The 54822-nt window shown below is 67.4% G+C and carries 59 protein-coding genes; 23 read left to right on the top strand and 36 right to left on the bottom strand.

Annotated elements, in window-relative coordinates:
- Positions 1-125: 125 nt before the first annotated feature.
- The 3 genes from LRA89_RS19225 to LRA89_RS19215 all read right to left on the bottom strand — a co-directional run bounded on the left by LRA89_RS19225 (position 126) and on the right by LRA89_RS19215 (position 4604).
- Entirely contained in the window at positions 126-830 is a 705-nt protein-coding gene (locus LRA89_RS19225; protein WP_230772595.1) for an SDR family NAD(P)-dependent oxidoreductase, read from the bottom strand.
- Between the two features lie 54 nt (positions 831-884).
- Positions 885-3140, bottom strand: coding sequence for an NADP-dependent malic enzyme (locus LRA89_RS19220; protein WP_055759578.1), 2256 nt, complete (start codon positions 3138-3140; stop codon positions 885-887).
- A 162-nt stretch (positions 3141-3302) separates the two neighbouring features.
- The gene (locus LRA89_RS19215; protein ID WP_230772594.1) at positions 3303-4604 is read right to left on the bottom strand and encodes a hypothetical protein; all 1302 of its coding nucleotides are present in this window, start codon (positions 4602-4604) and stop codon (positions 3303-3305) included.
- A gap of 189 nt (positions 4605-4793) precedes the next feature.
- Between LRA89_RS19215 and LRA89_RS19210 the strand changes: the two genes are divergently transcribed.
- Positions 4794-5546 (top strand): YaaA family protein, encoded by a 753-nt coding sequence (locus LRA89_RS19210; RefSeq protein ID WP_230772592.1) that lies wholly within the window; start codon positions 4794-4796, stop codon positions 5544-5546.
- Positions 5547-5885: 339 nt separating this feature from the next.
- On the opposite strand, the gene LRA89_RS19205 is transcribed toward LRA89_RS19210, so the two are convergent.
- The gene (locus tag LRA89_RS19205; protein WP_230772590.1) at positions 5886-6116 is read right to left on the bottom strand and encodes a hypothetical protein; all 231 of its coding nucleotides are present in this window, start codon (positions 6114-6116) and stop codon (positions 5886-5888) included.
- A gap of 296 nt (positions 6117-6412) precedes the next feature.
- Positions 6413-8020, bottom strand: a complete 1608-nt coding sequence (locus tag LRA89_RS19200) for a phosphoenolpyruvate carboxykinase (RefSeq protein ID WP_230772596.1) — start codon at positions 8018-8020, stop codon at positions 6413-6415.
- Positions 8021-8296: 276 nt separating this feature from the next.
- Here LRA89_RS19200 and LRA89_RS19195 point away from each other — a divergent pair, with 276 nt between their 5' ends.
- The 7 genes from LRA89_RS19195 to LRA89_RS19165 all read left to right on the top strand — a co-directional run bounded on the left by LRA89_RS19195 (position 8297) and on the right by LRA89_RS19165 (position 13536).
- A complete protein-coding gene (locus LRA89_RS19195) occupies positions 8297-9004 on the top strand; it encodes a response regulator transcription factor (RefSeq protein WP_056497881.1) in 708 nt (235 codons plus the stop codon).
- A gap of 125 nt (positions 9005-9129) precedes the next feature.
- Positions 9130-10695, top strand: a complete 1566-nt coding sequence (locus LRA89_RS19190; protein ID WP_230772589.1) for a sensor histidine kinase — start codon at positions 9130-9132, stop codon at positions 10693-10695.
- Positions 10692-11111 (top strand): HPr kinase/phosphorylase, encoded by a 420-nt coding sequence (locus LRA89_RS19185; protein WP_055759558.1) that lies wholly within the window; start codon positions 10692-10694, stop codon positions 11109-11111. The genes LRA89_RS19190 and LRA89_RS19185 overlap by 4 nt, the downstream gene beginning before the upstream one ends.
- Positions 11108-11998 (top strand): RNase adapter RapZ, encoded by an 891-nt coding sequence (gene rapZ, locus LRA89_RS19180; RefSeq protein ID WP_055759554.1) that lies wholly within the window; start codon positions 11108-11110, stop codon positions 11996-11998. The genes LRA89_RS19185 and rapZ overlap by 4 nt, the downstream gene beginning before the upstream one ends.
- Positions 11999-12021: 23 nt before the next feature.
- On the top strand, positions 12022-12429 hold the full coding sequence (locus LRA89_RS19175) for a PTS sugar transporter subunit IIA (RefSeq protein WP_055759551.1): 408 nt from the start codon (positions 12022-12024) through the stop codon (positions 12427-12429).
- Positions 12426-12695 carry an HPr family phosphocarrier protein gene (locus tag LRA89_RS19170; protein WP_055759548.1) on the top strand — a complete coding sequence of 90 codons (270 nt, stop codon included), beginning with the start codon at positions 12426-12428 and terminating at the stop codon, positions 12693-12695. Before LRA89_RS19175 ends, LRA89_RS19170 begins: the two co-directional genes overlap by 4 nt.
- Before the next feature lie 70 nt (positions 12696-12765).
- A complete protein-coding gene (locus tag LRA89_RS19165) occupies positions 12766-13536 on the top strand; it encodes a helix-turn-helix domain-containing protein (RefSeq protein WP_055759546.1) in 771 nt (256 codons plus the stop codon).
- Here LRA89_RS19165 and LRA89_RS19160 read toward each other — a convergent pair.
- Positions 13523-13918 carry a hypothetical protein gene (locus LRA89_RS19160; protein ID WP_055759544.1) on the bottom strand — a complete coding sequence of 132 codons (396 nt, stop codon included), beginning with the start codon at positions 13916-13918 and terminating at the stop codon, positions 13523-13525. The genes LRA89_RS19165 and LRA89_RS19160 overlap by 14 nt on opposite strands.
- Before the next feature lie 37 nt (positions 13919-13955).
- Positions 13956-15182, bottom strand: coding sequence for an SAM-dependent methyltransferase (locus LRA89_RS19155; RefSeq protein WP_230772588.1), 1227 nt, complete (start codon positions 15180-15182; stop codon positions 13956-13958).
- 95 nt (positions 15183-15277) lie between these two features.
- Here LRA89_RS19155 and LRA89_RS19150 point away from each other — a divergent pair, with 95 nt between their 5' ends.
- Positions 15278-16510, top strand: a complete 1233-nt coding sequence (locus LRA89_RS19150) for a phospholipid carrier-dependent glycosyltransferase (protein WP_230772587.1) — start codon at positions 15278-15280, stop codon at positions 16508-16510.
- Positions 16511-16706: 196 nt separating this feature from the next.
- On the opposite strand, the gene LRA89_RS19145 is transcribed toward LRA89_RS19150, so the two are convergent.
- From LRA89_RS19145 to LRA89_RS19110, 8 genes are all read right to left on the bottom strand, one after another.
- Complete coding sequence (locus tag LRA89_RS19145) at positions 16707-17816, bottom strand: glycosyltransferase (RefSeq protein WP_230772586.1); 1110 nt, start codon at positions 17814-17816, stop codon at positions 16707-16709.
- Positions 17813-18859 (bottom strand): 3-isopropylmalate dehydrogenase, encoded by a 1047-nt coding sequence (gene leuB, locus LRA89_RS19140; RefSeq protein WP_230772585.1) that lies wholly within the window; start codon positions 18857-18859, stop codon positions 17813-17815. Before leuB ends, LRA89_RS19145 begins: the two co-directional genes overlap by 4 nt.
- Before the next feature lie 62 nt (positions 18860-18921).
- Positions 18922-19653, bottom strand: a complete 732-nt coding sequence (gene recO, locus LRA89_RS19135) for a DNA repair protein RecO (RefSeq protein ID WP_230772584.1) — start codon at positions 19651-19653, stop codon at positions 18922-18924.
- Between the two features lie 114 nt (positions 19654-19767).
- Positions 19768-20052 carry a CsbD family protein gene (locus LRA89_RS19130; RefSeq protein ID WP_055759526.1) on the bottom strand — a complete coding sequence of 95 codons (285 nt, stop codon included), beginning with the start codon at positions 20050-20052 and terminating at the stop codon, positions 19768-19770.
- Entirely contained in the window at positions 20049-21383 is a 1335-nt protein-coding gene (locus tag LRA89_RS19125; protein ID WP_230772583.1) for a mechanosensitive ion channel, read from the bottom strand. Before LRA89_RS19125 ends, LRA89_RS19130 begins: the two co-directional genes overlap by 4 nt.
- A gap of 185 nt (positions 21384-21568) precedes the next feature.
- Entirely contained in the window at positions 21569-21925 is a 357-nt protein-coding gene (locus LRA89_RS19120) for a hypothetical protein (RefSeq protein WP_230772581.1), read from the bottom strand.
- Positions 21926-22115: 190 nt separating this feature from the next.
- Positions 22116-23027: a GNAT family N-acetyltransferase gene (locus LRA89_RS19115; RefSeq protein WP_230772579.1), complete on the bottom strand. Its 912-nt coding sequence runs from the start codon at positions 23025-23027 to the stop codon at positions 22116-22118.
- The gene (locus LRA89_RS19110; protein WP_230772577.1) at positions 23024-23980 is read right to left on the bottom strand and encodes a polysaccharide deacetylase; all 957 of its coding nucleotides are present in this window, start codon (positions 23978-23980) and stop codon (positions 23024-23026) included. Before LRA89_RS19110 ends, LRA89_RS19115 begins: the two co-directional genes overlap by 4 nt.
- 238 nt (positions 23981-24218) lie before the next feature.
- Between LRA89_RS19110 and LRA89_RS19105 the strand changes: the two genes are divergently transcribed.
- Positions 24219-24419: a hypothetical protein gene (locus LRA89_RS19105; RefSeq protein WP_230772575.1), complete on the top strand. Its 201-nt coding sequence runs from the start codon at positions 24219-24221 to the stop codon at positions 24417-24419.
- On the opposite strand, the gene LRA89_RS19100 is transcribed toward LRA89_RS19105, so the two are convergent.
- The 15 genes from LRA89_RS19100 to purB all read right to left on the bottom strand — a co-directional run bounded on the left by LRA89_RS19100 (position 24406) and on the right by purB (position 37296).
- The gene (locus LRA89_RS19100) at positions 24406-24705 is read right to left on the bottom strand and encodes a CcdB family protein (protein WP_230772574.1); all 300 of its coding nucleotides are present in this window, start codon (positions 24703-24705) and stop codon (positions 24406-24408) included. The genes LRA89_RS19105 and LRA89_RS19100 overlap by 14 nt on opposite strands.
- Positions 24705-24917 carry a type II toxin-antitoxin system CcdA family antitoxin gene (locus LRA89_RS19095; protein WP_230772573.1) on the bottom strand — a complete coding sequence of 71 codons (213 nt, stop codon included), beginning with the start codon at positions 24915-24917 and terminating at the stop codon, positions 24705-24707. Before LRA89_RS19095 ends, LRA89_RS19100 begins: the two co-directional genes overlap by 1 nt.
- 29 nt (positions 24918-24946) lie before the next feature.
- Positions 24947-26878, bottom strand: coding sequence for an excinuclease ABC subunit UvrC (gene uvrC, locus LRA89_RS19090; RefSeq protein ID WP_230772572.1), 1932 nt, complete (start codon positions 26876-26878; stop codon positions 24947-24949).
- 331 nt (positions 26879-27209) lie between these two features.
- Entirely contained in the window at positions 27210-28304 is a 1095-nt protein-coding gene (locus LRA89_RS19085; RefSeq protein ID WP_230772571.1) for a GGDEF domain-containing protein, read from the bottom strand.
- 151 nt (positions 28305-28455) lie between these two features.
- A complete protein-coding gene (locus LRA89_RS19080; protein ID WP_230772569.1) occupies positions 28456-29445 on the bottom strand; it encodes an oxidoreductase in 990 nt (329 codons plus the stop codon).
- 1 nt (position 29446) lies between these two features.
- Positions 29447-29752: a hypothetical protein gene (locus LRA89_RS19075; RefSeq protein WP_230772568.1), complete on the bottom strand. Its 306-nt coding sequence runs from the start codon at positions 29750-29752 to the stop codon at positions 29447-29449.
- Between the two features lie 169 nt (positions 29753-29921).
- The gene (locus LRA89_RS19070; RefSeq protein ID WP_268934951.1) at positions 29922-31304 is read right to left on the bottom strand and encodes a nitrilase-related carbon-nitrogen hydrolase; all 1383 of its coding nucleotides are present in this window, start codon (positions 31302-31304) and stop codon (positions 29922-29924) included.
- A 254-nt stretch (positions 31305-31558) separates the two neighbouring features.
- Entirely contained in the window at positions 31559-32443 is an 885-nt protein-coding gene (locus tag LRA89_RS19065; protein ID WP_230772566.1) for a DUF4349 domain-containing protein, read from the bottom strand.
- A 275-nt stretch (positions 32444-32718) separates the two neighbouring features.
- Positions 32719-33039, bottom strand: coding sequence for a DMT family transporter (locus LRA89_RS19060; protein WP_230772565.1), 321 nt, complete (start codon positions 33037-33039; stop codon positions 32719-32721).
- Positions 33040-33169: 130 nt separating this feature from the next.
- On the bottom strand, positions 33170-33805 hold the full coding sequence (locus LRA89_RS19055; RefSeq protein WP_230772564.1) for a F0F1 ATP synthase subunit B family protein: 636 nt from the start codon (positions 33803-33805) through the stop codon (positions 33170-33172).
- Positions 33798-34289, bottom strand: a complete 492-nt coding sequence (locus LRA89_RS19050; RefSeq protein WP_055759487.1) for a F0F1 ATP synthase subunit B family protein — start codon at positions 34287-34289, stop codon at positions 33798-33800. The genes LRA89_RS19055 and LRA89_RS19050 overlap by 8 nt, the downstream gene beginning before the upstream one ends.
- 115 nt (positions 34290-34404) lie before the next feature.
- Positions 34405-34632, bottom strand: a complete 228-nt coding sequence (locus LRA89_RS19045) for a F0F1 ATP synthase subunit C (RefSeq protein ID WP_055759484.1) — start codon at positions 34630-34632, stop codon at positions 34405-34407.
- A gap of 40 nt (positions 34633-34672) precedes the next feature.
- Positions 34673-35458, bottom strand: a complete 786-nt coding sequence (locus tag LRA89_RS19040) for a F0F1 ATP synthase subunit A (RefSeq protein WP_055759482.1) — start codon at positions 35456-35458, stop codon at positions 34673-34675.
- Between the two features lie 37 nt (positions 35459-35495).
- The gene (locus LRA89_RS19035; RefSeq protein WP_056497965.1) at positions 35496-35816 is read right to left on the bottom strand and encodes an AtpZ/AtpI family protein; all 321 of its coding nucleotides are present in this window, start codon (positions 35814-35816) and stop codon (positions 35496-35498) included.
- 169 nt (positions 35817-35985) lie between these two features.
- The gene (gene purB / locus LRA89_RS19030) at positions 35986-37296 is read right to left on the bottom strand and encodes an adenylosuccinate lyase (RefSeq protein ID WP_230772562.1); all 1311 of its coding nucleotides are present in this window, start codon (positions 37294-37296) and stop codon (positions 35986-35988) included.
- Between the two features lie 209 nt (positions 37297-37505).
- On the opposite strand from purB, the gene LRA89_RS19025 reads away from it, so the two are divergent.
- Positions 37506-37973, top strand: a complete 468-nt coding sequence (locus LRA89_RS19025; RefSeq protein WP_056497903.1) for a hypothetical protein — start codon at positions 37506-37508, stop codon at positions 37971-37973.
- A gap of 59 nt (positions 37974-38032) precedes the next feature.
- Here the strand turns inward: LRA89_RS19025 and LRA89_RS19020 are convergent, their stop codons facing one another.
- Both LRA89_RS19020 and radC read right to left on the bottom strand, forming a co-directional pair.
- Complete coding sequence (locus LRA89_RS19020; RefSeq protein WP_230772561.1) at positions 38033-38578, bottom strand: sugar O-acetyltransferase; 546 nt, start codon at positions 38576-38578, stop codon at positions 38033-38035.
- Positions 38575-39258 (bottom strand): RadC family protein, encoded by a 684-nt coding sequence (radC, locus tag LRA89_RS19015; protein WP_230772560.1) that lies wholly within the window; start codon positions 39256-39258, stop codon positions 38575-38577. Before radC ends, LRA89_RS19020 begins: the two co-directional genes overlap by 4 nt.
- A gap of 32 nt (positions 39259-39290) precedes the next feature.
- On the opposite strand from radC, the gene LRA89_RS19010 reads away from it, so the two are divergent.
- Genes LRA89_RS19010 through LRA89_RS19000 form a run of 3 tightly spaced genes read left to right on the top strand, consistent with a single transcriptional unit; the run spans position 39291 to position 43143 of the window.
- Positions 39291-42566 carry a YdbH domain-containing protein gene (locus tag LRA89_RS19010; RefSeq protein ID WP_230772559.1) on the top strand — a complete coding sequence of 1092 codons (3276 nt, stop codon included), beginning with the start codon at positions 39291-39293 and terminating at the stop codon, positions 42564-42566.
- The gene (locus LRA89_RS19005) at positions 42563-42757 is read left to right on the top strand and encodes a YnbE family lipoprotein (protein WP_055759467.1); all 195 of its coding nucleotides are present in this window, start codon (positions 42563-42565) and stop codon (positions 42755-42757) included. Before LRA89_RS19010 ends, LRA89_RS19005 begins: the two co-directional genes overlap by 4 nt.
- A 2-nt stretch (positions 42758-42759) precedes the next feature.
- A complete protein-coding gene (locus tag LRA89_RS19000; protein ID WP_055759464.1) occupies positions 42760-43143 on the top strand; it encodes a YdbL family protein in 384 nt (127 codons plus the stop codon).
- A gap of 182 nt (positions 43144-43325) precedes the next feature.
- Here LRA89_RS19000 and LRA89_RS18995 read toward each other — a convergent pair whose 3' ends face one another.
- The 3 genes from LRA89_RS18995 to dnaK all read right to left on the bottom strand — a co-directional run bounded on the left by LRA89_RS18995 (position 43326) and on the right by dnaK (position 46939).
- A complete protein-coding gene (locus LRA89_RS18995) occupies positions 43326-43802 on the bottom strand; it encodes a GNAT family N-acetyltransferase (protein WP_230772558.1) in 477 nt (158 codons plus the stop codon).
- Complete coding sequence (gene dnaJ, locus LRA89_RS18990) at positions 43795-44919, bottom strand: molecular chaperone DnaJ (RefSeq protein WP_230772557.1); 1125 nt, start codon at positions 44917-44919, stop codon at positions 43795-43797. The genes LRA89_RS18995 and dnaJ overlap by 8 nt, the downstream gene beginning before the upstream one ends.
- Before the next feature lie 115 nt (positions 44920-45034).
- Entirely contained in the window at positions 45035-46939 is a 1905-nt protein-coding gene (gene dnaK / locus LRA89_RS18985) for a molecular chaperone DnaK (RefSeq protein WP_230772555.1), read from the bottom strand.
- A 153-nt stretch (positions 46940-47092) separates the two neighbouring features.
- On the opposite strand from dnaK, the gene LRA89_RS18980 reads away from it, so the two are divergent.
- Both LRA89_RS18980 and LRA89_RS18975 read left to right on the top strand, forming a co-directional pair.
- Positions 47093-47527, top strand: a complete 435-nt coding sequence (locus LRA89_RS18980; RefSeq protein WP_230772553.1) for a copper chaperone PCu(A)C — start codon at positions 47093-47095, stop codon at positions 47525-47527.
- Positions 47524-47982, top strand: a complete 459-nt coding sequence (locus LRA89_RS18975) for a vgr related protein (RefSeq protein ID WP_230772552.1) — start codon at positions 47524-47526, stop codon at positions 47980-47982. The genes LRA89_RS18980 and LRA89_RS18975 overlap by 4 nt, the downstream gene beginning before the upstream one ends.
- Before the next feature lie 9 nt (positions 47983-47991).
- Here the strand turns inward: LRA89_RS18975 and LRA89_RS18970 are convergent, their stop codons facing one another.
- Positions 47992-48810, bottom strand: coding sequence for an energy transducer TonB (locus LRA89_RS18970; protein WP_230772551.1), 819 nt, complete (start codon positions 48808-48810; stop codon positions 47992-47994).
- Positions 48811-48979: 169 nt separating this feature from the next.
- Between LRA89_RS18970 and LRA89_RS18965 the strand changes: the two genes are divergently transcribed.
- From LRA89_RS18965 to LRA89_RS18935, 7 genes are all read left to right on the top strand, one after another.
- Complete coding sequence (locus tag LRA89_RS18965; protein ID WP_230772550.1) at positions 48980-49786, top strand: DUF1206 domain-containing protein; 807 nt, start codon at positions 48980-48982, stop codon at positions 49784-49786.
- Positions 49783-50157 carry a GCN5-related N-acetyltransferase gene (locus LRA89_RS18960; protein WP_230772549.1) on the top strand — a complete coding sequence of 125 codons (375 nt, stop codon included), beginning with the start codon at positions 49783-49785 and terminating at the stop codon, positions 50155-50157. The genes LRA89_RS18965 and LRA89_RS18960 overlap by 4 nt, the downstream gene beginning before the upstream one ends.
- Positions 50154-53117, top strand: a complete 2964-nt coding sequence (gene uvrA / locus LRA89_RS18955) for an excinuclease ABC subunit UvrA (RefSeq protein ID WP_230772548.1) — start codon at positions 50154-50156, stop codon at positions 53115-53117. Before LRA89_RS18960 ends, uvrA begins: the two co-directional genes overlap by 4 nt.
- A gap of 80 nt (positions 53118-53197) precedes the next feature.
- On the top strand, positions 53198-53611 hold the full coding sequence (locus LRA89_RS18950; RefSeq protein ID WP_056497910.1) for a hypothetical protein: 414 nt from the start codon (positions 53198-53200) through the stop codon (positions 53609-53611).
- 203 nt (positions 53612-53814) lie between these two features.
- A complete protein-coding gene (locus tag LRA89_RS18945; protein ID WP_055759437.1) occupies positions 53815-54027 on the top strand; it encodes a cold-shock protein in 213 nt (70 codons plus the stop codon).
- A 56-nt stretch (positions 54028-54083) separates the two neighbouring features.
- Positions 54084-54293, top strand: coding sequence for a hypothetical protein (locus LRA89_RS18940; protein WP_055759434.1), 210 nt, complete (start codon positions 54084-54086; stop codon positions 54291-54293).
- 49 nt (positions 54294-54342) lie between these two features.
- Positions 54343-54672, top strand: coding sequence for a hypothetical protein (locus LRA89_RS18935; protein ID WP_230772546.1), 330 nt, complete (start codon positions 54343-54345; stop codon positions 54670-54672).
- Positions 54673-54822 lie beyond the last annotated feature (150 nt).

Below are 54822 nucleotides of genomic sequence, written 5' to 3'. Positions count from 1 at the left end.
TTTTGCAAGCTCAAGGAGTTCAAACGCATCGCCATGCGTGCCTGCAAAACAGATCGCAGCTTCGAGGCCATGATCTACCTCGTCGCAGCCGTCATCAACTCACGTTGAATCCCCACAGGCCCTAGTCAGGGGGCCACTTCGCTGCCGTCCCACGCAAACACCCGGCCGCTCTGCGCTGGGGTCAGCGCGTCGAGCACCGCCAGCAGCCGCTGCGCGCTGTACGCCGGGGTGAACAGTTTTTCCGCCGGCACCCCTTTCTGGAACGGGCGGCTCAGACCAGTGTCGACGGTGCCGGGGTGGAGCGCGACGCAGACCGCTTGGGGCCGGCTGCGCGCCAGTTCGATCGCGGCGGTGCGCACGATCTGGTTGAGCGCCGCCTTCGACGCGCGATAGCCGTACCAGCCGCCCAGCCGGTTGTCGGAGATGCTGCCGACCCGCGCCGACAGGCAGGCGATGATCGCCGGTCCCTGCTTCGCCAGCAGCGGCACGAAGGCTTTCAGCGCCAGCGCCGGGCCGATGGTGTTGATCGCGAAATAGTCGGCGAGCAGCGTTGGATCGAGGTCGCGCAGCGCGCGTTCGGGGCCGCCATGGGGCGTTTGCAGCGTACCGGTGGCGACGATGACGCGGGTGAGTGGGGCGTCGATCGTGGTGGCGGCGGCTTCGATCGATGCGGGATCGGCGATGTCGAGCACGACATGATCCAAGCCGTCGGGCAGCCCGTCCGGCCGCGTCCGCGATGCGGCGATCACCGCATCCCCGAATGCGGCGAGGGCGGCGACCAGCGCACCGCCGATGCCGCCCCCTGCCCCGATCACCAGCGTGCGTGCCATGAACCCTCCGTTGTCAGGGGATCAAACGCGGACACGCATCGCTGGTTGCGGTTCTCACCCCACCATGCCGCCCGCCGCGAGGACGGCGAGCGTCACCAGTTCGTTGGCGGTCGAGGTCATCGGCGCGATCTGCACCGGCTTTTCCATGCCGATCAGCATCGGGCCGATCACATTGTCGCCGCCCAGTTCGCGCAGCAGCTTGGCCGAGATGTTGGCCGATTGCAGCCCCGGCATGATGAGCACGTTGGCCGGTCCCGACAGCCGCGCGAACGGGAAGTTCGCGAGCTGGCGCGGGTTGAGCGCGACGTCGGGGGCCATTTCACCTTCGTATTCGAAGCCGACGTGACGCTTGTCGAGCGCGGCGACGCCGTCGCGGACATTGTCGATCCACTGGCCCGAGGGATTGCCGAAGGTCGAGTAGCTGAGGAACGCGACGCGCGGTTCGTGGCCCATGCGCCGGGCGACGGCGGCGGTGCGCTCGGCGATGTCGGCCAGTTCCTCGCCCGAGGGGCGTTCGTTGATCGTGGTGTCGGCCATGAACACGGTATGGCTCTGCCCCACCAGCAGGTGGATGCCGAACGGCACCTTGCCGCCGACCGGATCGATCACCCGGCGCACGTCGCGGAACGTCTGCGCATAGGTGCGGGTGATGCCGGTAATCATTGCGTCGGCGACGCCCAGTTGCAGCAGCACCGCGCCGAAGCTGTTGCGGTCCTGGTTAATCATCCGCTCGGCATCGCGGCGCAGGAAGCCGCGCCGCTGCAACCGCTGGTAAAGGAAGTCGACCATCTGCGGCACCATCTCGCTGGTGCGGCTGTTGTGGACCTCATATTCCTCGGGGTTGGCGACGCCCAGCGCGCGTAGCCGGTCATGCACGTCGTCGCGGCCGACCAGCACCGGAATGCCATAGCCACCTTCCTTGAACGCGATCGCCGCGCGCAGCACGACTTCCTCTTCGCCTTCGGCGAAGAGGACGCGCTTGGGGTGCGCCTTGGCCCCTTCATAGGCCATGGTCAGGACCGACGTGGTCGGGTTGAGGCGCGCGCGCAGTTCCTGGCGATAGGCCTCCATGTCGAGGATCGGTCGCGTCGCCACGCCCGAATCCATCGCCGCCCGGGCAACCGCCGAGGGGACCAGTTCCATCAGCCGGGGGTCGAACGGCGCGGGAATGATGTATTCGGGGCCGAAACTGTGTTGCGTGCCATAGGCGAGCGCCACTTCCTCAGGGACCCGCTGGCGCGCCAGTTCGGCGATGGCGTTGGCGGCAGCGATCTTCATCTCATCGTTGATGCCGGTCGCACGCACGTCGAGTGCGCCGCGGAAGATGAAAGGGAAGCCGATGACGTTGTTGACCTGATTGGGATAATCCGATCGGCCGGTGGCAACGATCGCGTCGGGGCGTGCGGCCTTGGCCAGTTCGGGGCGGATTTCGGGTTCGGGGTTGGCCATCGCGAAGATGATCGGCGAGGGGGCCATGTCCTTGACCATCTCGGGCTTCAATGCGCCTGCCGCCGAGAGGCCGAGGAACACGTCGGCGCCGTGCAGCGCTTCGGTGAGCGTGCGGCGATCGGTGGCGGCGGCGTGGGCCGACTGCCACTGGTTCACGTCGTCGCGACCCTGATAGATCACGCCGGTGCGGTCGCACATGATGACGTTGGCGTGGGCGACGCCCATCGCCTTCATCAGTTCGGTACAGGCGATGGCGGCGGCGCCCGCGCCGTTGACCACGACCTTGACCTCGGACAGCTTGCGGTTGGTCAGCAGGCAGGCGTTGATGAGTCCCGCCGCGCAGATGATCGCGGTGCCGTGCTGGTCGTCATGGAACACCGGGATGTTCATGCGCTCGCGCAGCGTCTGTTCGATGATAAAGCACTCGGGCGACTTGATGTCTTCGAGGTTGATGCCGCCGAAGCTCGGCTCCATCAGCTCGACCGCGTCGATGAAGCGGTCGACGTCCTCGGTCTTCAGCTCGATGTCGATCGAATCGACGTCGGCGAAGCGTTTGAACAGGACCGCCTTGCCCTCCATCACCGGCTTCGACGCCAGCGCGCCGAGATTGCCGAGGCCGAGGATCGCGGTGCCGTTGGAGATGACGGCGACCAGATTGCCCTTGGCGGTATAGTCATAGGCGCAGGCGGGATCGTCGTAGATCGCCTTCACCGGCACGGCGACGCCGGGCGAATAGGCGAGTGCCAAGTCGCGCTGCGTCGCCATCGGTTTGGACGCGATGATCTCGATCTTGCCGGGACGCCCCTCCGAATGGAACAGCAGCGCCTCGCGCTCGGAAAACTGGTCGGTGGTTTCGGACACTGGCGCTTCTCCCGTTTGGGAGCGGCTTTACGCAAGGGACGCCGGGCGGGGCAAGGCTATTGTCCCGTCATGCGGGATTTGCCCGATCGCAGCAACGAAACAAAACGGCCCGGACTCCGCGAAGGGAGCCCGGGCCGCATGTCTCCGCCGGGGCGGATGCGATCAATTGTTGCCGACGACCGGGGTCGAGGCGACGATGCGCGGCTGGTCGACATACAGCGTCCAGAAATTCGCGATCTCGCCGCGCGGGCCGTTCGTCACCTTGGCGAACGCCGCCTTGGCTTCGGCCGACTGGCCGGCACGGGCATGGGCGATGCCGATGCGGGTGTTGACCTCGTCGGCATCGACGCCGCCCTTCGACAGTGCGAGCTGGTACAGCTCGACCGCCTTGGCGTTGTTGTTGTTCGCCAGATAGACGTTGCCCGCTGCCGCCGCCGCGCGGCCGTTCGCCGCCGACTTGGCACGGGTTTCGAGGCCCGTCACCGGACCATCGGTGCGAATCTGGCCCTGCGCGGTCGTCTTGAGGCCGGTGAAGATCGTCGCCGACGCCGGGATCTTGCCGGTCGCGCGGCCTTCGTCGATCACCGCGACCGTCTCATAGGGCAGGCCGATGTCCTGCGTCGTCTGAACGTACTCGCGATAGTCGTTCTGGTCGGCGAGCGACTTCGTCTCGCGCATCAGGCGGAGCACGTCGACACGCGCCTGGTTGCCCAGCGTCGCGCCCTTGTTGTCGGCGCGGTCGCGGAACAGGATCAGTACCTTGCGCCAGTTCGCCTGCGTGGGATATTCGGTGAGCTGGCGGCGCGCCCACTGGCTCGCCTCGGCCGAACGATTGGCCTTGTACAGCGTCGAGATGGCATAGTCATACCAGTTGGGCGGCACCGGCTGGCCCGATGCCTTGCGCGCGGCGATGACCTTGTCGATCGAGGCGAGGCCCTGATCGACGTTGCCGCCCTGGATGTTGAGCTGCGCCAGACGCAGGTCGAGATCGAGGTTGTTGTAGCCCGCCGCGCGGGCGCGCTCGAAATTCTGGATCGCCACGGCGTTCTGCTTGGCGTCGAGCGCAAGGATGCCGCGATTATAGTAGAGTTCGCCCTTCGCACCGGCGTCCAGCTTGGGACTGGCGAGCAACTGGTCGATCGCGGTGGCGAGCGCCGGGCGATCGTTCTTCGCCTGTGCGGCCGAAACCTTCAACTGGGCGAGGAAATAGGCTTCATCGACATTGCCGGCGGTCGCGGCAGCCTGCGCGGCGGCGAGCTGCTGGTCGGCGGTCGCGAAATCCTTCGCCTTGATCGCAGCGTCGGCGGCGAGCGCTGCGGTGCGGAACGCCTCGCTGATCTGGATCTGCGGCGCGGCGGGCGCCTCTTCCTTCTTCTTGCGCTGGGCATCGGCGGAAGGCGTGATCGCCAGGGTTGCACCCAGGCCGAACAGGGCGGCGAGGGCAGCCTTGGAAACGAACGTCATGCCGTGAACTCTCCCGAAACTGGTGGCCGGACGCGCGCCCGGCAGGCGGCGTCCATCTAGGTGCTGGCGCGTATCCGCACAAGCGCGCACACGCCGCCAACTACCTGACGCCCGGTGAACGCGCGTTGAACGTTTCGGCTCCACCATCGGGCTTTGACGGCCGCGATCCCGGGCGGCTAAGCGGCGGCGATGATCGCTGTCCTCTCCCCCGCCAAGACGCTCGACTATGCCTCGCCCCTGCCCCCGCGCACCCCGTCGACGCCGCGACTGGCGGCGGAGGCCGACACGCTCGCGCGCGGCGCGGCGCGGCTGGGGGCCGGAAAGCTAGCGACGCTGATGAAGATTTCGCCCAAGCTCGCCGAGCTGAACGCCGCGCGCTTCCGCGACTTTCCGCAGGCGGCGGCGCGACCGGCGCTGATGGCGTTCGCCGGCGACGTCTATACCGGGTTCGAGGCCAAGTCGCTCGACGCGCCGGCGATCGACTTCGCGAACGATCACGTCCGCATCCTCTCCGGCCTGTACGGGCTGCTCCGTCCGCTCGACGCGATGCGGCCGTACCGGCTGGAGATGGGGACGCGCTGGGCACCGGGCCGGGCGAAAGACCTGTATGCGTGGTGGGATGACCGGATCGCGACGTTGCTGGCCGGCGACGTTGCCGACAGTGGGTCAGACACGGTGCTGAACCTCGCCAGCCAGGAATATTGGCACGCGGTGGCGGGCCGGCTCCCCGCCGGGATCCGCGTGATCGACGTCGATTTCCGCGAGCCCGGCCCCGATGGTCCGCGCTTCGTCAGCTTCCACGCCAAGAAGGCGCGGGGGATGATGGCGCGCTGGATGTGCGAACACCGCGTGACCGATGTCGCGGCGATGCAGGGGTTCGACAGCGACGGCTATCGCTTCACCGGTGCCGAGGGCGACCGCTGGAGTTTCGTGCGCGGGTAGATTTTCGTGGCGATGCCGGCCCGCTCCCCCATCCCGCCACCCATCAAGGATACGCTGTGGGCGGTGGGATGGGGGAGCGGGCCGGCACCGCATCCGCGTGAGCGGAGCAAACAACTACCCGCGCAGGATCGCCGCGATACCGGCGATCACCGACGATCCGGCGAGTGGCCCGATGAACATCACGAGCAGAAACAAACCGATGGTGGCGAGCATCGTCCGTTCCTGTCGCCGGGTCAGTCGCGGCCGGGGCGGTTCATAGCCGTCGGGCGGCGGGGGCCAGGCGTTACTGTCGTAGAACACAGCGGCGGCAACGCACGACGCGCCACTCGGGATGCGGCGTTACGTCCGATCGGGCACTCGTTTCGCCGCAACGACGATCACCGCGCTCGACAGCAGGATCGACGACACCAGCGCGCCGATCGCGAGCAGGCCGCCGTTGCCGATCTCGATCCGCGCGTGCAGCCGGCCGCGCTTGCCGACACGCAGCCTGAGTTCGGCGAGGTGGCGGGAGGGTGTTGGCGAAACCATGTCGATCAGAACGTCGCCGGTCGCGATCGGGTCCCGATCCATTCACCGTCGAAACCGACGTTGCCCCAATCTGCTCCCCTCCCTGGAAGGGAGGGGTTGGGGGTGGGTCGGTCGGTTGTGGAGCGCTTACGTTTCCTCGCGGGCCGACCCACCCCCCAGCCCCTCCCTTGTCAGGGAGGGGAGGAACAGGAGGCGCCTTGGCTGGAGGCCGATCGGTCCTACAAAGCCGGGATGTCGTGCGGACCATGGCGGCTCCCGCGCGCGGTCGCGGCACGGAACGTGGTCCACAGGAAAGGCGCCCCCGCTTGCGTGGCAGGGGCGCTCCCTCTCCTACCTCTTCATGCCGGCTCGCGGACCTTCGGCGCGGCGTCGCGCACGCCGGCGTCGACCGCATCGGCGAACTGCGCGAAATTCTCCACGAACAGGTCGACCAGCTTGGCCGCCGTCCGGTCATATGCCTCGCCGTCGGCCCAGGTCGAACGCGGGTCGAGGATCGTGGCGTCGATCCCCGGCACCGCCACCGGCACCTCGAAGCCGAAGTTCGGATCGGTGCGGAACTCGGCGTCGTTCAGCGACCCGTCAAGTGCTGCATTGAGCAGCGCGCGCGTCACCTTGATCGGCATCCGCTTGCCGGTGCCATATTGCCCGCCGGTCCAGCCGGTGTTGACCAGCCAGCAATCGACATTGCCCTTCGCGATCCGCTCCTTGAGCAGATTGCCGTAGACCGAGGGGTGGCGCGGCATGAACGGCGCGCCGAAGCAGGTCGAGAATACCGGCTCGGGCTCGGTCACGCCGATCTCGGTGCCCGCCACCTTCGAGGTATAGCCCGACAGGAAGTGGTACATCGCCTGATCGGGCGTCAGCTTCGCGATCGGCGGCAGGATGCCGAAGGCGTCGGCGGTCAGCATCACCACGTTGCGCGGCGTCGGCCCCATATTGTCGGCCGAGGCATTGGGAATGTAGTCGATCGGATAGGCCGCGCGCGAATTTTCGGCGATCGCCGGATCGTCGAGGTCGAGCGTCCGCGTCTCGGCATCCATCACGACGTTTTCGAGCACGGTGCCGAAGCGCTTGGTGGTGGCGAAGATTTCCGGCTCGGCCTCGGCCGACAGGCGGATCATCTTGGCATAGCAGCCGCCTTCGAAATTGAAGACCGCCGTGTCCGACCAGCCATGCTCGTCGTCGCCGATCAGCGTGCGGTTGGCATCGGCGCTGAGCGTCGTCTTGCCGGTGCCCGACAGGCCGAAGAATACCGCCGTATCGCCGTCGCGGCCGATGTTGGCCGAACAGTGCATCGGCATCGTGCCCGTTTCGGGCAGCAGATAGTTGAGCAGGCCGAACACCGACTTCTTCATCTCGCCGGCATATTGCGTGCCGCCGATCAGGATCAGCTTGTCGGTCAGGCTGACGGCGATCACCGTCTCGCTGCGGCAGCCGTGCCGTTCGGGATCGGCGCGGAAGTTCGGCAGGTCGATGATGGTATAGTCGGGCGCGAAGTCCGCCAGATCGGCGACATCAGGGCGCACCAGCATCGTGCGGATGAACAGATTGTGCCACGCCAGCGTGTTGATGACGCGCACCTTGACCCGGTGCTCGGGCTGCGACCCGCCGTACAGGTCCTGCACGAACAGCGTCGGTTCCTTGGCGACTTCGTCGAGGAAATCGGCCTTCAGCGCGGCGAAATGCGCAGGGTCCATCGGCCGGTTGGTCTTGCCCCACCAGATCGTGTCCTCGGTCTTCGCATCGCGGACCATGAACTTGTCCTGCGGGCTGCGGCCGGTGTGGCGGCCGGTGGTGACGACCAGCGGGCCGTCCTTGGCCAGCCGCCCCTCGCCGCGCGCGACCGCCTGTTCGACCAGTTGCGGCGTGACGAGGTTCCAGTGGACATCGGCCCCGGTCTCGATCCCCATCGCGTCCAGTCCGAAATCCGGCGTGACGTTCGCCATGCTGCCTGCACTCCCCTGCCCGACGCAATGCCGGATGCGATCGTGCGCCCGGTCCATCCATCGAATCATGATGCTTGCTTTATGCGTGCGAACACTTGCCGTCAAACACGTTAAACGCGGTTTTCGGGCGATATGTTGTTTTCGGACCGCCCGGCTAGTCTTGTCGAACGCTGGCAGTATTTGTCGGATGATTGGGCGGGGCGGCGGCGGTGGATAGTCGTTGCGCCGTGCCCCCGCTTTCCCGTAACCGTCGTCGATGGGCATGGAGCTTTGGCAATGACCGCGACGATCGCGCTGGTCGACGACGACCGCAACATCCTGACCTCGGTGTCGATCGCGCTGCAGGCCGAAGGGTTCGTCACCCGCGTCTATTCGGACGGCGAAGTCGCGCTGAAGGCCTTTGCCGAGAACCCGCCCGACCTCGCGGTGCTCGACATCAAGATGCCGCGGATGGACGGGCTCGAACTGCTGCGCCGGCTGCGCGAGAAGAGCCGGCTGCCGGTGATCTTCCTGACCAGCAAGGACGACGAGCTGGACGAGGCGCTGGGCCTCGCGATGGGCGCGGACGATTATATCGCCAAGCCGTTCAGCCAGCGGCTGCTGATCGCGCGCATCCGCGCCATCCTGCGCCGCGCCGAACCGGCGCTCGGCACCGGCGAGGGCGGCGGCGAGGCGGCGCAACCGGTGCTGGAGCGCGGCCGGTTGCAGATGGACCCGGCGCGCCACCGGGTGACGTGGCACGGCGACAATGTGACGCTGACCGTCACCGAATTCCTGATCCTCGAAACGCTCGCCAGCCGCCCCGGCATCGTCAAGACGCGCAATCAGTTGATGGACGCCGCCTATCACGACGACATCTATGTCGACGACCGCACGATCGACAGCCACATCAAGCGGCTGCGGCGCAAGTTCCGACAGGTCGACAAGGAATTCGACGCGATCGAGACGCTCTATGGCGCCGGCTACCGTTTCGCCGACGATTAGAGGGGAGCCGAAGCCCCTCCCTGACAGGGAGGGGTTGGGGTGGGTCGGCCCGCGCGGGAACGCTGCGCCCGCCCCGCACCGACCCACCCCCGACCCCTCCCTGCCAGGGAGGGGAGAGATTGCCCATGCCCGTCGCTGACCCGGTCGATACCGGCCCGACCGACGAAGGCGCGCTATCGCTGCGCTGGTCGGGGCGGGTGTCGCTCACCCCGCGCATCCTGTTCGTCAACATCTTCGCGCTGGCGCTGCTGGCGGGCGGCTTCTTCTATCTCGACGGCTACCGCGCGCGGATCGTCGACGGCCGCGTGGCGCAGGCCGAGCGCGAGGTGCGGCTGATCGCCGAGGCGCTGGCGTTGCTCCCGCCCGCCGAGCGGACCGACGAAATGGTGTTCTTCGCCCGCGCGGCGGGGATGCGGCTGCGCATCTATGACCGGCGCGGGCGGCTGGTCGCCGACAGCCGGCAACTGGGCGTGCGCAATTTCCAGTTGCGCGATCCCGACAAGGACGGCTGGCAACAGGATGCGGCGCGCGCGCTTGACGCGGTGATCGATACCGTCGTCGGCAACGAACGCGATCCGCTCTACCGCGAACGCGCGCCCGGGCGGGGCCTGCGCTGGCCCGACGTCGTCACCGTCCGCACCACCGGCGGAACGGCGGCGAGCGTCTGGCGCGCGCCCGATCGCACGCCGGTAATCACCGCCGCCGCGCCGCTGCCCGAGGACCGGGTGCTGATGTCGACGGTCAACGCGCGCGACATCACCCGCATCGTACGGACCGAGCGGGTGCGCCTCGGCATCGTGCTGGGCATCGCCGTGCTGCTGTCGGTGCTGCTGTCGCTGTTCCTTGCGCGCACCATCGTCCGGCCGATGCGGATGCTGGCACGCGCCGCGATCCGCGTGCGGCTGGGCCGCGACCGCGAGGTCGTCGTCCCCCGCCTGCCCAGCCGCCGCGACGAGATCGGCATGCTCGCGCGTGCCCTGTCCGACATGAGCGGCGCGCTACGCAGCCGGATCGACGCGACCGAGGCGTTCGCCGCCGACGTAACGCACGAGTTGAAGAACCCGCTCGCCTCGCTGCGCTCGGCGGTCGATGGCCTCGGCTCGGTACGCGATCCCGCGTTGCAGGCGCAGTTGCTGGCGATCGTGCAGGACGATGTGCGGCGGCTCGACCGGCTTATCACCGATATTTCCGACGCCTCGCGGCTCGACGCGCAACTGGCACGCGCCCAGTTCGAGCCGGTCGATCTGGCCGCGCTGATCGCCGCGCTGGTCGCCTACCGCGTCGATCGCGGCATCGAACGGGGCGTCCGCCTCGCCTTTGACCGCGACGAGCCGCTGGTGGTGCTGGGCGAGGGCGCGCGGCTGGAGCGGGTGTTCGCCAATCTGATCGAGAACGCCATCTCCTTCTCGCCGCCCGGCGGCACCGTGCGCATCACCGGCGACGACGACGGCGATCTGGTCGAGGTGCAGGTGGCGGACGAAGGCCCCGGCGTTCCCGAGGCGGAGCGCGAGGCGATCTTCCGCCGCTTCCATTCGGTGCGGCCCGGCGGCGAGGCGTTCGGGCAGCATTCCGGCCTCGGCCTTGCCATCGCGCGGACCATCGTCGAAGGGCATGGCGGTATGATCGCCGTCGATTCCCGCACCGACGCCCATGAGGGCGCACGCTTCATCGTGCAGTTGCCCGCCGCATGAGCGATGCCGATCCGCTCCACGCGACCTGCGTCGCGGTGCGCGGGGCCGGCGTGCTGATTACCGGCCGGTCGGGCAGCGGCAAATCGGACCTCGCGCTGCGCCTGATCGATCGCGGCGCGGTGCTGGTCAGCGACGACTATACCCATCTGCGCCGCGACGGCGACACGCTGGTCGCGACTCCGCCCGCGCGCATCGCCGGGCGGATCGAGGTGCGCGGCGTCGGCATCGTCCCCCTGCCGCATCTGGCAAGCGTGCCGGTCCGCCTGCTGGTCGACGCCGACTACGCGCCGCCGCGCCTGCCCGATACGGACACCATCGTCCTGCGGGACGTTCCGATTGCCCATGCCCGCCTCGCGCTGCGCGAGGCATCCGCCCCGCTGAAGGTCGAACTGTTGCTCGCAAGGATCATCGCATGACCACGGCCCCCATCCTGCTCGTCACCGGCATGTCGGGGGCAGGCAAGTCGACCGTCCTGCGCACGCTGGAGGACCTAGGCTGGGAAGTGGTCGACAATCTGCCGCTGCGCCTGCTCGAAGGGCTGCTGGCGATCGGCACACGCGATACCGGGCGGCCGCTGGCGCTGGGCCTCGGCCCCCAGACGCGCGGGTTCGACGCGCGACAGATCGTGCAGGCGATCACCGACCGCCCGGCGATGGGCCTGAGCATCCTGTTCGTCGACTGCGACACGCCCGAACTGGAGCGGCGCTACAACGAGACGCGGCGGCGGCACCCGCTGGCGCAGGACCGGCCCGCCCGCGACGGTATCGCCCGCGAACGCACGCTGCTCGGCCCGCTGCACGGCTTCGCCAACCGGCTGGTCGACACCACTGACCTGTCGGCCAGCGACCTTGCGCACTGGGTCCGCGATACCTTCACCCCCGATGGCGGCGGCGAACCGGTGCTGTCGGTCCTGTCGTTCGGCTTTTCGCGCGGCGTGCCGCGCGACGCCGACATCGTGCTCGACATGCGCTTCCTGCGCAATCCGCACTGGGACCCGGACCTGAAACCCGGCACCGGGCGCGACCCCGATGTCGCCGCCTATGTCATGGCCGATCCCGCCTATGACGCGGCAATGGCGTCGATCGAAACCATGCTCCTGACGCTGCTGCCGCGCTATCACGCCGAGGGCAAATCCTATGTGACGGTCGCGTTCGGCTGCACCGGCGGGCGGCACCGTTCGGTCCATGTCGCCGAACGGATGGGGGCATGGTTGCGCGAACACGGATTTTCGCCCACCATACACCACCGCGACCTTGGCACCGCGCCGCAGGACTCACTCGACGGCGCGGTGCAGGCGCCATGACGGATATAGGAACGACGACGAACATGATCGGCCTGGTATTGGTGACGCACGGGCGCCTCGCCGACGAGTTCGTCACGGCGATGGAACATGTGGTCGGCCCGCAGGAGCGGATCGCCACGGTCTGCATCGGCCCCGAGGACGATATGGAGGAACGCCGCGCCGACATCGCCGCCGCGATCGCCGCGGTCGATACCGGGCGCGGGGTGATCGTGCTGACCGACCTGTTCGGCGGCACGCCGTCGAACCTCGCCATCTCGCTGATGGAGGCTGGCCGGATCGAGGTGATCGCCGGCATCAACCTGCCGATGCTGATCCGGCTGGGCGGCGCGCGGAAAGCGATGAAGGTCGTCGAGGCGGTGGCAGCGGCGCGCGAGGCGGGGCGCAAATATATCTCGGTCGCCAGCGAAGTGCTGGGCGAGGCGGCGGCATGACCGTCAGCCGCACCGTGCAGATCACCAATCGCCGCGGCCTGCACGCCCGCGCCTCGGCCAAGTTCGTGACGATGGCCGCCGCGCAACCGATCGAGGTCAGCGTGGAAAAGGACGGATCGCGCGTCACCGGCACGTCGATCATGGGCCTGATGATGCTGGGCGCCGCAAAGGGCGACCACATCACGATCAGCGCGGCGGGCGACGGCGCGGATGCGGTGGTCGGGCAGCTCTGCCAGTTGGTCGAGGACCGCTTCGGCGAGGATTGACCTCCACCAGCACCCCTACAATTTTTTGGGGGTGGCGGACCCACACCCCGCATCGTAGCGCCGCAGCCCTATGGCACTCCCCGCGACCGCCGGTATCGACACGCTGACCGACAAGGAGAAGCAGACGCTTCGCCTGATCGTGCGCGGGCATGACGTGAAGTCGATCGCGGTGACGCTCGACCTGTCGGTCCATACCATCAACGAACGGCTGCGCGAGGCACGGCGCAAGCTGGCGGTGTCGAGCAGCCGCGAGGCGGCGCGGCTGTTGCTTGCGGCGGAGGAGGAGGTGCCCGCCGCCCCCCAAAATTCTGCGGACAGACAAAGCGGGGATGACCGCGCCGCGCAACCGGTCGATCCCGATACCGCGCCGATCGTCGGCGTCGGGACGGCGCAACGCCGCTCCCGCATCCTGATCGGAGCGTTTTGCATGACCCTGATGCTCGGCCTGCTGGCCCTGACCCTGCTGCCCGCCACGCCGCAAACGCCGCCCCCGCCGCCCGCGACGCTACCCACCATCCCCGCGCCCGAGGCGGCCAAACGCTTCCTGCTGCTGGTCGATGCCGGCCGCTGGGACGACAGCTACCGCCTGTTCGGCGTTGCCTTCCGCAAGCTCAACACCGCCGAGGTCTGGGCAAAAGTGTCGGACAAGGTCCGCACGCCGCTCGGGACCGTGCAGTCGCGCGAGCTGATCGGCGAGGAATATCTCCCCGCCCCGCCCTATGGCTATCAGGTCGTCAAATTCCGCACCCGCTTCACCGGCAAGCCCGAACCGACGGTCGAGACGGTGACGCTCGATCAGGAGCAGGAAGACTGGCGCATCGTCGGCATCACGATCGGCTGAGCGGTTCGGGCGGCGTCCATGCCGTTGGCCAGTGGTCGAAACCCTTTGCCGCCCGGATCGTCGTTCCCTGCAACGCGAAGAATACGAATTCGGGCGGGTCGGGCCAGCCGAACCACATGCGGTCGCGCACCACCCACACTTCGTCGCCGACGTTCGCCACCCCGATCGTATCGTCGCCGAACCGGCCCATGACCGGATCGGCCTCGATCGCGGTGGCTTCGTCGGCGCTCGGGGGACGCCATGTTACCGCGATCGTCCGGCACCGGCGGAAATGCTGGGCGAAGCGCACATCGTCCCACAGGCTATGCCCGAAACCGTCGCTATCCGCCGGCAGGCCGATCCCGAACAGGAAACGAAGATACTCGACCACGCCGCGCAGCATGGCGCATGTTCACGCCGAACCTCGCGCGGCGCAAGCGTTACGCGCCCCGCAACCGCCGCTCTTCCTCGACCATATAGTCGCGCGTCAGCGGCAACGCCCAGCGGTTGCGGGCCAGTTGCACCTGATAATTGACCATGCCGCCATGGCGGAACGCCGCCGCCGCACCCGCCAGATAGAAGGTCCACATCCGGTAGAACCGCTCGTCGTACAGTGCGACGATTCGGTCCTTCGCTGCCACCGTCCGCGCATACCAGTGGTCGATCGTCAGCGCGTAATGGACCCGCAGCACCTCGACATCGGTCGCGATCAGCTTGGTGCCCTCATAGCCGCGCACGATCTCCGACAGCGCCGGGTTGTAGCCGCCGGGAAAGATATATTTGGTGGTGAAGGTATCGGTGACGCCGGGCACCCCCATCCGCCCGATGGTGTGGAGCAGCATCACCCCGTCGTCGCTCAGCAACTCGCGGCATTTGCGGAAGAACGCGCCATAGTGCGGCGGCCCGACATGCTCGAACATGCCGACCGACACGATCCGGTCGAACCGCCCGGCGACGTGGCGATAATCGATCAGCTCGAACTTCACCTTGTCGGCGACGCCGGCTTCCTCGGCCCGCCGGCGCGCGACCTTGATCTGCGCTTCGGACAGGGTGACGCCCAGCACCTCCGCCCCGGTCCTGGCGTGGAGATACAGCGCCATCCCGCCCCAGCCGCAGCCGATGTCGAGCACGCGCATTCCCGGCCGAAGCGCGAGCTTGGCGGCGATATGCGCCTTCTTGTCGGCCTGCGCCTGTTCGAGCGGATGGTCGGCATCGGTGAAATAGGCGCAACTGTACTGAAGGTCGTCGTCGAGAAAGAGCGCATAGAGCCGGTCCGACAGATCGTAGTGATGCGCGACGTTGCGCTTCGACCGTCGTGCCATGTTCACCCGGTCGATCCGGTGGCGCACCGCGTCGAACCAGCGGATCGGCAGCGACGGCTTCAGGTTCCTGCCCCGCCCCCATGGCGTGTTGCCGGTCAGCAGCTCCACCAGATCGCGGATGTCGCCGCGTTCGATCAGCAGGTCGCCGTCCATGAACGCCTCCGCCGCGCCCAGTGCCGGATGGCGGACGATCCGCCCGGCGACACCGGGGCTGGCGAAACGGATCGCCACGTCGCGAAACGCCGGATCGGGCGCGCCGAAGGTGACGGTGCGGCCGTCGGCATGGGTCACGGTGAGCTGGCCCCGGCGGACCGTGCGGGCGAGGAAGCTGTCGATAAGCGCCATGCCCGGTCCGCTACCGCGCAAATGTGGCGTCGTTATGGATGTATGGCAAACAGCGTTGCTTGCCCCCCCTGACGGTTGCGCTACACCCCCGCCCCATGTTTTCCCGCCTGCGCGACCGCCCGTGGACCACCGCCCTGCTGATCGGAATCGCCGCGCAGGCGCTGTTTCTGTGGGGACTGGGGCGGCCGGGTAAACTGTCGTTCGACGAGGTGCATTACGTCCCCGCCGCGCGCACGCTGCTGGCGCTCGCCTTCCCCGCGAACACCGAACATCCGCTGGTCGCCAAGGCGATGATCGCAGCCGGTATCGCCCTGTTCGGCGATAATCCGTGGGGTTGGCGGATCATGGGGACGATCGCCGCGACCGCGACCGTGCTGGGCGTCTTCGCCGGTCTCCATCTGCTGTTCCGCCGGACCCATGTCGCCGCGTTCGGCGCGGGGCTGGCGCTGCTCAACCAGACCCTGTTCGTGCAGGCGCGCACCGCGATGCTGGAGGTGTATCTGGGGGCGTTCCTCACCCTCGCCATCGCCGCGCTGCTGTGGTCGATGCGCGGCCGGCCCGCGCCGCGCCTCACGCTGGCGGCGGTATTGTTCGGGCTGGCGGTCGGGGTGAAATGGGCGGCGGTGCCCTATGTCGCGGGCGCGGGGTTGCTGCTGGTGTGGAGCAAGACCGGCGGGCGCGACCGGTGGCCGGGACTGCGGGTGGTGCCCGCGCTGGCGATCCTGTTCGGGGTGAGCATCGCCACCTATTTCGCGACCTTCACCCCCGCCTTCTTCTATGCGCAGGAGCCGCTGACGTTCGGTCGCCTGCTGCCGTTCCAGTGGGAGATGTACCAGCGGCAGACGCAGGTGTTGGCACCGCATCCCTATCAGTCGAGCTGGTGGAGCTGGCCGTTGCTGCTGCGCCCGATCTGGTATTTCTATGAACCCGATGGCGGGGTGCAGCGCGGGGTGCTGCTGCTCGGCAATCCGGCGATCATGTGGGGCGGGCTGGCGGCGGTCGCGCTGTGCCTGTGGACGGGGGTGAAGCGGCGATCGAGCGCGCTGACCGGCGTCGCGCTGCTGTGGATCGGGTCGATCGCGGTGTGGGCGGTGATCCCCAAGTCGCTCGGCTTCTATTATTATTACCATCTGTCGGGCATCTGGCTGTGCCTCGCGCTCGCCGCCGCGTTCCATGCGTACGGCAAGGGCCGCTGGCGCCATGCCGACGAATGGTTCGGCTATCTGGCGATCGCGCTGTTCGTCTATTTCTATCCCATCCTCAGCGCCGCCGCGCTGGCCGGGCCGCAATCGTTCAATCGCTGGATGTGGTTTCCCGGCTGGCGTTGATTTGATTCACGCGAAGGCGCGAAGGCACGAAGAAGGTTTTGGTTCGCGCGGAGGCGCGGAGGCGCGGAGGAATGTTGCGCTTGCCGCGACAGCGGCTCTCCCTCTCAGGGTTCAGCAAGCGAGAGGCTTCGCCGGATTGGTAACAGTCGTCACGCCCGGACCCCCTCTGCGCCTCCGCGCCTCCGCGTGAACCCAACTATTTTCGCCCATACCGCCCCCACGTAAACCGCGACGACAGCGCGAAATTCCACACCGCCCCCACCGCGATTCCCGCGAGCGCCGGCAGCGCCCAAGCCCCGACCCGCACGTCGTAGAGGAACGCCGCGACCCCGACGTTCGCCACCGCGCCCACCGAACACACCGCGCAGAACGATACCCATCCGTCGAACAACGCCCGGCTCCCCCGCAGCCGCCGGTCGCGATAGGTCAGCAGGTTGTTGAGGAAGAAATTGAACGTCATCGCGACGAACGTCGCCACCACGGTCGCCGCGATGAACCCGGCGCGCACCTCGAACAACAGCGCCAGCGCCCCCAGATGGACGATCGCTCCCATCGCCCCGATCATCGAGAACAGCACGAAGCGCACCGGCACCACCCGCCCGGCCAACCGGTCGTACAGCGCGATCAGATATTCGAGCGCCACGACATGGTCGAGCTTGCTCTCCCCCACCGCCCGTGTGCGGAACACATAGGGCAACTCGGCGAAGCGCAGCGGTTTGGGCGCGGCGGTCATGATGTCGAGCAGGATCTTGAACCCGATCGCCGAGAGCCGCGGCACGATGGCGCGCACCGCATCGGCACGGATCATGAAGAACCCGCTCATCGGGTCCGACAGGTCGGCCTTCAGCACCCGACGCGACAGCCGGGTGGCGAGTGCCGACTTGGCGACGCGGTCGGCGTCCCACTCGCCGGTCCCGCCGCCATCGACGAAGCGCGATCCCACCACCAGGTCGAGCGCCGGATCGCCCGCCAGTAGATCGGCCATGCGCGGCAGCAACGCCTCGTCATGCTGCAAATCGCCGTCGATCACCGCGACCAGCGGGGCGGCGGTGGCGCACATCCCCTCGATACACGCGCTCGACAGCCCGCGCCGCCCGATCCGCTGAAGCACGCGCACGCGGGGATCGCTCCGGGCGATGGCGCGCGCCGCGTCGGCGGTGCCATCGGGACTGTCGTCGTCGACGAACACGACCTCCCAGTTCCGCCCGGCCAGCGCCCGGTCGAGCGCGGCGACCAGCAGGGCCACGTTGCCGCGCTCGTTGAACACCGGCACGACGACGGCGAGGTCGAGCGCCGCGCCCGTCATCGCAGCGCGGCGAGCACCGCGTCGGTCATGTCCTGCGTCGTTGCCGTCCCACCCAGATCGGGGGTGCGATGCCCCGCGACCAGCGCCGCCGTCACCGCCGCCTCGATCCGGTCAGCGGCGTCCGCCAGTCCGAGCGAGTGGCGCAGCATCATCGCCGCCGACAGGATCGTCGCCAGCGGATTGGCCTTGCCTTGGCCCGCAATGTCGGGCGCGGAGCCGTGGATCGGTTCGTACAGGCCCTTCTTGTCCTGATTGATCGCGGCCGACGGCAGCATCCCGATCGATCCGGCGCACATGCTCGCCTGATCCGACAATATGTCGCCGAACAGGTTGCCAGTGACGATCACGTCGAACTGTCCGGGGTTGCGCACCAACTGCATCGCGGCATTGTCGACGTACATGTGCGTCAGCGCGACATCGGGATAATAGGCCGACACCTCGATCACCACGTCGCGCCACAGTTGCGAGGTTTCCAGCACGTTCGCCTTGTCGACCGAACACAGCTTGTGGTTGCGGGTCCGCGCCGTCTCGAACGCGACGCGGGCGATGCGTTCTATCTCGCGCTCGTCATAGCGCATCAGGTCGTGACCCTCGCGCAGCCCGGCGTCGGTAGTAGTCCGGCCCTTCGCGCCGAAATACACATCGCCGGTCAACTCGCGCACGATCACCATGTCGATCGCCGCCGCCACTTCGGGCCGCAGCGCCGAGGCGTCCTCCAGCCCCGCGAACAGCTTGGCAGGGCGCAGGTTGGCGAACAGCCCCAATGCCTTGCGCAAGCCGAGGATCGCCTGTTCCGGGCGATGCGCGCGCTCGACATTGTCGAATTCGGGATCGCCGACCGCGCCGAACAACACCGCATCGGCACGCTGCGCAAGTGCCAGCGTCTCGGGCGGCAAAGGATGACCATGTGCGCGATACGCCGCGCCGCCGACCGGTGCTTCCTCGAACGTCAGCCCCAGATCGAGCCGTTCGAGTACCGCCCGCGCCGCCGCCACCACTTCCGGTCCGATCCCGTCACCGGGCAGTATTGCGATCAACGCCATCGGTCTTCCATCCCTTTTGCGCAGCTAAGTTGCGCGAAGCCTCGTTCGTCCGAGCGCTTGCCCTATGCCACTGCCCTTTTCAACCGCTCGACCAGCCGCTGTCGCGCATCCAGCGCCACCGCCGCCCGCCCGGTCATCAGGTCGCGTTTCAGGAAATGGCCTGAGAGCGCGAGGCCGTCGAACGCCGCGTCCCAATCGGCCGGGCCACCCTCCGCCAGAAACCGCGGCAAGCGCAGCAACCGGTGTTCGAGGCCGATCGCTTGGCACCCGGCCACCGCGCCGCCGCTTTTGGGGCTGACATGGGTCAGGTCGTCCGACGTGCCACTGACGACGCATTCGTCCAGCGATAGGCCGAACCCCAGTTCGGACAGAACCAGCAATTCGGTCCGCACCAGCGCGCCGATCCAGTCGCGCACCGCCGGCGCAGCGACGATCGCGGCGAGCAATCCGTCGACGGCGGCATGGACCCGGGGATAGGGCTGTCCTTCGGGCAAGGCGGCGGCGATCAGCGCGCAGAGCCAGTCGATTGCGGCGGCCGCCACCGGCTCGGCGAACAACGGCGCGCGGCTTTCGACCAGCTCCAGCGTCAGCGCGGGGAGTTGCAGGTCGGTGCGCGCGCGCCATTCGCCGCGCACGATATTGCCGGGTTGCAGGATCGGGCGGATCGTTCGCGATCGCCCGCCGCGCACATAGCCCGGCTGCACCCCGGCATCGGCGGTCAGCGCCCGGACGACCGCGCCATGTTCGCCATGCGCGCGGGCGGAGATCAGGATGGCGGTGGCGATCAGGTGCATCGGCGATCCCGTCGTACCACATCGCCCCAACGAACGCAGCCGGAAGCACGACGATGCGTGCTCCCGGCCATGATCGGGTCCGCCCTCGTCGAGCAGACCCTGTTCGCGCTTCGCTTACTTGCCGCGCAGCGAATTGATGATCGCGATGCCCAGCACGCCGCCCAGCGTCGCGGCAGTGAACGGCCGCTCGCGGATGAACTGGCGCGCATAGTCGATCGCAGGACGCACCGTCTGCTCGACCGCATCCTTGGCATCGCCAAAGCCCTTCTGGAGCTTGCCGTCGAGCTGGTCGGCCTTGCCTTCGCTCTGCAGCGACTTGTCGCCCAGCGCCTGGCCGACGCCTTCCTTCAGCTTGCCGCCAAGGTCGTTGGCCGATCCGGTCAGGGTATCCGTGTTCATCGATAATCTCCTTCGTTCGTGTTGGTGAAATCGGTTGCCGGACGTTCGGGAGTGGCGGTCGGTTCCTTCGCGGGTGTCTTGTCGTCACCCTTTTCGCCGAGCATCCGCGATACCGCGCGCCGCGCCGGCTCACGCCCGCCAAGGCCGAAGGCGACGGCGAACGCCACCGCGACCGCGCCGAGGATCAGCCCGAACGCCAAGTTGATGATGTCGTCGGCCAGCCCCATGAAGCGCAGGCCGATCGCGGTGCCGAGCACGATGATCGCGACGCGCACGACCGGGGCGGCGACCCGCGCGCCTTCCTGGCCGTTGCTCTCGATCGCGCGGGCGATCAACCGGGCGATGACGACGGCGGCGAAGATGATGATCGCGCCGAACACGACCTGCCCGAACAGCGACAGCACCTCGGCCATGATCCGCGAGCCATAGGCGAAATTGAGCTGGCGGAACGCCTCCATCAGCCCGAAGATCAGGATCGCGGCGAACACGCCGTTGCCGACCGCCTTCGACGGGGTCAGCGCGTCGCTGCGCTGCGTCGTCTGCTGCCACAGCCCGGTCGACCCCACCGCCCGGTTGAAGCCGGTGGTCGCGAGGAACTGCGCGGCAAGGCGCGAGGCGAACTTGCCGATCGCATAGGCGACGGCGAGGATCAGCCCGGCGGCGATGACGTGCGGGATCGCGTCGAGGATGATGCGCAGCATCGCGGTGGCGGGCTGCGAGATCGCGGCGATGTTCAGCGTGTCGAGCGCGGCGATCGCGACCGGAATGATGATGAGCGCGAACACGATCGCGCCGATCGTGCGCGACAGCATCGACGGGTCGGTCGGCATGTCGCCGCCGATCCGTGCCGAGAAACGCTCGACATGGCTGGCGGTGACGACCGCCTCGACCGCCTTGCGCGCGACCTTGGCCAGCACATAGCCGAGGAAGAAGATCAGCCCCGCGCCGATGATGTGCGGCACGGCCTGGCCGAACCCGCGCAGCATGTCGCCGAGCGGCCCGGTCGCGCCGGTCAGCCCCAGCGGCTGGGTGGCGAGGAACAGCGCGATCAGCAGCACGACCCAGTAGACGGCATCGCCCACCTGCGCGCCGACGCTGTCGGGGTGGCGTTCGGTCAGCGACGGATCATTGGCGTGGCGGGCGAGCGGCGTGCGGTTTACGAGCCTAGCCACGCCCCATTTCACGCCGCGCGCGATCAGCCAGCCGATGCCGAGGATGACGAGCGCGGCGAGCAGCCGCGGCCCCCATTGCTCGACATAGAGCCACAACTGGCTCCCGAATTCGCGGGTGTTCGACACGACGGTGCCGCCCGCATAGGTGACGTCATTCATAATTGGGGTATCATCCCTGTCTGTAAACTGGTTCAGGGGCCAGCCGGCCCCTCGGTCATCGGCCGCGAAAACCTGATCCATCCCGCTTGCAGCCAGCGTCATCCCAGCGAAGGCTGGGATCTCCCGGGGCTGATGCGTAGCAGGAGCGACGGTTCGATGCGGATGGATCAAACGCTACGCGCTGTTTAGAGCGCGGGCGGCGGGTTCGTGATGATGCCGCATGCGGCGGCGGCCTTGCCGACCTCCAGCGCGACCTTCGGGTCGCGGATCTGGCCCGCGACGCGGATGAAATCGCCCGACGTCAGCCGGCCCGGCGTCGTGTCGCCTTCGCGCGCCGCCCGCGCGGCGCGGCCGAGCTGCTGCAACTGGCCGATCGACAGGTTGGCTTCGAGCCGGTTGCCGACGCACTGCGACTGGTCGGGCTGAAAGCCATAGCCCTCCAGCGAACCGGCGATCTTGGCGGAAGGGTCGACACAGCCTGCCGTGGCAAGGCCCATGCCACCGATCGTCAGCAGCACCGTCATCAGCCGTGGGGTATTCATCGTGTTTCTCCCTGTAGGGCTGTTCAAACCAACAGGGCGCGCGCAATTTCCTGGTATTTTTGCATCATCCTACCAGAGATACCGTAATTCCGGCGGTATCGCGGTCGTGATTTCGGCCATGAAGCCAAATGGTTTCGCGGTTCGGCTCCCCAGTCAAGCCGATGACAACAAGGGTATTTTACCCGAACTATTATCCGCGCCGCACCCGATCGACCAACCGACCGACGACTGGCCAGTCGCGTGCAGTTTTCGCACTTTCCACCATTTGGTTGAAGCCGCGCAGCGCCGCCACCAGCGCCCGGTTGGTCCATCCCGGCCGCAACAGCAGCAAATCGACGCACGCCGTCCCCGCGCTCGAAAACTGGCGCTTGTGCTGCCCTTCCCCCTCGGTGAAGTCGAACCGCCGCGCCGCCGGATCGGCGAACAGCGTGGCGAACGCCTCGGCATGCAGCACGCTGCCCGGCGACCAGTCGTTCCACGCCGGATCATGCCCGACATAGTCGTAGCGGACATCGCCCCCGGTCATCGGGCAATAGAGATAGGCGATCGCCACGTCGTTCACGCACAGCAGCCAGCCGAACGCCTCGCCCGCCGCCGCCTTCGCCCGCATCCCCGCGACGAACGCCGGATCGTCGGGCAGCCCGGCGCCGAGCAGCTTCTCCTGATAGGTCCGCGCCGCCACGCCGCGCGCCAGTGCGTGAAACACCGCCATCTCGTCCGCCGAGCGATAGGTCCGCACCTCGAGCGTGCCACCATTGGCCTCGGCCAGCTTCTTCGTCTTGCGCTTCAATCCCGACCGCGCATTGCCCGACAGGCCCGCCAGCCATCCGGCATGGGTGCCGGTCAGGTCGGTGTGATAGCGGGTGTAGCGCTGTCGCAGATAGGTGATGCCGCCGCCCGGCCGCACCGCCTCGACCAGCGCTTCGGGCAGCGACGTGACCGACCATCCCGCCGCCCCGTCCGGTAGCGGCGGCAGCACCGGCACCCGCCCGCCCAGTACGTCGTCCAGTTCGAGGGGCACGCGCACCAGCCGGCGGCGTACCGCGAACAGCGTCCGCGCGCCGATCTGGAACTTGATCGGCCATGCCACCGCGCCGCTCACGCCGCGCGTTCCTCGACCATGTTCGACCAGAGCTGCTCCGCCTGCCGCCAGCGGGTACGCAGCACGCTGGCAGGCAGCGGCCGGTCGTCCTGCCCCAGCCGCAAGGCCGGCCGGTCGCGGAAATGCACCGTCGGCAACACGTCGGCGCGCGCGGCGAGCATCCGGCACAGCGCCTCGAACCGGGCGACATGGATGCGGTTGGCGCGGGTGCCGCTGCGGTTCGCCAGCTCGAAGCCGTGGCTGACGATCGTCACCGCCGCATGATGTTCGGCCGCAGCATGGATGAGCGCAGCGCGCATCTCGCCGGCCGACAGCGCGCAGATCTGGAAATGCCGCCGCCCGCCGCCCGGCGTCATAATCGTCGTCACCGGCACCTCGGTCAGCCCGCGATGCGCGACCGGCGCGATCTGGTCGGGGCCAAGGCCGATCGCGCTCGGCCATGGATGCTCGGACCCGTTGTGGCTGCTGTCATAGGCGAAGCCCAGCGCCACCAGCGCGTCGATCGTCGCGTCGTTGGCGCTGTAGCTGCCCGCGCGAAACGCTACCGGCCGCTCCGCGCCGCACGCAATCAGCAACTCGCGCGCCTCGCCCAGTAACGCCTGTTGCTCGTCGCATGACAGGTCGATCAGCTCGAACCGGCCATGCGCCCGCCCCCGGTCCCCTACCGCCGCGCCGACCCAATTGGGGTGCAGGTGCAGTTGCACCTCCTGGCCCGCCGCCACGATCGCCTCGACCACCGGCGCGATCGCGTCGCGGCCGTACAGTCGCACCGGCATCGGATCGACGAAGAAACACGCCTTCAACCCGTGCGCCGCCAGCCGCTGCAACTGCCAGCGCACGCCGACCCCCGCCGGCTCCAGCGAGCGGGCGACGACGGTCGCTTCCGGCAGATCGGCGGCATGGTGCCGCCACATCAATTCGGTATCGATGGTCAGGAAGACGGGAGTGGCCATGGCACCGCGCTACCCCGGTTGGGGTAAACATCGCGTAAGCCCGGTGCCGCGACCGGGACCAAACGGTACGCTGCGTACCTTCCGCGAATTAACCATATGGCCGCGCGGTTTTGCGTGAATTTCGCGTCGTACCGGCCAGTTTGCGGTGTTTTCAACCATATATCCCCATCGTTCGTACGGAACGCACCGCATTTTCGATCCGTTTTCCTTTCAACCGATTAACATGTTGGAAGTAACGATGATCGAAGACCACGACCATATCGATGCGATCTTCCTCGTCGCGCGATACGGCCGCGAAGCACCGCAGGTCGCCGATGGCCAGCGCCTTCAGGCTGCCGACCGCGGCGACCGCAACGAGGTGCGTCGCTGGCGCGGCATCCGCCGCTTCATCCGCCGCTCGATCGGGCCGATGGAAGCAGTCCCGGTCAAAAACCGCTGAGCAGGAAATCGATCGCCGCGACAATCCGGTCTTGCTCGTCGGCCAGCGATGCCACCCGATCCCCCAGTTCGCGGACGGGCACGGCGGCGGCGAGTTGGGTGTACATCACGACCGTTGCATCCTCGACGCAGAATTCAGGATTTAGCCGCCGGATCGGAGGGCTCAAAGCATTGACCGGCAATAATGGAACGACGAACCGCGTGGCTAGATGCGACAGCATATCCGACTGACAGTCGAGCAGTAAATCCTGCCCGTCGCGCGAGCGCCAAACATCGAACCGCGCCATTAGAACATGCGGTACTTAGCCAGCGGCAGTTCATTATGGTCGACCCAATTGTTGAACTCCGCGATCGCCTCGCGATTGGCCGTCAGCCATTCCGCCTCGCGCGCCTCGCGGATCGCCCGGGTCAAGCCGGCCTCGCACGCCGCGACCACGTCGACGCCCAGCGCTTGCGCATCGGCGATCATCGCCGGATCGATCCTGCCTTCCGCACCCATCGCCAGTCTCCTTGGCACCCTCCGCGATCCTATCGCGAATGGAAGAAATCATACACCCCCTGCGCCATCGCCGTGCTGACCCCCGGCGCCTTTTGCAGATCGGCCAGACTCGCGTTGCGCACCGCCCGCGCGGTGCCGAAGTGCATCAGCAACGCCTTCTTGCGCGCCGGGCCGATGCCGGGCACGTCGTCGAGCGGGCTGGCGCCGATCGCTTTCGACCGTTTGTCGCGGTGTGCGCCGATCACGAAACGGTGGACCTCGTCGCGCAGCCGCTGGAGATAGAACAGCACCGGTGAATTGACCGGCAACATCAATTCGCGCCCGTCCATCAGGTGAAACACCTCGCGCCCGTCGCGCCCGTGATGCGGCCCCTTCGCCACGCCGACCATGCACACGTCCTCGATGCCGAGATCCTCCAGCACCGCCTTCGCCGCGTTCAACTGCCCGCGTCCGCCATCGATCAGCACCAGATCGGGCCAGCCGCCGCCGTCGCGATCGACCTCGCGGTCGGGGTTCTCCTCCTGCGCGCGGGCGAAGCGGCGGGTCAGCACCTCCTTCATCATCGCGAAGTCGTCGTTGGTCTGCGCCTCCTTGATGTTGAACTTGCGATACTGGCCCTTGCGGAACCCCTCCGGCCCGGCGACGACCATCGCGCCCAGCGCGTTGGTCCCCTGGATATGGCTGTTGTCGTACACCTCGATCCGGTTCGGCGGCCCTTCCAGCTCGAACAGCTCGGCCACCTCGCGCAGCAGCTTCGCCTGCGTCGTCGACTCGGCGTTGCGCCGCTCCAACGCTTCCTGCGCGTTACGCTTCGCCTGATCGAGCAGCCGCCGCCGGGTGCCCCGCTGCGGCACCGACAGCGCGACCTTGAACCCCGCCCGCTCGGCCATCGCCTCGGCCAGTACCTCCGCCTCCGCCAGTTCGCGGTCGACGAACACGTTGCGCGGCGGCGGCACCTCTTCATAGAATTGCATCAGGAACGCGCCGAACACCTCGTCTTCGGGCACGTCGTTGGTATGCGCCGGAAAGAAGCTGCGGTGCCCCCAATTCTGTCCGCCGCGAATGAAGAACGCCTGGATGCCGATCACCCCTTCGTGCGCCGCCATCGCGAACACATCGGCGTCGCCGACCCCCTCGGCGTTGATCGCCTGGCTCCCCTGGATGAAGGTCAGCGCCTTCAACCGGTCGCGCAGCACCGCCGCCAGCTCGAAATCCATCGCCTCGGCCGCCGCCTGCATCTGCGCGCCCAGCTTCGCCTGCACCTTCGTCGACTTGCCCGCCAGAAAGTCCTTCGCGTCGGACATCAGCTCGGCATAGGCCACCTGATCGATCCGCCCGACGCACGGTGCCGAACACCGCTTGATCTGGTACAGCAGGCACGGCCGGTCGCGCGTCTTGAAGAAGCCATCGGTGCACGAGCGCAGCAGGAACAGCTTTTGCAGCGCGTTCAGTGTCTGCGTCACCGATCCGGCGCTGGCGAACGGCCCGTAATAGTCGCCCTTCGCCCGCCGCGCGCCGCGATGCTTGCTGATGCGCGGAAATTCATGATCGGCGCGCAGCAGGATGAACGGGAAGCTTTTGTCGTCGCGCAGCAGCACGTTGTACGGCGGGCGATAGCGCTTGATGAGCTGCGCTTCGAGCAACAGCGCCTCGGCCTCGTTGTTGGTCGTCACGATCGTCATCGATCGCGTCTGCGCGACCATCCGCTGCAACCGCTTGGTCAGCCGCGCCACCTGCGTATAGTTCGCCACGCGGTTCCTGAGCGCACGCGCCTTGCCGATATACAGCACCTCGCCGCGCGCATCCTGCATCCGGTACACGCCGGGCCGCACCGGCAACGTCGCCAGCACGTTGCGGATCGCCGCGACCCCGGCGTCGAGGTCGGGCGCATCCGACCCGCGCACGGTAAAGCTGGCCTTGTCTTCGTTGAAGCGACTGGGGGCATTGGGCGTTTCCGACATCCCCGCCGATTTAGGGAGCGGACGCGAGGAACGCCAGCGGAGCAGGCATGCTTGGCCTTCTGGTTCACGCGAAGGCGCGAAGGCACGAGAAGAAGGTTTTTCGCGCAGAGGCGCGGAGGGGGTGCGTGCGCGACGGCGGCACCGACCCGTCGAAGCCTCTCCCTTGCAGCGGCCAAAGAGGAGAGCCGCTATCGCGGCAATCGAAACCCCTCCGCGCCTCTGCGCCTCTGCGCGAAAAACCTTCTTCCTTCTACTCCGCGTCTCCGCGCCTTCGCGTGAACCAATCTTCTTCCCGCCTTCGCGTGAATCAGACTGGTCGCAACACCCGGCCTCAGGCCGCGATCCGCCCCCGCCCCGCATCCTTCGCCCGGTACATCGCCCGGTCGGCGCGCTGCATCGCATCGGCCATTGTCGCGTCGCCCGGCTCGATCCGTGCCAGCCCCACGCTGACGCTCCACGGCGGCAGGTCGGCGACCGGCCGGCTGGCGCGTTCGCGCAACCGCTCCGCCACAGCTGCGGCATCGTCCGCCGTCGTCACAACCAGAAACTCGTCACCGCCCAGCCGGCAAACGAAATCGCCCGCCGCCCCGCGCTGCAACGCCCGCGCGATCGCCACCAGCACGCCGTCGCCCACGCCGTGCCCATGATGGTCGTTGATCGCCTTGAAATGATCGATGTCGATCAGCAGCACCACCCGCCCCGGCACCCGCAACACCGCCTCGTTCGCCGCCAGCGCCGCGCGGTTCCATACCCCGGTCAGCGGGTCGCACAGCGCGATCTCCTGCAACTGCCGTTCCGATCGCATGCCCGGAATCGCCAGCAGCGACAGGTTGGCGATGCTCAGCAGCACCTGATCCGCCAGCATCGGCACCAGCGCCAGATACGGCACTGCCCGCGCGCTCACGACCTCGCCGACCGCGCCCAGCGCATAGCAGGGAATATAGCACAGCAACGCCATCCCCGCGGTCTGCCGCATCGCCCGGCTCCCGTCGCTCGCATGGCTGAACGCCAGCGGCCATCCGAACGCCAGCATGCCGACCGCCAGCCCCAGCGCCAGCAGCAGCCGCCCGGCCAGCATCGCCCCCTCGCCCGGCAGCACGATCGCCGCCGCCGGCACGATCGCGGTCGCCGCGACCACCGCCCACATCCATCGCGCGAACGGTGCCCGCCGGTCGAGCGAGCGCACCCCCGCCAGGATGAAGGCCGTCGACAGCGACAGCAGCCCGTTGAGCGGTGCCGCCGCCCACACCGGCATCGGTTCGCCCAGCGATGCGTAGCCGAGCAGCACGACGCAGTAGCTGGCGCTCGACAACGCCCACCACCGCATCCACGGCGCCCGCCGCCCTCCGGCCGCGACCAGGAACACGACCGCATAGGCCGCGCTGGCAAGGAAGCTGCACTGACGCAGCGTGGACAGGTCGGGCATGTCGAACATCGTCGACCATGGACGATACGCGCCAGATGTTAATAGCCGATAAGGACCGTGCCGGTCGGCCGAGTCGGTACGTCGGATCGCGCCAGTGCCGGCAAATGCCCGTCATTCCGACGGAAGCCGGGATGATGAAACGATACGCCCGCTATTCCCCGCGCGCCGCCGCGATGATCCGCAACCCGCGCACCGCATCGACCGGATCGACCGGCACCGGCCCGTGCCCCAGCACCGCGTCGCGCATCGCCGCATAATAGCCACGCCAGTCGCCCGTTACCGAGCGCACCCGCCGCGTCGCGCCCGCGCCGTCGCTCAGCACGCCCCAGTCGCGCTCATCCTCGATGCCATAGCCCGGATCGGCCGGGCTGCCGCCGGCGCGCAGCACCGCCTCCTGCGGATCGATGCCATGTTTGACGAAGCTGCCCTTCGTCCCGTGCAGCGCGAAGCGCGGGCGCGGCGCGGCGACCAGCGACGCCGATCCGATCGTCACCCGCCGCCGGCCATAGCACAGCGTCAGCGCGAAATAATCGTCGGTCGCCGCCGCCTCGCGCTGCACGGCGACATCGCCCGCCACAGCATCGGGCATGCCGAACAGGCGGATCGCCTGATCGATCATATGCGGGCCAAGGTCGTTGAGCAGCCCGCCGCCCGGTCCCTCGCCCTCGCGCCAGCCCGGCTTGATCGCGGGGCGGAACCGGTCCCAGTGGAACTCAGCCAGCATCACCTCGCCCAGCACGCCATCGCGCAACAGTGCCTCGACCGTCAGGAAATCGCTGTCCCACCGCCGGTTGTGGAACACGCTGAGCAACCGTCCTGCCCCACGCGCCAGTTGCACCAGCTCGACCGCGTCGCCCGCGTCGACCGCCAGCGGCTTGTCGACCACGACATGCCGCCCCGCCGCCAATGCCGCCTGCGCGAGCGGCGCATGGGCATCGTTGGGCGTCGCCACGACGATCAGATCAAGGCTGTCGTCGTCGATCAGCGCTTGGTGGTCGGCATGGCGCACGGCACTCGGAAAGCGATCGGTCGGCCGCGATGTCGCGATCGCCGCCAGTTCCATGCCCTCCACGCCCGCGATCAGCGGCGCATGGAACGACGCGCCGGCAAGGCCGAACCCGATCAGGCCGACGCGCACCATTCTATTTCAGCTTCGCCAGCTCGGCGGCAACCTTGGCGACCTGCTCGTCGGTGATCCTGCCCCCCGAATAGGGCTGGACCTGCTTCAGGCTCATCCCCTTGAACATCGGATAGGATTCATGCGCCATCATGCCGGGGAACTGCGCGTCGAGGATCGCCTTGCCCTGCGGGTTGGCGGCGATCGTCTCGATCGTGCTGTCGATGGTCAGGCTGGCGGCGGCGGGCGCGGCGGCCGGTGCCTGTGCCTGTGCCGACCCCATGGCCGGAACGGCGAGCAACGTGGCGGCAAGCAACACGAACTTCATCATACACATCTCCCCTGCCGGCATCTCCGCCGACAGCATGCCACGCTATCGCATCCGCGCGGGCGACGGAACCGCCCGTGTCCGCGTCGGGTGAGCGGATGGCCGAAAACCTCCGCCAAACGCCGCGACCGCCCCGGTCTGGATCGGGAAGCGCAAGCGATGTCGAGACGTTTCAGAACCCGCCCCTGACGGAGCCCCGCGACAATCCGCCCGAACGCAGGACCAGCAGCAATATCCAGGCCAGCACGCATCCCCAGCCAAACAAGTCTCCGACCATGGCGTAGATGGTGGCATCACCGGGATCGACAGGTATTCGGGCACGCAAAATGCCCATCGCGGCATTGCTGCGACGCTCGGCGATCACGCGGCCGTAACGATCGCTCACGACGCTGATGCCATGCCGCGCCGCGCGGGCGATCGAGGCCCCGCCCTCGACGCCGCGCAGGACCGTCATGCGAGCGGTCAACCAATCGTCCACCGCGAAGTCGTTCGCGGGCACCAGCATCACCCGGGCATCCTTACCGGCATAGTCGCGTTCGAGCGTCGGAAAATGCATGTCCTTGCAGATCGCCACGCCCGTCCCGTTCAGAACGATGGCGGCGCGCCCGGGCGTGATGCCTGCCTCGACGCCGGGCACCAGATGCTGTTTCACATACCAGCGATAGGAGCCGTCCGGCCGGGCGATCAGCGCGCGATTGGTGATCCGCTTCGCCTCGTCCACGATGACGCCGACGACAATCGTCGCATTTTTCCGTGCGGCATAGGCGGCAAGCGAGCGCGCGCCCCGCTCGGCAACGACGGCCGGAAGCCGGACGACGCCTTCGGGGAGCAGCACGATCATGCCCGGGGCGATCACGCGCGCTATCGCCCGACCATAGGTGTCGCGAAAGACATCCCAGTCGCGAGGCTGGGATCGGATGCCGTCCGTCGCGATCAGCGCGACCGACAGTCCGGGTGCCGGTGCCGTCCCGGACAGCCGCATGAACCCGAACGACAGCGTCGCCCCGATCACCGTCACGGCAACCACAAGGACCATCGGCAGGCCACGCCGATCGATCCGCCCCCTCGTTGCCCACAGTATCCCGAGCGAGCTGCCGGCGAGAAGAACGACGAAGGTGATCGCCGGCATGCCGCCAAGGCTCGCGACTTGAAGGACCGGCAGCGCGTTCATCTGGCTATAGGCGATGCTGCCGGCGCTGCCGTGCGGCGACACATGGATCAGAAGCATATCGATCGCGGCCCAGCCGATCGGCACGGCAAGCACGGCGGGAAGAAGCTGCCGCCGCTCCGCAAAGGTCACGCCCAGACGAATAGTGCTCGACCATGCCACGGCGACAAGGGCCAGGATCAGCATCGCGGAGAACCAGCCGCCGACCATCAGGTGATAGGAGAAACTGCTGGTTCCACCGATCAGGCCGGCCAGCAGGGTAAGCCGGCGTCGATCGGCGACGGGCGCGCGCAACGTCGCGACGATTACCGGGGCCGGTGCCAACCACGCCGCCCACCATATGGGATTCATCGCATAGCTCATGGCGAGCAACGCGCCCGAAAGCATCGCAAGACCGTACGCCCCCAACCCCTCACGTCTGATCCCCGACATCATGTTCCCCTCAGGCGATCGTCATACCGGCCACGACCCCCCCGGCAACGCTCATCGGGCACAGTCCTCGGCCGGATCGGGCATCAGCGATGTCGTTGCCAACCCCGTCGTCCCGCACCCGGCGTGCGACGACCCGGGAGCGAACCCCGTCCACTCCCGCGCGGAGCAACGCCATCGGAGACGGTGCGACCCGGTGCGCGATCACACCGTTACTCCCGCTCCGGCACCACCGCATCGTTTCGCCGCCACCATGGCAACCGCCACCCGTGGCGTCGCGCGATGCGGCGCAGGCCCCACAACAGCGGCACGCCCACCACCACCCATGGCAATGCGGCGACCAGAAACGTCACCAGCGCCGCGACGCTGCTCGACAGCGTATCGCCCGCCGTGGCGATGCTCGCCGCGACCGGCGACGATCCGCCGGGCAGGTCGTTGAACGCATAGCTGATCGCCAGCCGCGACATCGCGACGCGCTGCGCCAGCGTCGCGCGGGTCGCCTTCGCCGCCTCCAGTTCCTCGTTGGTCTTGGCGTAGGCCTGCTCCGCCTCGACCAGTTCGCCGACCTTGCCGTTGCCCGACCGGATGATCGTCAGCAGCCGTTCGGCCAGCGCCTGCTTGGCGCGGACCGCCGCCTCGGCATCGATCATCTGCCGCGTCACATCTTCGGCCTCGACCGATCGCAGCGCCCGGCGTGCGCCGCCCGCATCGGCGATCGCGTCGAAGCGGCGCATCATCGCCTCCGCCTGACGCGCATCGATCAGCAGCACCGCCTCGTCGGTGACGACATGCTCGTCCGAGCCCGGATCGTTGAGCGTCGAGCTGACGACCAGGCAGCGTGTGGGGCCGAGTTTGCGGCACAGCGCCAGTTGTTGGCCCTGCACCGCAGCGACGCCGGGCCGGTCGAACGCATAGCGAACGGTATAACTGTACGCGACCTGCGATCCCGACGCCGGCGGCGCGCCTGGCGCTCCGGCGGGCGGCTCCTGCACGTCATACTCCATCATTGCATCGGAGCGCTGCTGCTGCATCTCCCGCCCGCCGCCGCACGCCGCCAATGTCAGCACCGCGCCTAGCACTACCGCCCGCCACCGCATCCGCCCCGCTCCCCCTTGGGTGAAACCGCAGCATGACCTGTCCAACGCGCCCCGGTCAATCGGCCGGAACGCCCGCCACGACGCGCAGGTGTAACCTTCGCCGGCCGAACGCCACGCCGCATCCCGTGCCGGTCGAGGTCCCTGCGACGGAACGCAGAAAAGCGGACGCTGCCCTACAGACCGCGCCCGCCCTATACTCTGCCCGTTGACTGAGATCGTCCGATCAGCCCGCTGCGAAGGGCCGCGCCGCGGAACCTTCGCCTGGAAGGTTTACCTCACCCCTGCGCGAACAGTTTCGTGCCCACCACGCCGATCACGATCAGCACCATGAACCCCGCCTGCACCGGCGCGATCCGTTCCCCGAACAGGATCGCCCCGCCGATGATGACCCCGACCGCGCCCAATCCGGTCCACACCGCATAGGCAGTTCCCGCCGGAATGCCGCGCATCGCCAGCGCGAGCAGTCCCATGTTCACGAACGACAAGGTGATCGGCACCGCCGACGCCGCCAGCGTCGCCTGCCCCGCTGCCCATTTCAGGCTGAGTGCCCAGATGATCTCGCACACGACCGCAACGCCCAAGATGGCCCATGCCATATCGGTTCTCCATTTGCGGGCTCGGACAAGGCAGGGCACGGCCGGAAACCCGAAAGAGGCCGTGGCAAAAACGGAAAAGCGCCGCCCGGCCGGTCGGCGGGGCGGCGCTTTCACGCAAACAGCAACAGGATCAGTTCAGCCGGGCACCACCCAGACCGGCAATCGTCCGGTCGACCAGCGCGCGGTCGGCACCACCGGCCATCCGCTCGGCGATCAGCGTCGTCGCGGCCTTGGCGGCGGCATCGGCGGCGGTCGCGCGGACCTCGGCGATGGCGGCGCGCTCGGCGGCGGCGATCTTGTCGGTCGCCATCTTGGCGCGGCGCTGCGTCAGGTCGGCGGCGTCGGCCTCGGCCTTCGCCAGCAGGCCCTGCGCCTCGGCCTCGGCATGGGCGACCATCTCGGCGGCCTGCGCCTCGATCCCGGCGATCTTCGCGGCATATTCGTCGCGCAGCGCCTCGGCCTCGGCCCGCAGCACGCGCGCCTCGTCCAGCCGGGTGCGGATCGCGGCGATCTGCCCGTCGAGCAGCCGGCCGATCACGGCGGGAACGCCCTTCACCGCCAGCACGATCAGGAACAGCAGCATCGCCGCGCTGACCCATCCGGTCGCGTCGAGGAACAGCGCGGTCGGCTCCTGATGGGGCACGCCCGTAACGCCGCCGTGCGCGCTCTCGACCGCGTCGCCGCCGGTCTTGGGCAGGCCCTCGTTATGGACCACCTGCGACAGATTTTCTTCGGCGGCCCCGCCACCGACCCGTGCATTAGCCATGGAGTACCGCCTTCACCGCGCGCTGCGCGTCCTGTTCGCTGACCTGCACGCCGGCCACGCGCTCGGCGATCGCCTGCGCGGCGCCGACGGCCACGCCCTCGATCTCGGCGAGCGCCGAGGTCTTCTGCGCGGCGATGTCGGCCTCGGCCTGGGTCACGCGGGCCTGCACCTCGGCATTGGCCACGGCCAGCCGTTCGGCAGTCGCGGCTGCGCCACGCGCGCGGGCATCAGCCAACAGCTTTTGCGCTGCCTCGCGGCTGGCGTTTTCGCGGGTGCGCCATGCCGCCTCGGTGGCATCGGCCTGTGCCCGCGCCGCATCGGCGGCGGCGAGATCGGCGGCGATGCCCTTGTCGCGCTGGTCCACCGTGCCCTGCACCTTGGGCACCATGCCCAGGCCCACGACCAGGAAGACGATGCCGAAGGTCAGCACCAGCCAGAAGACCTGCGACCCCCACGTCGCGGCAAGCTGCTCGATTTGCGGCATGAAACGTCCCGTATCAATTGGTCGGCCGGGCAGATGCCCGGTCCGAAACCGGCCCCTTGAACGGCGCCGGCGGACCGGTGCGGGCCTATCCCCGCACCGGTGGTGTCACGTATGGTTACGCGACGAAGATCAGCAGCACGGCGACGACGAACGCCAGCAGGCCGAGAAGCTCGGCAGCGGCGAAGCCGATGAACATGTTGCCCTGCTGGCCAGCAGCGGCCGACGGGTTGCGCAGCGCGCCCTGGAGGAACGCGGCGAACACGTTGCCCACGCCGAGTGCGGCGAGGCCCGCACCGATCGCGGCCAGACCGGCGCCGAGCAGCTTGATCGAGTCTGCTTCCATGTCGAAAACTCCTTGAGGTAAATCAGTTGGTTGGATGGGATCAGTGATGGTCGTGCAGATGCACGGCATCGTTGATGTAGAGCGAGGTCAACAGCGCGAAGACATAGGCCTGCACGCCGGCGACCAGCATTTCGAGCGCCGAGACGCCGACCATCAGCGCAAAGCTCGGCAGGCTGACCAGCAGCCCGACGCCGACGCCCGTCGCGGTGGAATTGATGATGAACCCGGCCAGCACCTTCAGCAGGATGTGCCCGGCGGTCATGGCGACGAACAACCGCAGCGCGAGGCTGAACGGGCGAACCATGAACGACACGAACTCGATCGGCGCGACGAGGATCAGCACCGGGATCGGCGTGCCCTTGGGCGCGAACAGGCTGAAGAAGCGCAGGCCGTGCTTGAACAGCCCGACGACCAGCACGATCGAGAAGCTGGCGATCGCCAGCACGCCGGTGACGGTGAAGTGGCTGGTGACGGTGAACGGGTGCAGCCCGATCAGCCCGAAGGGCAGCAGGCCGACGACGTTCGCGAACAGGATGAACATGAACAGCGAGAAAACGTACGGAAGGTACTTGCGCCCTTCGTGCCCGATATTCGCGGCGAGCAACTTGTCGATGAAGCCGGTGAAGCCCTCGACCGCCATCTGCCAGCGGCCCGGAATCGCCTGCTGCTTCATGCCGCCGATCATGAACACGAACAGCGCGGCGGCCGCCACGATCATCCACAGCGCCGAATTAGTGAACGGCAGGACATGGTCGCCCAGCGGAATGTTGAAGATCGTCTGCACCTCGAACTGGTGCATCGGATCGATCTTGCCTGCCTGCGCCACGTCGCTTCGCCCCGATATGCCAAGGCGCCCGAAACGTTCAGTCCGGGCGCCGGTTCGAAATCCTGATGATGTTCCTGAACGCGCTGACGATCCCTAGCGAGAGCAGCACGAGCAGGAGCCAAGGCGAGGTGCCGAGCAGATAATCGAGCGTTCCCCCGATCACCGCCCCCCCGACCATTCCCCCGATCAGTTCGGCCAGCACGCGATTGCCGAGGCGGTAGTTCCGCTCGCCGGCATCATCGCGCCCCTGTCCGGTACGGATCGCCTCGTCCGTCTTCGCCCGTTTCAGCCGCTCGTCGAGCGACGTGATCCGGGCATCTTCGGGCAAGGGGTCCAGTCCGGGCTCGTTCTCCGCCATCATCCCTCCCCAAGACCTTTCGGCCGGGCCGGAAATACGCCGGATGGCGAGCCCGCCAAGGCAGCCGCGCTTTAGGAAGGTGACGGTTTCGAGTCAACCACAGCGTTCGCGCGAGAACCTTTCGGAGCGATGAATGGAGGGGGAGCGCCTGCCGCTCCCCCTCCGCATATCACGCCTTGCCGAACACCCGGGCGAAGATCGTGTCGACGTGCTTGTAGTGATAGCCAAGGTCGAACCGGCTCTCGATCTCCTCCGCCGACAGCGCGGCGGCTACGTCGGCGTCGGCCTTGAGCAGTTCGAGCAGCGACAGTTCGCCGTCCGATTCCCACACCTTCATCGCGTTGCGCTGGACCCAGCGGTACGAATCCTCCCGGCTGACCCCGGCCTGGGTCAGCGCCAGCAGCACGCGCTGCGAATGGACGAGGCCGCCCATCTTGTTGAGGTTCTTCTCCATCCGCGCCGGATAGACGACCAGCTTGTCGATCACCCCGGTCAGCCGCGCCAGCGCGAAGTCGAGCGTGATCGTCGCGTCCGGCCCGATGTAGCGCTCGACCGAGGAGTGCGAGATGTCGCGCTCGTGCCACAGCGCGACATTCTCCAGCGCCGGCGTCACATAGCCGCGCACCATGCGGGCAAGGCCGGTCAGGTTTTCGGTCAGCACCGGGTTGCGCTTGTGCGGCATCGCCGACGAGCCCTTTTGCCCCGGCGAAAAATATTCCTCGGCCTCCAGCACCTCGGTGCGCTGCAAGTGGCGGATTTCGGTCGCCAGCCGCTCGATCGATCCGGCGATGACGCCCAGCGTCGCGAAATACATCGCGTGGCGGTCGCGCGGGATGACCTGCGTCGATACCGGCTCGATCGTCAGACCCATCTTGTCGGCGACATGCGCCTCGACCGCCGGATCGATGTTGGCGAAGGTGCCGACCGCGCCCGAAATCGCGCAGGTCGCCACTTCGGCGCGAGCGTTGCGCAACCGCGTGCGGCAGCGGTCGAACTCGGCATAGGCCTGCGCCAGCTTGAGGCCGAAGGTGACGGGTTCGGCGTGGATGCCATGGCTGCGGCCGATCGTCGGGGTCAGCTTGTGTTCGCGGGCACGGCGCTCGATCACGTCGAGCAGCTTGTCGAGATCGGCGAGCAATATGTCCGACGCGCGCGCCAGTTGCACCGCAAGACACGTGTCGAGCACGTCGGAGCTGGTCATCCCCTGATGTAGAAAGCGTGCTTCCGGCCCGGTCCGCTCGGAGACATGGGTCAGGAAGGCAATGACGTCGTGCTTCGTCTCCGCCTCGATCTCGTCGATCCGCTCCACATCGAAATCGGCATCGTTCATCGCCCAGATCTTCTCGGCCGCCTCGCGCGGCACCACGCCCAGATCGGCGAGCGCGTCGGTCGCATGCGCCTCGATCTCGAACCAGATGCGGAACCGGGCCTGCGGTTGCCACAGCGCGGACATTTCGGGGCGGGAGTAGCGCGGAATCATGGGCGGACCTTTTCTGGAGCGTCGAACGGTTGGCCGCGCCCTAGCAACATGTCGCGGGTGAATCGAGCCTGTCGTGCGACAGAAATATGACAGAAGGGGGTTTCATCGAAACCGAAACGACATAGATGGGTTCCATCACCGCCAAGTCGTTCCGAGCAACACGGAATGCGGCGTTGAATACCCGAACCAATCCGTAAAGGAGTAATTCGATGATGAAGCCAGTTCTTTTCGCCGGTGCCCTGCTGATCTCGGGCAGTGCATTTGCGCAAACCGCCACCCCCGCCCAGACGACTGCACCCGCCGCGCCGACGACGGCGTCGGACGATGCGACGACTGCCGCCGCCCCGGAACAGGCCGCTCCGGCAACGCAGCCCGATCCCGCGACGCAGACCGCGCAGACGACCGCCGAAGCCGGTCAGCCCGCGTCGGGCGAGCAGATCGCGCAGATCGTCGAGGCCGAATTCCCGAAATACGACAAGGACGGGAAGGGCCAGTTGACCGAAAGCCAGTTCGGCGAATGGATGGTCGCGCTCCGCTCGGCGAGCGATCCCGCCACCTCGGCCGACAAGCCCGACGTGAAGGCGTGGGTGAAACAGGCGTTCGCCCAGGCCGACAAGGACAAGTCGAAAGCGGTGTCGAAGGCCGAACTGACGAGCTTCCTGAGCCAGAGCGCCTGATTTCCGGCACGCCCCCTTTGATGCAGCGCCTGACCGCCGGGAGAAATCCCGGCGGTTTTTTATCGCACCCGCGCCGGATTGCCGACGACGGTAGAGCCCGCCGGCACGTCACGGGTCACGACCGCGCCGGCACCGATCAGCGCGTCGTCGCCGACGGTGACGCCCGGCACCAGGATCGCGCCGCCGCCGATCCACACATTCGCGCCGATCGTCACCGGCCGGCCGAACTCCACCATCTGCGCGCGCACCGCCGGATCGCGCGGGTGATCGGCCGCGAGGATCTGCACGCCCGGCCCGATCTGCGTCCGGTCGCCGATCGTGACCGCGCACACGTCGAGGATCACGCAGCCGAAGTTGACGAACACCGCGTCCCCGACGGTGATGTTGTAGCCATAGTCGATATGGAACGGCGGGCGGATGTTGACCCCCGCCCCCACCCGCGCCAGCCGTTCGCGCAGCAGCGGCAGGCGATCGTCGGGGCTCCACGACAGCGAGGCGTTGTAGCGGTCCATCCATGCCCCCGCAGCGGCGACATCGCCGACCAGTTCGGCGTCGCTGGCGTCATACAGCTCGCCGGCGATCATCTTCTGCTTTTCGGTCTTCATATCATTCCTTGCGAGCGCAGGCTGGTGTGGCCCTTGGCGCTGATGATGAGATGATCGTGGACGGTGATGCCCAGCGGCTTGCCCGCCGCCGCGATCGTGCGGGTCAGGTCGATGTCGGCGCGGCTGGGGCTGTGATCGCCGCTCGGGTGATTGTGGACGAGGATCAGCGCCGCCGAGCCGAGGTCGAGCGCGCGGCGGATCACTTCGCGGGTATAGATCGGGGCTTCGTCGATCGTGCCTTCGGCCACCAGTTCGTCGCGGATCAACATGTTGCGGCTGTTCAGGTGCAGCACGCGAATCCGTTCGATCGCGTGGTGCGCCATATCGGCGTGGAGATAATCGAGCAGCGCCTGCCAGCTCGACAGCACGGGCCGGGCGATGACCTGTGCCTGCAACATCCGCGTCGCCACGCACTGGACGATGCGGATCGCGGCGACCGAATGCTCGCCCATGCCGGCGACCTTGCCCAGCGCCAGCGGATCCGCCGCCAACAATCCGCCGATCCCGCCGAATTCGTGGAGCAGCATCTTGGCGAGCGGTTTGGTATCGCGGCGTGGGATGACGAGCATCAACAGATATTCGATCAGTTCGTGATCGAGCAGACCCTCGCCACCGTGAGTCACCAAACGCTCGCGCAGGCGCGCGCGGTGGCCGGTGCCGTCGGTGTCTGGCGTGCTCATCGCCGACCACCGGTAGCGGATCGGCCGGCCCTGTGCGAGAGGTCAGCGACAGCGACTTTTCGTTGCGCTGGCGGAACCGCTCGGGGCTTGCCGCGCTTGACCTGACGCGGTGGAGCGGCAACGAGACGGGGCGTGGCAGCGGAGTGGATGGTCTGAGCGGTGGCGACAGCGACGCGGTGACGACCGACGCCCGCCCACGCGGCCGGATGCGGCGGCGCTTCGTGCGCATGTTGCTGTTCGTGTGCCTGATCGTCCTGTCGATCGCGGCGCTCCTGTGGACGCAGCGCAAGCCGATCGCCGACAATCTCGTCCGCCGCGAACTCGAACGGCGCGGCGTCAGCGCGCGCTACCGCGTCGCCGAGATCGGCTTCGGGCGACAACGGCTGGTCGATGTGGTGATCGGGAACCCAAGCCGCCCCGATCTGGTCGCCGACTGGGTCGATGTCGACACCAATATCGGGCTGAACGGCGCGCGCGTGACCGGTGCCCGCGTCGGTCAGGCGCGGTTGCGTGCCACGCTGCGCCCCGACGGCACGGTATCGTTCGGGGAGATCGACAAGCTTTTGCCGCCGCCCTCGGGCAAGCCGTTCGCGCTGCCGGACTTCGCCGTCACGGTGAACGATGGCCGCATCCGGCTGACCACGCCCTATGGCATCGTCGGCCTGAAGGTCGCGGGCAAGGGCCGGTTGCGCGATGGCTTCACCGGGCGACTGGCGGCGGTGTCCGAAGCGTTGGCGTTCAACGGCTGCAAGATCGAACGGCTGGCGAGCGCGCTGTCAGTGCGCATCGTGGGTGGGCGACCGTCGGTGACGGGGCCGGTTCGGGCGCAACGGGCCGCCTGTGGCGAAGTCGCGGTGGTGGTGCCGGTCGCCGATCTCGACCTGTCGCTCGGCGAAACGTTCGATCGCTGGCGGGGCAAGGCCGGCATCCGCGCCGCGCGCGTGACTGCCCCTACAACGCGCGTCGCCGACATCGCCGGCACCATCGCCTTCGAGGGACAGGCCGGCGCGACGCGCGGGACGATCGACCTCACCTCGGGCGCGTTCGCCTTGCCGCAGGCGAGCGGCGCGGGGCTCGGTATCGATGGCCGCTACGCGCTGGAAGGAGCGCCAGCGTTCGAGGGACGGGTGTCGGCCGCCGGCGTGACGCTGCCGCGCGCGACGATCGCCGGCATCGCTTCGGCGAGGCAGGTCGCTGCCGGCTCACCGCTCGATCCGCTGGCGCGCGCCGCCGCCGGTGCCGCCGCTCGTGCCGCCACCCGGTTCGACGTGACTACACGGCTGGCGGCCCGCCCCCTCGCCGCCCGGATCGACAGCGCCGCCGTTCGCAGCGCCAGCGGAGCGCGTCTCTCGCTCACCGACGGGCCGGTGCGGTGGGTATCGGGCAAGGGCGTGACGCTGAACGGCATGGTCGCGATGGCCGGCGGCGGCCTGCCCGATGCGCGGGTCCGCCTGCGCCAGTCCGCGCCGGGCGCGGCGGTGAGCGGCACGGCGACCGTGCAGCCCTACGCCGCCGGCGATGCCCGACTGGCGCTGACCCCGGTCCGCTTCCGCGTCGCCCCCGACGGCGGCACCCGGATCGAAACCGAAGCGACGCTGTCGGGACCGCTTGCCGACGGACGGATCGACAATCTGCACCTGCCGATTGACGCGCGCTGGAACGGGGCGACTTCGATCAGCGTCAATCCCGGTTGCACCCCGGTTGCGTTCGATGGGTTGCGGGTATCGGCGCTGCGCCTCTCGCCGGTTCGCACCCGGCTCTGCGCGATCGACGGGGCGATGCTGCGGCTGGCGAACGGCCGGATCGGCGGCGGCGTGACGGCCGGTCCGCTAACGCTCAACGGGATGCTCGGCGGATCGCCGCTGACGCTGGGTGCGGCTGGCGCGCGGTTCGGCATGGGCGACCTCGGCTTCGCGCTGAGCGGCGTGCGGACCCGGCTCGGCACGCCCGATCGGGTCAGCCTGCTCGACATCGGCACCCTGACCGGACGGATCGCGAATGGTAGCGTCACCGGCGGGTTCACCGGTGGGGAAGGCCAGATCGGCAACGTCCCGCTGCTGATCCGCGAAGCGGCGGGCGATTGGGCATTGCGCCAAGGCATCTTGACGCTGAACGGCACGGTCGGCGTGCGCGATGCCGATGCAGCCCCCCGGTTCGAGCCGCTGCGCAGCGACGACTTCACCCTGACGCTGAACGGCAACACGATCCGCGCGGGCGGCACGCTGAAACATCCGGCGAAGGGCGTCAAAGTCACCGATGTGGCGATCACCCATGATCTCGCCAGCGGTCGCGGCGGGGCCGTGCTCGACGTGCCCGGCATCACCTTCGGCGATTCGTTCCAGCCGAACGAACTGACCCGGCTGACCTTCGGCGTCGTCGCCGATGTGAAGGGCAGCGTGTCGGGACGCGGCGACATCGCATGGTCGCCGCAAGGTGTCACCAGCACCGGCGTTTTCCGCACCGCCGGCACCGATCTTGCCGCCGCCTTCGGTCCGGTCAGCGGGCTGTCGGGCGAAATCCGCTTCACCGACCTGCTCGGCCTCGTCAGTGCGCCGGGACAGGTCGTCACGCTTGCCGAAGTCAATCCGGGCATCGCCGTCACCGATGGCGTCGTCCGCTATCGCCTGATCGAAGGGCAGCGCGTGCAGATCGAGGGTGGGCGCTGGCCGATCGGCGGTGGTGAGATGGTGCTGGAGCCGACGATCCTCGATTTCGCCGAGGACCAGCAACGCCGGCTCACCTTCCGCGTGACGGGCGTGAACGCCGGGCTGTTCCTGCAACAATTCCAGTTCGACAACATCAACGCCTCGGGCACGTTCGACGGCGTGCTGCCGATGATCTTCGATGCCAACGGCGGACGGATCGAGGGCGGCAAGCTGCAATCGCGTGGGTCGGGCAACCTGTCCTACGTCGGCGACGTCACCAAGGAGGATGTCGGCTTCTGGGGCAATCTGGCGTTCCAGGCACTCAAATCGATGAACTATCGCGGGTTGACGATCGAGATGGACGGGCCGCTGGCGGGCGAGATGGTGACGGCGATCCGCTTCTCGGGCGTCAGCCAGGGTCAGGGCACCTACAGCAATTTCCTGATCCGCCGCCTCGCGCGGTTGCCGTTCGTGTTCAACGTGCGGATCAAGGCGCCCTTCCGCCAACTGATCGATTCGGTGCAGAATTATTATGATCCCAAACGGTTGATCGAACGCAATCTGCCAGCACTTCAGGCCGAACAGCGGCGGCAGGAACAGGGCTTGCCCCCCGCCCCGCTCGATACCACCATTCAGCCATCCGAAAGCGAGACTGTGCCATGAGCGAAACGGTGACGAGGATGCGATTCCTGACGATCGGAGCGGCGGCGCTGGCCGCCGGTGGGTGCGTGAACGTTTCCGCGCCCGACAAGCCGATCGTCATCAATCTCAACATCAACATCACGCAGGAAGTGGTGTATCGTCTCGATGGTGAGGCGAAGACGCTGATCCAGGACAATCCAGGGATATTCTGACCATGCACGCATTTGTTAAATTCGGCCTTGCCGCAGCGGCGCTGGTGGCGATCGGCGGAATCGCGGGCACCGCATGGGCGCAGCGCGATCCGGCCTATCAGGCGGCGCGCGCGGCCGGCCAGGTCGGCGAACAGCCCGATGGCTATCTGGGTGTCGTCGGTGGCGGATCGGCCGATCTGCGCGCACTGGTCGCCAACATCAATATCCAGCGCAAGGCCGCCTATACCCGCGGCGCGCAGGCCGGCGCGACCGTCGAGCAGTTCGCGTTCGTCTCGGGCTGCAACCTGGTCGCCCAGACCAAGCCGGGCGAGAAATACAAGACGCCGGGCGGCGAATGGGCGACCCGGGGCAGCGGCCCGGCGGAGCGCGATCCGCGCTGCGTTTGAGAGGTAACGGCCGTCGTCCCGGCTCAAGCCGGGATGGCGAGCGGATTGAAGGCCAGTCCAGCCACCATGAAGCATGCGTCATCCCGGCGAAGGCTGGGATCTCTCGCGGATAGCGCGAGACAGGAGCCGCTTGAGGCCCCGGCCTTCGCTGGGGCGACGCTTCCGCTGCAACGGATCGGTCGCTAAGCGGGACGTTCCATATAGACGGCGTCGGGTCCGAACCCCTCCGCGCCGCCGGCCACGGGACGAAAACCGAGCCGTGACCAGTATCCGTCGGCCCCGCCGACGGCGATCAGTGCAAGCGTTTCGATGCCCTTCGCGCGTGCTGCCTCTATGAGCAGTGGCAGCAACCGCTCGACGGCACGCTGTCCCCGCCCCTCGCCCGCGACGACGACGTCGTGGAGATACCAGCAGTCGGCGTTCGTTGGAACGCTGCCCAGCATCGCGTGCATCGCCGGCGGCGCGAACCGCCGCCACGGATGGCTGATGCAATGGCCGAAGACCGTATCGTCGGCGATCAGCACGTGGCACCCCGCCGGGGCCAGCGCGATCCGTTCGGCGTATAGTCCCGCCGTCTCGCCATACTCGCCCAGCTCGGCGCGGGCGAGTATGGCGACGGCGGACGCATCCGCCGCCGTCGCCCGACGCCACTCAGCCACCGAGGGCGGTCTTCAATCGGCCGAAGAAGCCGCTCGATTCGGGGCATTCCTCGCCGGTTTCGGTTTCGCGGAAGGCTTCGAGCAGTTCCTTCTGCCGCGCCGACAGCCGGGTCGGCGTCTCGACCTCGATATGGATCACCATGTCGCCATGGCCGCGTCCCTGCAGCACCGGCATGCCCGCGCCGCGCTGGCGCAATTCCTTGCCCGACTGGATGCCGGGAGGAATACGGATGCTGTGGGTCGCACCGTCCAGCCCCGGAATATCGATCGTCCCGCCCAGCGCCGCCGTCGTGAAGCTGATCGGCGCGCGGGCATGGAGCGCCGTGCCCTCACGTTCGAACAGCGCATGGCGTTTGACGTGGAGGAAGATGTAGAGGTCGCCCGACGGCGCACCGCGCGCACCCGCCTCACCCTCACCCGTCAGACGGATGCGCGTGCCCTCATCGACGCCGGGGGGCACGTTGACCTGCAACGTCTTGGTCTGTTCGACCCGGCCCTCGCCGTTGCAGACCGGGCATGGATCGGCGATTACCTGCCCCGCGCCGTGGCACGTCGGGCAGGCGCGTTCGACGACGAAGAACCCCTGTTGCGCCCGCACCTTGCCGTGGCCGGCGCAGGTCTGGCAGGTCCGCGCCTTGGTTCCCGGCGTCGCACCGCTGCCGCCGCACGGGCTGCACGCGGTCGAGACATCGACGGTGATCTGCGTCTGATGGCCGTGATAGGCTTCCTCGAGCGACACTTCCATGTCGTAGCGCAGGTCGGCACCGCGCCGGGGGCCGGCACGGCCCTGCCGCCCGCCACCCATGAACTCGCCGAACACGCTTTCGAAAATATCGGAAAAGCCGTTGAAATCCTGCGCACCGCCGCCGCCGGGGCCGCCCGCCCCCTGCCGGAACGCGGCATGGCCGTAGCGATCATAGGCCGCGCGCTTCTGCGGATCCTTCAGGCAGTCATAGGCCTCGTTGATCGCCTTGAACTTGGCCTCGCTGTCCTTGCAGCCGGCATTCTTGTCGGGATGATACCGGATCGCGAGCTTGCGATAGGACGATTTGATCGTGCCTGCATCCGCGGTGCGCTCGCATTCGAGCAGTTCGTAGAAATCGACTTCGGTGGTCATCGGAAAACCCCAAAAGCCCTCTCCCCTTCAGGGGAGAGGGTTGGGAGAGGGGAAATCACGCAACGTAACCCCCCTCTCCCCGGCCCTCTCCCCTGAAGGGGAGAGGGAGCAGTCCTTACGCCTTCTGGCTGTCGTCCACTTCCGAGAACTCGGCGTCGACCACGTCGTCGGCCTTGTCCGCGGTGGCATCGGCAGCGGGCGCGCTTTCTGCCTGCTGCTGCTTTTCGTAGATCGCCTGACCCAGCTTCATCGCGACCTGCGCCAGCGCCTGGCTCTTTTCGGTCATGCGCTCGCTGTCGCCGCTTTCGACCGCCGACTTCGTCTCGGCGATCGCCGCCTCGATCTCGGACTTGAGTGCAGCGTCGACCTTGTCGCCATTGTCGGCGAGCTGACGCTCGGTGGTGTGGATCAGCGATTCGGCGTTGTTCTTCGCTTCCGCCGACGCACGCCGCTTCTTATCCTCTTCGGCGAACTGCTCGGCATCGCGCACCATCTGGTCGATGTCGCCGTCCGACAGGCCGCCCGAGGCCTGGATGCGGATCTGCTGTTCCTTGCCGGTGCCCTTGTCCTTGGCCGACACGTTGACGATGCCGTTGGCGTCGATGTCGAACGTGACCTCGATCTGCGGCACGCCGCGCGGGGCCGACGGGATGCCGACCAGATCGAACTGGCCGAGCATCTTGTTGTCGGCGGCCATTTCGCGCTCGCCCTGAAACACGCGGATCGTCACTGCCTGCTGATTGTCGTCGGCGGTCGAATAGACCTGGCTCTTCTTGGTCGGGATCGTCGTGTTGCGATCGATCATCCGCGTCATGATGCCGCCCAGCGTCTCGATGCCCAGCGACAGCGGGGTCACGTCGAGCAGCAGCACGTCCTTCACGTCACCCTGCAACACGCCGGCCTGAATCGCGGCACCGATCGCCACGACCTCGTCGGGGTTCACGCCGGTGTGCGGCTCCTTGCCGAAGAACTGCTTCACGACTTCGCGGACGCGCGGCATGCGCGTCATGCCACCGACCAGCACGACCTCGTCGATCGCGCTCGCCTGCACGCCGGCATCAGCCAGCGCCTTCTTGCACGGCTCGAGCGTCCGCTTGACCAGATCCTCGACCAGCCGTTCCAGATCGGCGCGGGTGATCGACTTGACGAGGTGCTTCGGACCGGTCGCATCCGCCGTGATGAACGGCAGGTTGACGTCGGTCGTCTGCGTCGAGGACAGCTCGATCTTGGCCTTTTCCGCAGCTTCCTTCAGCCGCTGCAGTGCCAGCTTGTCTTTGGTCAGATCGATGCCTTCGACCTTCTTGAACTCGTCCGCCAGGAACTGGACGATCTTGGCGTCGAAATCCTCACCGCCGAGGAAGGTGTCGCCGTTGGTCGACTTCACCTCGAACACACCGTCGCCGATCTCGAGGACCGAGATGTCGAAGGTGCCGCCGCCAAGGTCATAGACCGCGATGGTCTTGTTGTTGTCCTTGTCGAGACCATAGGCGAGCGCTGCCGCCGTCGGCTCGTTGATGATGCGCAGCACTTCGAGGCCGGCGATCTTGCCGGCGTCCTTGGTCGCCTGACGCTGGGCATCGTTGAAGTACGCCGGCACGGTGATGACCGCCTGCGTCACGGTTTCGCCGAGATACGACTCCGCCGTTTCCTTCATCTTCTGCAGGATGAACGCGCTGATCTGCGACGGCGAATATTCCTCGCCACCCGCCTTCACCCACGCATCGCCGTTCGGACCACGGGCGATCGCGTAGGGAACCAGCTCGGTGTCCTTCTTGGTGACGGGATCGTCGAAGCGGCGGCCGATCAGGCGCTTCACCGCGAAGATCGTGTTGTCGCCGTTCGTCACCGCCTGACGCTTGGCGGGCTGGCCGATCAGCCGCTCGCCGTCCTTCGCGAAGGCGACGATCGACGGCGTGGTACGCGCGCCCTCCGCATTTTCGATGACCTTGGGGCTTCCGCCCTCCATCACCGCGACGCAGCTGTTGGTCGTGCCCAGATCGATGCCGATAACTTTAGCCATGGTCCCTCATTGGCCCCCGGGTTGAAAGAATGCCTGAAACCCGCCGCCTGGGGAGGCGCTCACGGGTCGTTACGTCGGCGGATATAGGCAGGGTTCGCCTTGCCGCAAGATTATGCCGGGCATAGGGAACCGTATCGAAGTGGGAGCGTGGGCGTGAAGACACGGTGGCCGGGGCTGATGATGGCAGCGATGCTGGCGGGATGTCAGCCGCCGACGACAGTCGATGACGCCTGGGTACGCCTGCCCGCCGTGCCGGGACGGCCGGCGGCGGCCTACGCCATCCTCTCCCCCGGATCGTCCGACGATGCGTTGATCGGCATCACCACCCCGGCGGCGGGCCGCGTCGAATTGCACGAGAGCATGAACGGTCATGGCGGCATGGCAGGGATGCGGCCGTTGCAACGCCTGCCGCTGCCGCGTGACCGGACGGCCGCTCTCAAACCCGGCGGCGCGCATGCGATGCTGTTCGATCTGACCGGCGATCTGCGCGCGGGAGGCACGATCCCGCTAACCTTCCGGTTCGACCGGCAAGGGGACGTCACCGTTGCCGCCCGGCTGGTCGGTGCGGGCGATCCAGTTCCCGAATGAAGCGCCCGCTCACTCCGGCCGAAGTCGATCTCGCCCGCACGATGTTCGGCGATACCATCGCCTATGACCGGGCGCGCGTCGCGAACGCGAAATGGGCGTTCTTCCAACCAAAACAGGTCGCGATGGCGCCGACCGGCTGCATCCATTTCCATCCGCAGGGCACGCTCTACCGCGACGATTTCGCGTCGGCCGGGCGCGATCTCGCCGCGCTGTTCCTGCATGAGATGATGCACATCCATCAGACGCAGCACCGGGGCCGCTACTGGCTGCCGCTGATGCGTCACCCCTTCTGCACCTATCGCTACACGATCGTACCGGCCAAGCCGTTCGACGCCTATGGCATCGAGCAGCAGGGCGAGATCGTGCGGCATGCCTTCCTGTTGCGGCAGGGGGTGCGGCTGGCAGACAAGCCGCCGCTGGAGGTGTACGAGGCGCTGCTGCCGTTCGGCAGGTGACGCGCGGCCTTAGCCCGGCAACTGCCAGGTCACGTAGCGCGTCGAATAGGATTTGACCGGCTTGCCCGCGGCATCCAGTGCCGGACTGTAGCGCCCGCGCCTGGTCACGGCGTCGCAGGCGGCGGTATCCAGATCCGCCACCCCCGAGGATCGCAATATCCTGCAATCCGCTACCCGCCCCTGCGGCGAGATCGTCCAGCCGATCAGCACCCGCCCCTGCTTGCGCGCGATAAAGGCGGCGGTCGGATAATCGTCGGGCGTGATCCAGTTGCGTCTGGGATTGTCGCCCGGTGCCGGACCTGCACGGGTTGCTACCGCGGCAATTTTGGAGGCATCATATCCCCAATGCTGCAACAGATCGGCTTCGCAGCGTCTCAAGGCGGCCAGGACCGGTTGCCGCAACGACAATGCCACCGTCAGCGGCGCGCTGCGCCCGGCACGCATCGTCACGACGGGGCTGTCGACCAGTCGTTCCAGCGATTGTCTGGAAATATAATAGGTGATCGCGGCGCGCTTGCCGTCGGGCAGGTGAACGCGCGTCCCCTTGCCCGGTTCATCGACGGTCCCGGACGGGGTCGATAGCGTGACGTCGATCTCGCCCTGTGGACCAAGCCGCGAGCGCGGACCGAACACCACCGACTGGATGGTATCGCCGAACGGCGTCGGTTTGAACCCGATGGTGATCGGCGTTGCCACATCGCCATAGGCCCGGCTGACGACGCAAAGGTCGTCGGCATATTCCACGTTCCAACTGGAAACCGGAGCAAGCGGCGCGGTGGCGGGGGTCTGTCCCGTCAGAAGCATCGCCGCCATTGTCCACCGCATCATCCGCTCTGTTCCTCCCTGCCGGACCATGACCATTTCGCATGGCGCCGCCGTTCGCAAGCAGCATCGTGCGCGCCGGTCGGGCAAGCGTAACCCACCGGAACTTCGCGCCATATCGATTGGTTGGCGCAGCGAAACGATCCGAACGCCCTGTCCGAAAGCCTTGCCCGTGATGACCACCCGTACCGGTGCTACCCTTCTCGCCCGTCTCGGCTTTGCGGCGCGTGGCATCGTCTACTGGATCGTCGGGTGGTTCGCGATCGATGCCGCGCTGCGCGGGGGCAAGGTCGGCGACAATCAGGGCGCGATCGCCAGCCTTGCCGACGAGCCGTTCGGGGAAGTGCTGCTGGGACTGATGGCAGCGGGGCTGGCCGGCTATGCGCTGTGGCGGCTGACCGAGGCACTGACCGATCCCGAGGCGCGGGGAACGTCGCTGAAAGGCGCCTTCCGGCGCGCCGGCCATGCGATCAGCGGGATCGCCCATGTCATCCTCGCATGGACCGCCGCGCGACTGGCGATGCACACCACCAGCGCCGGTGGCCGGGTGGGCGGCGAGGAAAGCACGCACGACTGGACCGCATGGCTGCTCGACCAGCCGCTCGGCCGCGGACTGGTAGCGCTGGTCGCCTGCGGTTTGATCGCGGCGGCGGCACAACAGGCGAAGAAGGCATGGGACGGCGGTTTCGTCCGTGACCTTTCGGCGGGCGCACCGATCCCGGCGCATGTCTGCACGATCGGACGGATCGGCTATGGCGCGCGGGCGCTGGTCTTCGCGCTGATCGCCGTGTTTTTCGCCACGGCGGCATGGGCGGCCAATGCCAGCAAGGTGGGTGGCATGGCCCATGCCCTCGCGACGTTGCAGCGCCAGTCGGGCGGCCAATGGCTTCTCGCCGCAACCGGACTCGGCTTCATCGCATTCGGGGTCTACAGCATGGTCGAGGCTCGCTGGCGGCGGATTACCGTCGATCTGCCGGCGTGAACGATCGACCCGCGCTCGAAGCCCGCTGGATGGAACTGACCCGCCGGACCCTGCCCGCACTCGCTGGGTCGCGCGGCTGGCCGGTCCGCGCCGATCATTGTTTCCAGCGTATCCTGCTCGACAATGCCTGTGGCGGGCGGTGGTACGATCATGTCGCGGGGCGCCCCGCCTATACCCATGCCGACGTCGCCATCCTCGAACGGGCGGTCGCGCTTGGCGAAACGGCGATTGCCGGAACCCGGGACATGGCCGACCTCAACCGCCGCTCGCTCGACTGGCGCGGCAAACTTGCCCCCTCGAAACCGGACGGCGCGAACCCCATGTCCCGCTCTGGCCAATCCACAAGAACGAAGATAGAACGGACCGCATGAGCCTGACCCATATCTCCGTCCGCGGTGCGCGGGAGCACAACCTCAAGGGCGTCGACATCGACATCCCGCGCGATACGCTGACGGTCATCACCGGGCTGTCCGGGTCGGGCAAGTCGAGCCTCGCGTTCGACACCATCTATGCCGAGGGGCAACGGCGCTACGTCGAGTCGCTGTCGGCCTATGCGCGCCAGTTCCTCGAACTGATGCAGAAGCCCAATGTCGAGCATATCGAGGGCCTCTCCCCCGCCATCTCGATCGAGCAGAAGACGACGAGCCGCAACCCGCGCTCGACCGTCGCGACCGTCACCGAAATCTACGACTATATGCGCCTGCTCTGGGCGCGGGTCGGCGTCCCCTATTCGCCCGCGACCGGCCTGCCGATCAGCGCGCAGACCGTCAGCCAGATGGTCGACCGGGTATTGGTGCTGACCGAGGGCACGCGGCTGCTGCTGCTGGCCCCGGTCGTGCGCGGGCGCAAGGGCGAGTATCGCAAAGAGCTGGCGGAGTGGCAGAAGGCCGGGTTCCAGCGCGTGCGGGTGAACGGCGAAGTGCATCTGATCGAGGATGCGCCGGTGCTCGACAAGAAGTTCAAGCACGACATCGAGATCGTCGTCGACCGGCTGGTGGTGAACCCGGAAGCGGCGACGCGCCTTGCCGAGAGTTTCGAGACGGCGCTCAAGCTGGCGGATGGGCTGGCCTATGTCGATCTGGTCGACACCACGGTCGCGCAAGCGCAGTCGGGCAATCCGCCGATCCCCAGCGAACAGGGCGATCGTGCGACCGAGGCCGCGCCGCAGACCGGCAAGCTGAAAGGTGCCGGCATCCCCGACAACCGCATCGTGTTTTCGGAAAAATTCGCCTGTCCGGTCAGCGGGTTCACGATCAGCGAGATCGAACCGCGCCTGTTCAGCTTCAACGCCCCGCAGGGCGCGTGCCCGGCGTGCGATGGCCTTGGCGAACGGCTGGAGTTCGACGAGGACCTGATCGTCCCCAATCACGAGCTGAGCATCAAGAAGGGTGCGGTGGTGCCTTGGGCGAAATCCAATCCGCCCTCTCCCTATTACATGCAGGTGCTGGGGTCGCTGGCGAAGGCGTTCGCCTTCTCGCTCGACACGCCGTGGAAGGAATTGCCCGAAGAGGCGCAGCGGGTGATCCTGCACGGCACCGCCGGCAAGCCGGTGACGCTGACCTTTATCGACGGCAAGAAGTCCTATGACGTCAAGAAGCCGTTCGAGGGGGTGCTCGGCAACCTCAACCGGCGGATGCTGTCGACCGAAAGCGCGTGGATGCGCGAGGAACTGTCGAAATATCAGGCGTCGCAGCCGTGCGAAACCTGCCACGGCGCGCGGCTGAAGCCCGAAGCGCTGGCGGTGAAGGTGGCGATGCAGGACATCGCCTATGCCACGCATCTGTCGGTGGTCGACGCGCTGCGCTTCTTCGAGGCGCTGCCCGAGCATTTCAACGACCAGCAAAAGGCGATCGCCCAGTCGATCCTCAAGGAAATCGTCGAGCGGCTGGGCTTCCTCAACAATGTCGGGCTCGATTATCTCAACCTCGACCGGACCAGCGGCACGCTGTCGGGCGGCGAAAGCCAGCGCATCCGCCTCGCCAGCCAGATCGGCAGCGGGTTGTCGGGTGTGCTCTACGTTCTCGACGAACCATCGATCGGACTGCACCAGCGCGACAACGACATGCTGCTCGCGACGCTGCGGCGGCTGCGCGACCTTGGCAACACCGTGCTGGTGGTCGAGCATGACGAGGATGCGATCCGCACCGCCGATTACGTGATCGACATGGGGCCGGGCGCGGGCGTCCATGGCGGCGAAGTCGTCGCCAAGGGAACGCTGAAACAGTTGCTCAAGGCCAAGGGATCGATCACTGCCGATTACCTCAATGGCACGCGATCGGTGCCGCTGCCGGAGAAACGTCGCAAGGGCAATGGCAAGAAACTGACGGTGCATAATGCCACCGCCAACAACCTGACCGGCGTTACCGCGTCGCTGCCGCTCGGCACCTTCACCTGCATCACCGGCGTGTCGGGATCGGGCAAGTCGAGCTTCACCATCGACACGCTCTATGCCGCCGCCGCCCGCACGCTGAACGGCGCGCGGATCGTGCAGGGCAAGCATGACAAGATCACTGGGCTGCAATATCTCGACAAGGTGATCGACATCGACCAGTCGCCGATCGGCCGCACCCCGCGGTCGAACCCGGCGACCTACACCGGTGCCTTCACCCAGATCCGCGACTGGTTCGCCGGACTGCCCGAAGCGCAGGCGCGCGGCTACAAGCCCGGCCGGTTCAGCTTCAACGTGAAGGGGGGCCGGTGCGAGGCATGCCAGGGCGACGGCGTGCTCAAGATCGAGATGCACTTCCTGCCCGACGTCTATGTCGAATGCGATGTCTGCCACGGCGCGCGCTACAATCGTGAAACGCTGGAGGTGAAGTTCAAGGGGCACAGCATCGCCGACGTGCTCGACATGACCGTCGAGGACGCGGTCGAGTTCTTCAAGGCGGTGCCGCCGATCCGCGACAAGATGGCGATGCTCGCCGAGGTCGGCCTGGGCTATGTCAAGGTTGGCCAACAGGCGACGACGCTGTCGGGTGGCGAGGCGCAGCGGGTGAAGCTGGCCAAGGAACTGGCGCGACGCGCGACCGGCAACACGCTCTACATTCTCGACGAACCGACCACAGGGCTGCATTTCGAGGATGTGCGCAAGCTGCTCGAAGTACTCCACCAACTGGTGGAACAGGGCAATACCGTGGTGGTGATCGAACATAATCTGGATGTCATCAAGACCGCCGACTGGATATTGGACATGGGACCCGAAGGCGGCGTGAAGGGCGGCCGCGTCGTCGCCGAAGGCACCCCGGAAAAGGTCGCTGCGGTCGAGGGCAGCTTTACCGGACGCTATCTGAAGCCGCTGCTGACCCCGGCCAAGGCGCAGGCGGCGGAGTGAGCGACCGATAGCGACGTCGAAGGAACATCCGAGCGCGCGCGACATTTCGACTTCATCTGCATCAAGTGAAGGATCGTCTCATGCGCGCGCTCACCCTCGGCATCGTCGCTGCCGCGACGCTGGTTTCCGGTTGCTCGGACTATGGCATGGGCAGTCCCCGCTATGCTGACGCCGGTGGCTACAGCCGGTACGATTGGGACCGCCCCGATCCCGCCTACAACGGCTATGACGCCGCGCGCTATTATCGCGACGACCGCCGCTATAACGAGCGCCGCCTGTCGTCGAACGAGCGGGTCTATGTCGGGCAGGACGGCCGCTATTATTGCCGCCGCAACGACGGCACCACCGGCCTGATTATCGGTGGCCTTGCGGGCGGCGCGCTCGGCACCGCGATCGCCCCCGGCGGGTCGGGCCTGCTCGGCGCGATCATCGGCGGCGTTGCCGGTGCGGCAGGTGGCAAGGCGATCGATCGCAACAACGTCCGCTGCCGCTGACGCCAGCGCGGATCAAAGTCGAGGGGCCGGGGCGGTTCTGCCGCTCCGGCCCCTTGTATTCGTTCGTCCAGTTACCATCTACAGGCCGCTACAGTCGCAAATCGACGGTTTCCTGCTTTGCGGCATGGTCCTTCTTTCCCTGCTGCCTCTGGCAACGGGCGCGGGCTGTTCCGCCGCCCGGAACGCTTGGAAGGAAAATCTTCATGGCCATTCTTGGTACCGTCAAATTCTTCAACACCGACAAGGGCTATGGTTTCATTGCGCCGGACAATGGCGGCAACGATGCCTTCGTTCACATTTCGGCCGTTGAGCGCGCCGGCATGATTACGCTGAACCAGAATCAGCGCGTCGGCTACGAACTGGAAGAAGACCGTCGCGGCAAGATGAGCGCAGTCAACCTGACTGCCGCTGACTGATCCGTGTACCGGGCGCGCCTTCCGGCGCGCCCGCATTCAGCCGAAAGACCCGACCCTTGGCAGACAGCCCCGAAGCCTATCGCACCCGTGCCGCCGTCGAGCGGGCGAATGCCGATGCCGCGACGCTCGACAATGTGCGTGATCGCTGCCTGCGCGCCGAACAGGCGTGGACCGCGATGGCCGACCGTGCCGAACGCACGACCGAACAGCGCCTGATCCGCGAAGCCGCAACCGCCAAGCGGACCGATCCTGCCACGGCCAATTGAACCCTTCGCTCGTTCCGCCCGTTATCGGGATGACGCAAAAGGAACGATGATGGTCAAGCATACCAACCATAAAGTGAAAATGCCGCCAACGGCCGGCATTTCAACAATCCGCACCCTGGCGCTCGCCGCGACCGGTGTCGCCGTCGGCCTTTTCGGCGTCCTGCTCGCCCGACGGCGTCCGGGCAATGCCGAACATACCGCCCCCGATCTCGCGCTGGACCAGCCCCGCCCCGGGTCGACCGGTCGTGCGCCAGAAGCGTTCCGTCCCGATCCCACCGCCGCCGTACCGGCAAGCGAGCGCGAAGGACTGCGCCCCGCGACCGGCCCGGTGCCGACGATCGTCGAACCGCGCGGCAGCATGCGTTCGCAAATCGGCTGACTGGCTTGACCGGAGCGACATCGGCCTAGAGCATAATCCGAACGGCGTGAATCGTTGAGGGATTCCCAAGGGGACTGAAGTCTGATTCAAGCCTGTCACCGGCGACAGGAGGCCGGTCAGATGGGCAAGCCGTTATCGATGGACCTGCGG

Origin of the sequence: Sphingomonas sp. Leaf4 (assembly GCF_920939515.1) — a bacterium.
In the GTDB taxonomy this organism is placed as follows: domain Bacteria; phylum Pseudomonadota; class Alphaproteobacteria; order Sphingomonadales; family Sphingomonadaceae; genus Sphingomonas.
The sequence above is the reverse complement of the archived record's forward strand: the minus strand, read 5'-3'. Positions and strand labels throughout refer to the sequence as shown.

Bases quoted from the DNA above. Each gene is read 5' to 3' on its own strand.
- LRA89_RS19110 (WP_230772577.1), bottom strand. From the start codon at position 23,980: ATGGCCACTCCCGTCTTCCTGACCATCGATACCGAATTGATGTGGCGG.
- LRA89_RS19085 (WP_230772571.1), bottom strand. From the start codon at position 28,304: ATGCCCGACCTGTCCACGCTGCGTCAGTGCAGCTTCCTTGCCAGCGCG.
- LRA89_RS19120 (WP_230772581.1), bottom strand. From the start codon at position 21,925: ATGAATACCCCACGGCTGATGACGGTGCTGCTGACGATCGGTGGCATG.
- LRA89_RS19065 (WP_230772566.1), bottom strand. From the start codon at position 32,443: ATGCGGTGGCGGGCGGTAGTGCTAGGCGCGGTGCTGACATTGGCGGCG.
- LRA89_RS19175 (WP_055759551.1), top strand. From the start codon at position 12,022: ATGATCGGCCTGGTATTGGTGACGCACGGGCGCCTCGCCGACGAGTTC.
- LRA89_RS18945 (WP_055759437.1), top strand. From the start codon at position 53,815: ATGGCCATTCTTGGTACCGTCAAATTCTTCAACACCGACAAGGGCTAT.
- LRA89_RS19165 (WP_055759546.1), top strand. From the start codon at position 12,766: ATGGCACTCCCCGCGACCGCCGGTATCGACACGCTGACCGACAAGGAG.
- LRA89_RS19100 (WP_230772574.1), bottom strand. From the start codon at position 24,705: ATGGCGCGGTTCGATGTTTGGCGCTCGCGCGACGGGCAGGATTTACTG.
- uvrA (WP_230772548.1), top strand. From the start codon at position 50,154: ATGAGCCTGACCCATATCTCCGTCCGCGGTGCGCGGGAGCACAACCTC.
- LRA89_RS18950 (WP_056497910.1), top strand. From the start codon at position 53,198: ATGCGCGCGCTCACCCTCGGCATCGTCGCTGCCGCGACGCTGGTTTCC.
- LRA89_RS18975 (WP_230772552.1), top strand. From the start codon at position 47,524: ATGAAGCGCCCGCTCACTCCGGCCGAAGTCGATCTCGCCCGCACGATG.
- LRA89_RS19055 (WP_230772564.1), bottom strand. From the start codon at position 33,805: ATGGCTAATGCACGGGTCGGTGGCGGGGCCGCCGAAGAAAATCTGTCG.
- LRA89_RS18970 (WP_230772551.1), bottom strand. From the start codon at position 48,810: ATGATGCGGTGGACAATGGCGGCGATGCTTCTGACGGGACAGACCCCC.
- LRA89_RS19095 (WP_230772573.1), bottom strand. From the start codon at position 24,917: ATGGGTGCGGAAGGCAGGATCGATCCGGCGATGATCGCCGATGCGCAA.
- recO (WP_230772584.1), bottom strand. From the start codon at position 19,653: ATGCACCTGATCGCCACCGCCATCCTGATCTCCGCCCGCGCGCATGGC.
- LRA89_RS19155 (WP_230772588.1), bottom strand. From the start codon at position 15,182: ATGGCGCTTATCGACAGCTTCCTCGCCCGCACGGTCCGCCGGGGCCAG.
- LRA89_RS19130 (WP_055759526.1), bottom strand. From the start codon at position 20,052: ATGAACACGGATACCCTGACCGGATCGGCCAACGACCTTGGCGGCAAG.
- LRA89_RS19045 (WP_055759484.1), bottom strand. From the start codon at position 34,632: ATGGAAGCAGACTCGATCAAGCTGCTCGGCGCCGGTCTGGCCGCGATC.
- LRA89_RS19145 (WP_230772586.1), bottom strand. From the start codon at position 17,816: ATGACGGGCGCGGCGCTCGACCTCGCCGTCGTCGTGCCGGTGTTCAAC.
- dnaJ (WP_230772557.1), bottom strand. From the start codon at position 44,919: ATGACCACCGAAGTCGATTTCTACGAACTGCTCGAATGCGAGCGCACC.
- LRA89_RS19150 (WP_230772587.1), top strand. From the start codon at position 15,278: ATGTTTTCCCGCCTGCGCGACCGCCCGTGGACCACCGCCCTGCTGATC.
- radC (WP_230772560.1), bottom strand. From the start codon at position 39,258: ATGAGCACGCCAGACACCGACGGCACCGGCCACCGCGCGCGCCTGCGC.
- LRA89_RS19200 (WP_230772596.1), bottom strand. From the start codon at position 8,020: ATGGCGAACGTCACGCCGGATTTCGGACTGGACGCGATGGGGATCGAG.
- LRA89_RS19160 (WP_055759544.1), bottom strand. From the start codon at position 13,918: ATGCTGCGCGGCGTGGTCGAGTATCTTCGTTTCCTGTTCGGGATCGGC.
- LRA89_RS19070 (WP_268934951.1), bottom strand. From the start codon at position 31,304: ATGCTTTCGGGCGCGTTGCTCGCCATGAGCTATGCGATGAATCCCATA.
- uvrC (WP_230772572.1), bottom strand. From the start codon at position 26,878: ATGTCGGAAACGCCCAATGCCCCCAGTCGCTTCAACGAAGACAAGGCC.
- leuB (WP_230772585.1), bottom strand. From the start codon at position 18,859: ATGGCGTTGATCGCAATACTGCCCGGTGACGGGATCGGACCGGAAGTG.
- LRA89_RS19205 (WP_230772590.1), bottom strand. From the start codon at position 6,116: ATGGATCGGGACCCGATCGCGACCGGCGACGTTCTGATCGACATGGTT.
- LRA89_RS19020 (WP_230772561.1), bottom strand. From the start codon at position 38,578: ATGAAGACCGAAAAGCAGAAGATGATCGCCGGCGAGCTGTATGACGCC.
- LRA89_RS19000 (WP_055759464.1), top strand. From the start codon at position 42,760: ATGCACGCATTTGTTAAATTCGGCCTTGCCGCAGCGGCGCTGGTGGCG.
- purB (WP_230772562.1), bottom strand. From the start codon at position 37,296: ATGATTCCGCGCTACTCCCGCCCCGAAATGTCCGCGCTGTGGCAACCG.
- LRA89_RS19035 (WP_056497965.1), bottom strand. From the start codon at position 35,816: ATGGCGGAGAACGAGCCCGGACTGGACCCCTTGCCCGAAGATGCCCGG.
- LRA89_RS19105 (WP_230772575.1), top strand. From the start codon at position 24,219: ATGATCGAAGACCACGACCATATCGATGCGATCTTCCTCGTCGCGCGA.
- LRA89_RS19025 (WP_056497903.1), top strand. From the start codon at position 37,506: ATGATGAAGCCAGTTCTTTTCGCCGGTGCCCTGCTGATCTCGGGCAGT.
- LRA89_RS18965 (WP_230772550.1), top strand. From the start codon at position 48,980: ATGACCACCCGTACCGGTGCTACCCTTCTCGCCCGTCTCGGCTTTGCG.
- LRA89_RS19225 (WP_230772595.1), bottom strand. From the start codon at position 830: ATGGCACGCACGCTGGTGATCGGGGCAGGGGGCGGCATCGGCGGTGCG.
- LRA89_RS19050 (WP_055759487.1), bottom strand. From the start codon at position 34,289: ATGCCGCAAATCGAGCAGCTTGCCGCGACGTGGGGGTCGCAGGTCTTC.
- LRA89_RS19185 (WP_055759558.1), top strand. From the start codon at position 10,692: ATGAGCGATGCCGATCCGCTCCACGCGACCTGCGTCGCGGTGCGCGGG.
- LRA89_RS19125 (WP_230772583.1), bottom strand. From the start codon at position 21,383: ATGAATGACGTCACCTATGCGGGCGGCACCGTCGTGTCGAACACCCGC.
- LRA89_RS19215 (WP_230772594.1), bottom strand. From the start codon at position 4,604: ATGACGTTCGTTTCCAAGGCTGCCCTCGCCGCCCTGTTCGGCCTGGGT.
- LRA89_RS19190 (WP_230772589.1), top strand. From the start codon at position 9,130: ATGCCCGTCGCTGACCCGGTCGATACCGGCCCGACCGACGAAGGCGCG.
- LRA89_RS18935 (WP_230772546.1), top strand. From the start codon at position 54,343: ATGGTCAAGCATACCAACCATAAAGTGAAAATGCCGCCAACGGCCGGC.
- LRA89_RS19075 (WP_230772568.1), bottom strand. From the start codon at position 29,752: ATGATGAAGTTCGTGTTGCTTGCCGCCACGTTGCTCGCCGTTCCGGCC.
- LRA89_RS19195 (WP_056497881.1), top strand. From the start codon at position 8,297: ATGACCGCGACGATCGCGCTGGTCGACGACGACCGCAACATCCTGACC.
- LRA89_RS19080 (WP_230772569.1), bottom strand. From the start codon at position 29,445: ATGGTGCGCGTCGGCCTGATCGGGTTCGGCCTTGCCGGCGCGTCGTTC.
- LRA89_RS19170 (WP_055759548.1), top strand. From the start codon at position 12,426: ATGACCGTCAGCCGCACCGTGCAGATCACCAATCGCCGCGGCCTGCAC.
- rapZ (WP_055759554.1), top strand. From the start codon at position 11,108: ATGACCACGGCCCCCATCCTGCTCGTCACCGGCATGTCGGGGGCAGGC.
- LRA89_RS19005 (WP_055759467.1), top strand. From the start codon at position 42,563: ATGAGCGAAACGGTGACGAGGATGCGATTCCTGACGATCGGAGCGGCG.
- LRA89_RS19060 (WP_230772565.1), bottom strand. From the start codon at position 33,039: ATGGCATGGGCCATCTTGGGCGTTGCGGTCGTGTGCGAGATCATCTGG.
- dnaK (WP_230772555.1), bottom strand. From the start codon at position 46,939: ATGGCTAAAGTTATCGGCATCGATCTGGGCACGACCAACAGCTGCGTC.
- LRA89_RS19210 (WP_230772592.1), top strand. From the start codon at position 4,794: ATGATCGCTGTCCTCTCCCCCGCCAAGACGCTCGACTATGCCTCGCCC.